This is a genomic window from Amycolatopsis acidicola, assembly GCF_007713735.2.
Lineage (GTDB): Bacteria > Actinomycetota > Actinomycetes > Mycobacteriales > Pseudonocardiaceae > Amycolatopsis_E > Amycolatopsis_E acidicola.
This window is the reverse complement of the sequence record NZ_VMNW02000080.1, coordinates 1-42,488: the sequence shown is the minus strand read 5'-3', so window position 1 is coordinate 42,488 and position 42,488 is coordinate 1. Positions and strand designations below refer to the sequence as shown.

Genomic DNA, 42,488 nt, shown 5'->3' with positions numbered 1-42,488 from the left:
CATGCACCCTCCGCCGTCCGCCGCGGCACCACCTCCCAGCACCCCCGCGACCACGCCCCCGCAACCGCACCCCACTCCCACCGCACCGCCGCACCGCCGCACCCAACCGCAGCGCACCGCCGCACCTCACCGCACCGCCGCACCCCAGCGCACCGCCCCGCTCGATTGCCTTCCATCCGTCTGTTCTATAAGTTGTAGAACATGCTCCTGAGTATCGACCTGACCGGGGAAGTGCCGATCTACCAGCAGATCCGGGACCGTGTCGTGGAGGGGATCGCGTCGGGGGAGCTTGCCGAGGGGGAGGCGCTGCCCTCGACGAGACAGCTGGCGGTGGACCTCGGCATCAACTTCCACACCGTCAACAAGGCCTACGACCTGCTGCGCCGCGAAGGGCTCCTCGTGATCAACCGCAAGAGCGGCGCCATCGTGCGAGCACGGACAACCCCGCAGTTCACCGCCGAATGGCAGGCCCGGCTGAAGACCCTTCTGGCCGAAGCCATCGCGCACGGCCTCGACGAGCGAGAAGTGCTTGAGCACTGCGGCACCGCGCTGCGAACGTTCGAGCCGGCGACGAGGTGACTCGGCGATGCTGGTGTTCCGCGACCTGATCGGCCCTCTGCTGATACTGGCCGCGGCCTGGGCCATGCCGTCCGTGGTGAAACCGACCGTGCCGTTCGGCGTCCGGGTGCCCGCCGAGCGAGCGCACGACCCGCTCATCGAGGAACAGCGCCGGATCTACCGGTGGTGGGTCGGCACCGCGGGGATCGTTCTCGTCCTTTCCGGACTCGTGCTTTCCCTTGTCACACAACAGATCCTGGTGTCGCCGATCATCACGGTCGCGCTACTGGGCGTCGTCGCGCCGGGGTACGTGCACGCGCGGGCCACCATCCGCTCGGCGAAACAGCGCGAGGAGTGGTTCCAGGGCAAGCGACAGGTCACCGTCACCGATACCAAGCGGCACACCGAACCCACCCCGTTCCCCTGGCTGTGGGCGCTACCCGCGGTACTCCTCCTCGCGGCAACCGTCGTATATGGCGCGGTCCGCTACCCGGACATGCCCGCAACACTCGTGCTGCACTTCAACGCGTCGGGACAGCCCGACCACGAAGCAGCGAAGTCCCTGTCGAGCGTCTTCGGAGTGGTGTTCCTGCAAACCGGGCTGACCGCGTTGTTCCTCGGCCTGGCCTACGCCTTGCCCAGGCTCAAGCCGGACCTCGACCCCACCCGGCCGCGAAGCAGCGCCGACCAGCACCGTCGCTTCACCTCCGGAATGGCGCGCGCCCTCTTGGTACTCGCGGCGTGTCTCAACGTCTCGTTGGGCCTCGCGTCGTGGCAGATCTGGCGTGGGGCCGCCGACTTCCCGACGCTCCCGGTGGTCCTCCCGACGCTGCTCGGCGCCGCAGGCCTCCTCGTGTTCGGCCTGCGCTACGGCCAGTCCGGCAACAAACTCCCCACCGGCGAGGAACCCGCGAACGACGCGACCGAGCGCGACGACGACCGCTACTGGAAGCTCGGCCTGTTCTACGTCAACCGCGACGACCGAGCCGTCTGGGTCCCGAAGCGCTTCGGCATCGGCTGGACGGTCAACCTCGGCAACCCGGTCGCCGTCGCCGCATCGGTCCTGCTCATCGCGGCCTGCATCGCGCTCCCAGCGCTGGTCCGCTGAACCCGGTCGCCCGTAACACACACCACAAGCGACAATGGAGGACGTGACCGCCACCCTGAGCAAACCCGCCCTGAAGATCGGCCCCTACCAGGTCGATCCGCCGGTGGTGCTCGCGCCGATGGCCGGGATCACCAACGTTGCCTTCCGGCAGCTGTGCCAGGAGTACGGCGCAGGCATCTACGTGTGCGAGATGATCACCGCCCGCGCCGTCGTCGAGCGGCATCCCGGGACCATGCACATGATGACCTTCGGGGCCGCCGAAAAGCCCCGGTCCATGCAGCTCTACGGCGTCGACCCGAAGACCATGGCGGAGGCCGTCCGCATCATCGTCGGCGAGGGGCTCGCCGACCACATCGACTCCAACTTCGGCTGCCCCGTCGCGAAGGTCACGCGCAAGGGCGGCGGCGCCGCGTTGCCCTACAAGCGCCGCCTGTTCGGCAACATCGTCGCCGAATCGGTGAAGGCCGCGGAGTCGGCCGGGGTGCCGTTCACGGTCAAGTTCCGCATCGGCATCGACGACGACCACCACACCTTCCTTGACGCGGGCCGCATCGCCGAGGCCGAGGGCGCCGCCGCCGTTTCCCTCCACGCGAGGACGGCGTCGCAGCGTTACTCGGGCCAGGCCGACTGGTCCGCGATCGCGCGGCTCAAGGAAGCCGTGCAGACCATCCCGGTGCTGGGCAACGGCGACATCTTCACCGCCGACGACGCCCTGCGGATGATGGCGCGGACGGGCTGCGACGGGGTGGTCGTCGGCCGCGGCTGCCTCGGCAGGCCGTGGCTCTTCGGCGAACTCGAAGCCGCCTTCGCCGGCCGCGAGGTCCCGCAGGGCCCCTCGCTCGGCGAGGTCGCGCGCGTGCTGCGCCGTCACGCCGAGCTGCTCGTGCAGCACGACGGAGCCAAGAAGGCCATGCGTGACCTGCGCAAACACATGGCCTGGTACTTCATGGGCTTCCCGGTCGGCTCCGACCTGCGCCGCGCCTTCGCGATGGTCTCCTCGCTCGAGGAGCTGGACGAGCTGATCACCAAGCTCGACCACGACGCGCCTTTCCCCGCCGACGCGCTCGGCCCCCGCGGCCGTCAGGGTTCGCCGGGGAAGGTCACGCTGCCGCACGGCTGGCTCGAGGACCCGGACGACGACTGCGTCCCCGAGGCCGAGGACATGCATTCCGGGGGCTGATTTCCGGGTTCGCAGTAAGGGTGAATCCGGATGTCCGGGGCGCGCCGCGCTGCCAGGTTGAAACGCATGACTTCCACCCGCAATGCGTTTCTCGCCGCGTCCTCCTGCATGTTCCTTTACGGCGTCATCCGGCTGATCGGCCGCATGGACGGCCAGTACGGCCCTGGCCTCGATTGGCAGCTGGCGCATTTCGCCAACCTCGCCGGTCTGCTGCTGTTCCTCCCCGCCGTACTCGGCGTCGGCCGGGAGCTGCGCGGCGTGCCGGGCCGGACCGTCGCCGTCGTGGGCACGCTGATCGGGATCTTCGCCTCGATCGTCCAGTTCGTGGTCGACATCGTGGCCGGGCTGCTGGCCTCGGACAAGGCGGATCTGAGCAGGCTGACCGGGAACTTCCAGGACCTGCCCGGATTCGACGTCTTCTTCTACCAGTTCGGGCCGCAGCTGATGTACTTCGGACTCCTCGTGCTGATCGCGATGCTCGCGTGGACGCGGAAGCTTCCGTGGTGGAGCCTGGTGCTCGTGTTCGTCGGGGTCTGCTTGCCCGCCGTGACGCTCAACCTGCTGCCAGTGGCCGCGGCCTGCCTCTTCATCGCCTACCTTCCGCGCGCCAGGAGCCTCGTTTCGGCGTGATCTTGCCCGAATTCGGGCAGGAAACTTGCCTGAACCCGGGTTCGCCTGGAACTGTCGGGGCATGGATCAGCAGCTGGTCCGTCATGTCGCCGGGTCCACGGGCCTGCCGGCGCCGGTCGCCGAACGAGTCATCGCGGACGTGATCGCGTACTTCCGGGAGACGACCGAGGAGTTCGTGCGTCGCCGGCACTCGGAGTTGCGGAAGCGGGGGCGCCGCAACGCCGAGATCTGGCGGATCGTCGCCGCGGAGCTGGCCGAACGCCCGGTGGGCGCGGGCGAGCTGAGCGAGCGCCAGCTGCGGCGGATCGTGTACGGCTGAAGGGAACACACATGTGCGGAATCGTCGGGTACGTCGGCGGGCGGCGCGCCACCCCGGTGCTGCTCGAGGGGCTGCACAGGCTCGAGTACCGCGGTTACGACTCGGCCGGGCTCGCCGTCGCGAACCGCAACCGGCTGAAGGTCACCAAGGCCGCGGTCCGTGTCGACGAACTGCGTGACCTGGTCGAGGAGAACCAGCCGGCGACGACGGGCATCGCGCACACCCGCTGGGCCACGCACGGTGAGCCGACCGACGCGAACGCGCATCCGCATCTCGACACCGCCAAGCGGATTGCCGTGGTGCACAACGGAATCATCGAGAACGCGGGCAGGCTCCGCGCCCGGCTGACCGCCGACGGCGTGGAGCTGGTGTCCGAGACCGACACCGAGGCGCTCGCCCACCTCATCGCGGCCGCGCTCGCCGACGGCGCGCCCTCGCTGGAGGAAGCGGTCCGGCAGACGTTGCGCGAGGTCAACGGCGCGTACGGGATCGTGGTGCTGGACGCGCAGAACCCGGGTCAGCTCGTGGTGGCGCGCAACGGAAGCCCGATCGTGCTCGGCATCGGTGACGGCGAGATGTTCGTCGCGTCCGACGTCGCCGCGCTGGTGCGCTACACGCAGCGCGTGGTGTACCTCGACGACGGCGAGCTGGCCACGATCACCGCCGACGACTTCGTGACCAGCACCCTGCAGGCGCACCGGACCGCGAAGACCCCGATGACGGTGGACCTCGACGACTCCGACTACGACCTCGGCAGTTACGCGAACTTCATGCACAAGGAGATCGCGGAGCAGCCCGAGTCGGTGCGGCGTGCGCTACTGGGCAGGCTGGACGACAGGTTCGGCACGGCAAGGCTCGGCGGATTGAACTTCGACCCGCGGGACCTGCGCCGGATCAGGCGCGTGAAGTTCTTCGGCTGCGGCTCGGCCTACTACGCGGGACAGCTGGGCGCGAACCTCGTCGAGGAGTGGGCGAGGCTGCCCGCCGACGCCGAGCCGGCGTCGGAGCTGCGCTACCGGAATCCGGTGGTGGAGGAGGACACGCTGTACGTGGCGATCAGCCAGTCCGGCGAAACCGCGGACACCCTGGCTGCCGTGCAGGAGCTGCAACGCAAGGGCGGCAAGGTCATCGGCGCTGTCAACACGGTGGGCAGCGCCATCGCCCGCGAATGCGGCAGCGGCGTTTTCCTCCATGCCGGACCGGAGGTTTCGGTCGCGTCGACCAAGGCGTACACGAACATGACCGTGGTGTTCGCGATGCTCGCGTTGTCACTGGGCCGGGTGCGTGACCTGTCGGTTTCGGACGGCAGCCGGATCGTCGCGGCGCTGGATTCCTTGCCGCAGCTGATTTCCGAGGTGCTGGACGGGGAGGACGCGATCTCCGAGGTCGCGAAGGAACACAGCGGCGCGGAGCGGATGTTCTTCATCGGGCGGGTGCGCGGCTGGCCCGTGGCGCGTGAGGGAGCGCAGAAGCTCAAGGAGATTTCGTACGTGCACGCCGAGGCGTACCAGGCGGGCGAGCTGAAGCACGGGCCGCTGGCGCTGATCGACCCCGCGATGCCTTCGGTCGTGATCGTGCCCGACGACGAGCTGCTGTCGAAGAACATCAGCACGATCGAGCAGATCAAGTCCCGCGGTGGCCCGGTGATCGCGCTGACGAACGCGGAACTGCCCGATGGGCTGGCGGATTCGGTGATCCGGGTTCCACGCAGCGAGCCGGAGGTGGACCCGATCCTGTTCACGATTCCTTTGCAGGTCTTCGCTTATCACCTCGCGCACCACCTGGGGCGTGACATCGACAAGCCGCGGAACCTGGCCAAGAGCGTGACGGTGGAGTAAGCCCTAGCCGAGCGAAAACCCGCGCTCGACCAAGGCCGCCTGGAGGCGGGCGAGCGCCTTGGGGCCCATGCCGTGCAGTTTCTTGAGCTCGGTCGCCGGGACCTTGTTCAAGTGGGCCAGCTCGGTGTACCCGGCCGCGTGCAACGCTCGCGTCGCCGGTGCACCGATGCCTTTGGGGAAATCCTCGCTCATCGCGCTCTCCTCCGCCTCGGCCTTCGACCGTACCCGGCGAGCGTCCCGGCACCGGGAGGCTGCTCCGGCGAGTTCCTTTCCCGCGGCCCGCGCATACCGCACACAGCACGCATGGCACATCTGCCGAACAGGCGAAGTCTGCCCTCGGTGTTGTCGCGCACAGTCACCACGTCCCGGGATGGCCCGCCTCGAGGTGGGAGCAGCGAACACGCCCTGTCGCCACCGCGGCCGCCGTCTGTCCTTTTCGGACACCGCGCGTCGTCCCGGCATGTCATGTCGGCGGTGGGCAATGTGAAACCACACCCACGGTTTCGCGGTGATCATCAGACGCAATTCGCTATTCACGGAATGCTTTTAGGCCGATCGTGTAGTGCTGAAAACAATGGCGCCGGGCCCGTATGCGCGAGGTATCCCTGCCGGTATGGTCCTCGCCTGGACAACGACTCGAATCGCCGATGGATACATCCTCGGCTCATTTTTCCTTCCACACCAGATGAACGTGGACCGCGTTCATGAAACCGTCGCGCCCGCGGCGGAGAGAGACTGATAAGTGGACTTCGACGCACTGGCCGGCGAATTGCGCGGTCTTCGCGAAAACGTCGCCGGGGTGACCCACACGCTGGTGGCCGCGGTCGACGGGATCCCCATCCTCGTCGATGCCGCCGCGGCCATCGATCCCGCCAAGATCTCCGCGCTCGCCGCCGCCGACCTCGGGATCGCGCGCCAGGCGTCCGAGATCGCCGGCCAGGGCTCGCTGCATCAGACGGTCGTGTTCAGCAGCGATGGCTATATGGCCGTCTACGCCATCGGCAGGCACGCGCTGATGGTGGTGCTGGGGGACAAGGGCCTGAACGTGGGACGCCTGTTGTTCGAGACCCGGCCCGTCATCGAGCGGATCACCTCGATCCTCGGCGCCTAGCCGGCAGACAAATCCTTTTCGCAGGAGGAAAACACACCATGATGAACATCGATACCGCGCTCAAGGAAGCCATGTCCATCACCGGCGCCATCGGCGTCGCGCTGGTCGACTACGAAAGCGGAATGTCGCTCGGCACCAGTGGCGGCGGCGATTGGCTCGACCTGGAGATCGCCGCGGCAGGCAACACCGAGGTCGTGCGGTCGAAACTGCGGGTGATGTCGTCGCTGCAGCTCAATGACAACATCGAGGACATCCTGATCACGTTGCACCGCCAGTACCACCTGATCCGGCTGCTGAACACGGTCGGTTCGCGGAACTCGATGTTCCTGTATCTGGTGCTGGACCGGGAGCGGGCGAACCTGGCGCTGGCGCGGCACTACCTCAAACGGATCGAATCCGACCTCCAGGTGTAGCCGCGCCCGCACAGGAGGAGGCGGCGATGGCCGCAGGCGGCTCGGAAGCCGCGCTCGTCGTCGGCTCGGCGTTCATGCGTGATCTCGGTTCCCTGTTCCCGGTCGCGATGACCCTGTCCGGCGACGAGCTGGTGTTCACATTCGTGTCGTCCTGCGCGTCGTCCGACGAGGTCGAACAGTGGGTCCGGGAGCGGTCGGGGGCGCTCCTCGCCGGGCGGGTGCCCCGCTTCTTCGCCGACCCGGAGCAGCGGCGGATCGGCGTCGAACTCGCCGGAACGCGGATCGGGGCGCTGATCCTGCTCGCCGACGAGGTGGCCGCGGGGCAGACGGACGCCCCGCACCGCGGCCGATGGCAGGACCAAATGCCTTATGCGGTAAGGATTGCGCTGGACGAGCTGGCCCGGATGCTTTCGCGGTGCCACCACCGCACCGGCGGCGCCGTTCCGCTGATCGACCTGAACCTCGAATACCGGCGGGATCAGGACTACCAGGCGCGGCTGGGTCACGTGGACGCGAACATGCGCCCGTACATCGCCCCGGTCCGCCCGACCTTGACCCTGCACTGGCGCTCAGCGACTTCGGGACAGCGCAAGGCATTCCTCGATGAGCTGCTCGAAGGCGCCCCCGGCCGCAACTGGCTACGCCGCCGCCGCACGGTGCGCCTCATGGGGCTGGAGCTGGAGGTTGCTCCGTGATCGGGGGTGTCTGAAGTGGACGGTCTGCGAGCTACGATGCTGCAGCCGTGAGCAGCGAGGAAAGCCAAGCCCCTGCGAAAATGCGTGAGGCTGCGCATCAGCTCCTGAAAGCGCTTCCCGATGAACGCGTTTGAGCGTGCTCCGACAGTTCTCCGAAGCCCCTGAACCCAAGCGGCGTTTTCGGACGGTCGGCGTGTTCGACGCCGAACCCGACCGGGGAAGGCGTCACTCGTAAGTCTCCCCAACCGAGGTGATCTCCTCGCGGCGCGGGTTCACCCCTGCCGGGCCGGGTGGTGCCGGTCAAGGGCGCTTCGCGGCCTTCGGCAGACCCTTGACCGGAACCGCACTTCCCCTGATCTCTGAAGCGGTGTCGGGGTTCGGGGCGGAGCCCCGGCCGCCGGCGGCATAGCGACCGCACAACGAAGCCCGGGCCGGGTCGAGAGCCCTCAGCACGCGTGCCCACCGCCCCGAACGACGAAGGCCCAGGTCCACAGTAGACACTTCATGACCTGGGCCTTCGCGCAGCAAGAGCGGATGACGGGAATCGAACCCGCGTATTCAGCTTGGGAAGCTGATGTTCTACCATTGAACTACATCCGCAGCACCGAAGAGCATACACGGTGCCTCCATCTCCTTTCACACCAGGTGCTTGACGTGTCGGCGCGAACTGACAACACTTGTTGTCATGGAAGACCCCGAGTTGTTCCGCCACGGTGGTTTCCGGCTCGCGGCGCGGCTGGCCGGGGCCGGCGACATCCGTGGCACCGACGAGCAGGTCGCGAAGTTCCGCGAGTTCGCGCAGGCGGAGGACCCGCTGGCGGACGCGGTCGTGGCGATGATCGAGCGGATGCCGGGCGGGCACGGGCGGCACCTCTTCGAGCAGGCACTCGAGCACGGCATCGACCACCTCCAGGACCCGCCGGCCGAGCTCGTGAGCTTCTTCCGCGCGGCCGAGGCCACTCCCTACTGGGTCGACGGCGCCCGGATCGAGCGCGGGGCGCGGGCGATCACGCGCACCGGGCTGCTCGGCCTCTTCCCGCTCGGCGACATGTCGCTCATGGGCGGCTACCTCGCCTCGCGCGCGACGAAGCCGCTTGTCGGGACCGGCGAGATCGAGCACATGGCCGGCCGCCGCCTCGTGGAAACCGCCGCATGGTGGATCACCGTGACCACACCGGGGCAACTCCAGCTCAAGAAGTCCGGCTACGCCTCCGCGCTCCGCGTGCGGCTCGTGCACGCGCACGTCCGCGCCGCCATGAACCGCCGCGGCGACTGGGACTACGCGGCCTGGGACAAGCCGGTCAACCAGATCCAGACGGTCGGCACACTCCTCCTCTTCTCGCTCGTCTTCGTCCTCGGCACCCAGCTCCTCGGCGTCCGCTACACCGAGCGCGAGCGCGCCGACATCCTGCATCTTTGGCGTTATGTCGGCTGGCTGATGGGCATCGACGACGAGCTCCTCCCGGCCACCGAGCAGGACGCGTGGCGGCTGCTCTGGCTCCTCGCCGCCACCGAGTTCATCCCCGACGAGGACTCGAAACGCCTCGCCAAAGCCCTCCTCGTCACGCACGAGGCGATCGGTTACGGGCGCGGGCCGCTCGGCAAGGTGCTCTCGCACATCTCCGTCCGCGTGCACAGTTCCATCAGCCGCCTCGTGCTCGGCAAGAGCAACGCCGACTTCCTCGAACTGCCCAACGACCCGCTCGCACAAGGCGCCGTCCTCACCGCGGCCGCGGTCAACTTCGCCGCGGAGACGGCATTGGGCCACCTGCCCGGGGTCAACGGCCTGCGCGAGCGGCTCGGCGCCGCGGAACGCCGGCACTACGTCGCACGCCTCGGCAAGGTCTTCCAGCTCGACCCGACTTATGCCCGCCACATGCGCGCGGCTTAGGCTGCTCGGGTGCTGCTCAGTGACCGTGACCTCCGCAAAGAAGTCGAAGCCGGCAGGCTGGGGATCGAACCCTTCGACTCCGGCATGGTGCAACCGTCGAGCATCGACGTCCGGCTGGACCGCTTCTTCCGGGTGTTCGACAACAGCAAGTACACCCACATCGACCCGTCGCGCCAGCAGGACGAGCTGACGTCGCTGGTCGAGAAGGAGGGCGACGACCCGTTCGTCCTGCACCCCGGCGAGTTCGTGCTCGCCTCCACCTTCGAGCTCCTCACCCTCCCCGACGACCTCGCCGGCAGGCTCGAGGGCAAATCCTCGCTCGGCAGGCTCGGGCTGCTCACGCATTCCACGGCAGGCTTCATCGACCCGGGCTTCTCCGGCCACATCACCCTCGAGCTCTCGAACGTCGCGAACCTCCCGATCACGCTGTGGCCGGGCATGAAGATCGGCCAGCTCTGCCTGTTCCGACTGTCCAGCGCCGCCGAGTTCCCGTACGGCTCCGCTGAAGTCGGCTCCCGCTACCAGGGACAACGCGGCCCGACACCCAGCCGCGCCTACAAGAACTTCCACCGCGTCGACACCTGGCGCTGATCCCAAACCCACCCGACCCGGTGAAACATCTCACCCCATTGGTCCGGCATGGACTGGACCATTCCAGGGTTTACTCCGTTCGGAGGCTTTGAACGGAGCAAGGGAGCAAGGGGTCGTGAGTTCAACCACGGCCGGGGAGCGAGCCGGCCAGCAACATCTCGCCCACGTCGTGTTCATCGCCGGAGCCGCGGCGGTCGGCGGGTTCCTGTTCGGGTATGACAGCTCGAACATCAACGGTGCCGTGCTCGGTATCCAGCACCATTTCCAGGTCGGGGACGGCGTCACCGGGCTGACCGTGTCCAGCGCGCTGATCGGTTCCGCCGTCGGCGCCTGGTTCGGCGGCCTGCTGTCCGACCGGATCGGCCGCATCCGCACGATGCAGCTGGCCGCGATCCTCTTCCTGATCAGCGCGCTCGGGGCGATGTTCCCGTTCAGCGTGTGGGACCTCGCGATCTGGCGCGTGATCGGCGGGATCGCCATCGGTATCGCGTCGGTGATCGGCCCGGCCTACATCGCCGAAGTCGCGCCACCCGCTTACCGGGGCAGGCTTGCTTCACTGCAACAGCTGGCGATCGTGCTCGGCATCGGGGTGTCCGCCCTGGTCAACTGGGTGATCAAGGCGCTGTCCCCGGTCGGCGCGGACGGTTCGCACGACCTGAACGCCTCGACCGGCGGCCTGGAGGCCTGGCAGTGGATGCTCGGCGCCGCCGCCATCCCCGCGATCGTCTACTTCGTGCTCGCCTCGATCATCCCCGAGTCGCCGCACTACCTGCTGTCCATCGGCAAGACGGAGCGCGCGAGGAAGGTGCTCGCCGACGTCGAGGGCGGCGACGTGGACGCCAAGCTCGAGGACATCAGGCGCGGCCTGCGCACCGAGAAGAAGTCCAGGGTGCGCGACCTCATCGGCGGCAAGCTCGGCCTGCTGCCGATCGTCTGGGTCGGCATCGCGCTGGCGGTGTTCCAGCAGTTCGTCGGCATCAACGTGATCTTCTACTACAGCGACACGCTGTGGCACTCGGTCGGCCAGAACACCGACTCGCTGCTCATCTCGATGGTCAGCCCGGTCATCAACATCATCGGCACCTTCATCGCGATCGCCTTCATCGACAAGGTCGGCCGGAAACCGTTGCTGCTCATCGGTTCCGTCGGCATGACGATCGGGCTGGCGGTGGCCGCCATCGCCTTCGGCAACGCGCAGAAGGTGAACGGCGACCTGTCCCTGCCGGGCGCGTGGGGCCCGGTCGCGCTGGTGTTCGCGAACATCTTCGTGATCTCGTTCGCGATGTCGTGGGGCGTGATCCTCTGGGTGATGCTGGGCGAGATGTTCCCGCTGCGCATCCGCAGCGCCGCGCTCGCCGTCGGCACCGCCGCGAACTGGGTCGCCAACTGGGCCGTCACGGTCAGCTTCCCGAGCATGGCCGACTGGAACCTGTCGGTGACCTACTGGATCTACGCCGCCTTCGCGGTGCTCTCGATCCCGTTCGCGCTCAAGTTCGTCCGCGAGACCAAGGGCACCGCGATCGAAGACGTCAGCTGACGCGGGCCCGCCCGACGATCGCCTTCGTGTCCACAGTGGACGGTAACGTGCCGAAGGCCACGCCCCAGTCGCCACCGAGACGCGACGCGCAGAACGCGTCCGCCACGGCGGCTGGGGCGTACCGCACGAGCAGGGAACCCTGCAGCACCAACGCCATCGACTCGACCAGCCGCCGCGCGCGGTACTGGATGTCCTCGAGGTCGGTCAGCTCCTTGCGCACCCGCCCGATCGCGTCGTCCAGCCGCGAATCGGCCCCGGCGGCCAGGTCGACCTCGCCGAAGAACGCCTCCACCGACTCGGGCTGCTTGCCCATCGCGCGCAACGCGTCCAGTGCCGCGACGTTTCCGGAGCCCTCCCAGATCGAGAGCAGCGGGGCCTCGCGGTAGAGCCGCGGCATCCCGGACTCCTCGACGTAACCGTTGCCGCCCAGGCATTCCAGCGCTTCCGCCGTATGCGCCGCACCCCGTTTGCACACCCAGTACTTCGTCACCGCCAGCGCCAGCCGCCGGAACGGGAGCTCGTCCGGGTCACCGGTCGCGGCCGCGAGCCGCATCGCCACCGTGGTGGCGGCCTCCGACTCGACCACAAGATCAGCGAGCACGTTGGCCATCGCGGGCTGGTCGATCAGGTTCTCGCCGAACGCCCGCCGGTGCGCGGCGTGGTGGGTGGCGAGCACAACCCCTTGGCGCATCAGGGAAGTACTGCCGAGCACGCAGTCGAGCCTGGTGTTGTTGACCATCTCGATGATGGTCGGCACCCCGCGCCCCTCCTCGCCGACCAGCCAGCCGACGGCGCCGTCGTACTCGATCTCGGACGAGGCGTTGGACTTGTTGCCGAGCTTGTCCTTCAAGCGCTGCAAGAAGATCCGGTTGCGGGAACCGTCGGGCAGCACCCGTGGCAGCAGGAAGCAGGACAGCCCGCCGGGCGCCTGCGCGAGCGTCAGGAACAGGTCCGACATCGGCGCCGACGTGAACCACTTGTGCCCGGTGAGCACGTAACTGCCATCGCCAGCGGGCTTCGCCGTGGTGGTGTTCGTGCGGACGTCGGAGCCGCCCTGCTTCTCGGTCATCGACATGCCGGCGATGAGCCCGCGCTTCGTCGTCGGCACGCGCAGGCCGAAGTCGTACTCCGGCGAGGCGAGCAGCGGCTCGTACGTGGCGGCCAGCTCGGGGCTGAAGCGCAACGCCGGAATCGCCGCGTACGTCATGGAAATCGGGCACACGTGGCCGCCCTCGGCCTGGTTCCACACCAGCACCTTCGCGGCTCGCGCGGCGTGCGCGGCCGGGCGTTCGTCGCGCCACGGCGCCGCGTGCAGGCCGTGCCCGACCGCGACGGTCATCAGCTCGTGCCAGTACGGGTGGAACTCGACCTCGTCGATGCGGTTGCCGTAGCGGTCGTGCGTATGCAGCACCGGCGGGTTCTCGTTGGCGACGCGGCCCCATTCCTGGCCTTTCGCGCTGCCCGCGAGCCGGCCCAGCTCGTGCACCTCGTCCTCGGCCCAGCCGGCGCCGGCGCGGCGCAGCCCGTCGAGCAGCGCCGCGTCGTCGGCGACGTCGTAGTCGACGAGCGGCGGGGCCTGGTTGGTGACCTCGTGGGTGTCGGTCATTCGGAACCTCCCAAAGCACGCAGGATGAAGGTGCGCAGCCCACTGACCGCGCCGGTGTTGTCCGTTGTCAGCGGACCGATCAGGACTTCGGCCGCCGCGCCGACGAGAGCGGCGGCGGTGAGCGTGGCGTCCTGCGCGGGCAGCTGGCCCGCGCGGACCCCTTCGCCGATGTGGCGGGCGACGACGTCGCGGAACATCCGCCGGAACACGATGCGCTCGGCCTCCACTGGCGCGTCGACCGGCTCGGCGAGCAACGCGTACGCGCGCCGGGGCGCCTTCAGCGCGCGATTGGCGAAGGTCTCGAACACCGCCGCGACGCGCTCGACGGGATCACCGGGCAGCTCGGCGGCCTTCGTGACCGCCTCGACCTCGCGGTTCACCACGCCGCGGAACAGCTCGACGACGAGCTCGACCTTGCCGGGAAAATGCCGGTACACGCTGCCCGTGGCGATGCCCGCCTTCTCCGCCACGGCCGCGACCGAGCAGCCCGCGTAGCCGCGCTCGGCGAGCAACTCACCGGCGGCGTCGAGGATCGCGGCGCGCTGGGCGTCGAGCCGCGCCTGGACCTGAGGGGTGCGTCGGTAGGGCACTCAAGAAGTGAAGCACTGATTCACTTCTTCACGCAAGGCGGCTACTGGAAAGCACGCCCGTACCTGGCCAGCACCGCGGCGCGCAACTCCGGATCCGTCCGCGGCACCGGCTCGATGAACACCTCTTCGACGTCGCTGTAGGCCTGGTGCAGCTCGGAAGCCAGCCGGACACAGGCGCGTTCGACGTCGGCGGCGCCGAGCGAGTCGTCGAAGTCCACGCGCGCGCAGACGAGGATCTGGTCGGTGCCGAGCAGCATCGTCTGCAGATCGACCACCGCCTCGATCTCCGGCGCCCGTGCCAGCGCCTCGCGGATCCCGCGCACCACGACCGGATCGGCCTGCCTGCCGATCAGCAACCCCAGGTTGGTGCGGCCGAGGTTGTAGGCGACGAACACGAGCAGCACGCCGATCGTGATCGACGCGAGCCCGTCCCACAGGCTCGAACCCGTGAGGTGGTGCAGGAACAGCCCGAGGAAGGCGAGCACGAGACCGACGAGCGCGGCCGAGTCCTCGAAGAACACGGCCTTCGGCGCCGGGTCGTCGACGAGGCGCAGGTACTGCGGGATCGACCTGTTCTGCTCACGCGCTTCGCCGCGGACCTGGCGCATCGCCTGCGTCCACGACACGCCCTCCATCAGGAAGGCCAGCACCAGCACGATGTAGCCGACGAGCGGGTTGGTCTGCTCCTCCGGCTCCCCGAACACGGTGGAAAAGCCTTCGTAGAAGGAAAACATCGCACCGGAGGCGAAGATCGAGACCGCGGCGAGCAGCGACCAGAAGTAGCGCTCCTTGCCGTAACCGAACGGATGCACGCGGTCCGCGGGCCGCGCCGAGCGGCGCAATGCCGTCAACAGCAGGATTTCGGTGATCGTGTCGGCGACCGAATGCGCCGCCTCGGAAAGCATCGCCCCGGAACCGGTGATGATGCCGGCGACCGCCTTCATCACGGCTATCGCCAGGTTGACCGCCCCGGCCAGCACCACGGTGACGGTACTTTCGCCCGTCGGCTCTTCCTCGCTCACCCGCCGATCCTAGAGCGAGGTCAAAGCCGTTGCAGCCCAGCCAATACGCGGCGCATCAGCGCCATCGGGGGCCTGCCTTCTGCGGTGCGGGCGGTGCCGTGGATGTGCAGCAGGCCCAGCTCCGCCATGTCCGAGAGCAGCACCCGCGCCACCCCCAGCGGCATGGACAGCCCGGCCGCGACTTCGGCGACCGACTGCGGCGCCGCGCACAACGCGCGCACCGGCTGGTATTCGGAGTTCAGCGCCGCGCCGCTCCAGCGGGCGTCGGCGCGCAACGAAACCATCGTCTCCAGCGCCAGTTCATAGGCGGACTGGGTGCGCCCCTTGGTGAGCACGTACGGCCGGACACGGGGGCCGTCGTCCATCGGCTCCTCGTCCACCCGCGGGCGGGGTCGCGGACGCGGGCTGGGCACCGGCTTCGGCGGAACCGGCTTCGGAGACCTGTCGACCTGCGCCGGGGGATCGGGCGGCGGCTGCTCGTCGGCGAAGCGCTCGAGCTGGCGTTCGGTGGGGAATCGCGCGCCGGAAGGGCGTTCGGGATTACGCTTCTCCAGCTGCGGGCCGGGGGCAGGCTGCTCGTCGGCGTAACGCTCCAGCTGCCGGGCCGAGGGAAAACGAGCTCCGGCCCGGGCGGCGGCCGGCTCTGCTGCCGACTCGCCCTCGGCGGGAAAGCCCATTTTTCGCCCCCGTTCACGCAGGTCAGGTAATCCTCGCCGACGACCTTGGCTTGCGAGATGACCAGGATAACCTGCTTGTCGAGCCCTGCCGGAGCCCCGAAAGCGGGACTCCGGCAGGAAATCGCTTACTTGTCCTCCTCCGGCAACGGCGTTCCGGTGGCCACCTTGTCCGTGGCGACATCCGCCTCGAGCGGGTCGGACCCGGCCTCGGGCAGGTCGGTCGACGCCGACTCGGGCACCGGCTGCGGACGCCGCTTCACCGACTGCAAAAGCAGCTGCGAGACATCCACCACTTCGACCTTCTCGCTCGCGGCACCGTCGTTCTGGCGGGCCGTGACGCCGTCGGTCAGCATCACGCGGCAGAACGGGCAGCCGGTCGCGATCTTCGAAGGCGCGGTGCCGAGCGCCTCGTCGACGCGCTCGATGTTGATCCGCTTGCCGATCTTCTCTTCCATCCACATCCGCGCGCCGCCGGCACCACAGCACATCGACCTGTCGCCGTGCCGCGGCATTTCGCGGAACTGCGCGCCCGAAGCACCGACCAGCTCACGCGGCGCTTCGTAGATCTTGTTGTGGCGGCCCAGGTAGCACGGGTCGTGGTAGGTCACGTCGTCGGCGATCGGGGCCACCGGCACCAGCCGCTTCTCCCGCACCAGGCGGTTCAGCAGCTGCGTGTGGTGCACGACCTCGTACTGGCCGCCGAGCTCCGGGTACTCGTTGGCGAGCGTGTTGAAGCAGTGCGCGCAGGTGACGACGATCTTGCGGTTGCCCTTCGGCCGGTCCTCGAACACCGAGTTGAGCACCTCGACGTTCTGCTGGGCCAGCATCTGGAAGAGGAACTCGTTGCCGGCCCGGCGGGCCGGGTCACCGGTGCAGGACTCCTCCGGCCCGAGCACGGTGTACTTCACGTCGGCGAGGTGCAGCAGCTCCGCGACCGCACGGGTCGTCTTCTTCGCGCGGTCCTCGAACGCACCGGCGCAGCCGACCCAGAACAGGTACTCGGCGTCGCCAAGCTCGCCGTCGAACACCGGCACCTCGAAGTCGAGGTCGTCGGCCCAGGCGAGGCGGTCCTTCGCGTTCTGGCCCCACGGATTGCCCTTGTTCTCCAGGTTCTTGAACATCCCGTTGAGCTCGGTCGGGAAGTTCGACTCGATCATGACCTGGTAGCGGCGCATGTCGACGATGTGGTCGACGTGCTCGATGTCCACCGGGCACTGCTCGACGCAGGCGCCGCAGGAGGTGCACGACCACAGCACCTCGGGGTCGATGACGCCGTTCTCCTCCGGCCCGCCGATCAGCGGCCGCTCGGCCTCGGCCAGCGCCAGCACGTCGATCCCGGCGTGCGGGTTGTCGCCGGTGAGGCCGATCTCCTCACCGGTCATGTCCCGCTTGCCACCGGCCAGCAGGTACGGCGCCTTCGCGTAGGCGTGGTCGCGCAGCTGCGTGATGACCAGCTTGGGAGAAAGCGGTTTCCCGGTGTTCCAGGCGGGGCACTGGGACTGGCAGCGGCCGCATTCGGTGCAGGTGGTGAAGTCCAGCCAGCCCTTCCAGCTGAAGTCCTCGATCTGGCCGGCGCCGAAGACGTCCTTCTCCGGGTCGGCCTCCTCGAAGTCCAGCGGCTTGCCGTCGCTCATCATCGGCTTGAGCGCGCCGAGCGCGACGCCGCCGTCCTTCTCGCGCTTGAAGTAGATGTTGAAGAAGGCGCTGAACCGGTGCCAGGCGACACCCATCGTGAGCTTGCGGCCCACCACGATCAGCCAGATCATCCCGGACAGCAGCTTGACCAGCGCGGTGATCGTGACCGCCGCGGTGCTGGCAGGCAGCAGTTCGGCGATGCCCTTGGTGGCGAAGCTGCTCCACCAGGACGGGTCCTCGATACCGCTGGAGATCTTGAACGCCTTCACGCCGAGGATGCCGAGACCCTCGATCACGACCACGGCCTCGACGAAGTAGGCCTGCCCGAAGTTCGACCCGGCGAAGCGCGACTGCCGGTCGGCGCGGCGCGGGTGGTTGCGCTGCCGGATGATCGCCAGCGCGATCCCGCCGATCACGGTGCCGAGCCCGAGCAGTTCGGTGAGGAACAGCCAGGGTTCCCACGCGCCGATGATCGGCCAGTGGAACTCGGGGTCGAACGTCTCGCCGTAGGCCTCGAACCAGGCCAGCGACCCGATCAGGAAGCCCCACATGACCATCCAGTGCCACGGGCCGACGTGCCGGAACTTGTTCATCCGCGTGTGCGCGGCGAACTCCTTGATCAGCGTGGTCAGGCGTGGCCCGAAGGGACCGTTGCGGGTGGCATCGGGCTGTCCGAGGCGAATGATGCGCACCATCCGCCAGACGCCGGCGACGAACATGATCCAAGCGACGATGCTGATGGCGACGCCGACCACGCCGAGCGTGATCTGCAGAGCACCCATGACCGGGGCCTTTCGTCCAAAGTGTGGTGGTTGATCGGGAGCGTAACGGCTCTTACCGGTGGGTAACCAATCGACGTGACGTACGACTCCCTGGAAAGCGGGACGATCGTTCAGGTACTTTGGCGGTTGTGTCCGCATACCTGCTGCTCGCCTTGGCCATCGCCGCCGAGGTCACCGGAACCGTGTCGCTGAAGCTCTCCGAGGGTTTCTCGAAGCTCGGCCCGTCGATCGTCGTGGTCGCCGGGTACGCGGTGGCGTTCGTGGCGTTGTCCCTGGTCCTCAAGCGGGGGCTGCCCGTCGGCGTGGCCTACGCGATCTGGGCGGCGGCCGGGGTCGCGGCCGTCGCGCTCGTCGGTGTGGTCTTCCTCGGCGAGCGCATCAATCTCACCATGGTCGGCGGACTCGCGCTGGTCATCGGGGGCGTCGTGCTGATCGAACTGGGGGCGGCGCAGTGAAGGCCCAGCGCGACGGCCGGAAAGCGCGCGGCGACCGGCGGCGGCAGGAGATCATCGACGCCACGCTGCGAGTGATCGAGCGGGACGGCGTCGCGGGGGTCACCCACCGGACGGTCGCGGCGGAGGCCGACGTGCCCACCACCTCGACCACGTACCACTTCGCGGGCCTGAACGACCTGCTGATCGCCACGCTCATCTCATGCGCGAAGGACATGGCCACCGAGGTCTACTGGATGATCGACCGCGCCCGCTCGCGCGGCAGCCTCGGCGCGGACGAGGTGGCCGGTCTGCTCGCCGAGGCGCTCGGCCCGCGGCGCGGCCGGACGATGGCGGAGTACGAGCTGTACCTCCTGGCCGCGCGACGCCCGGAGCTGCGGCCCGCCGCGCGGCGCTGGCTGGACGTGCTCACGTCGATGGTCCGGCCGGACGACCTGGTGGCGTTGCGGGCCTTCCTCGCCGGTATCGACGGCCTGCTCATCCAGGGCCTGATCGACGACGAACCGCCCACCGCCGAGGAACTGAAACCGGTGGTCGAGTACCTGTTGCGGCCTCGCTGAAAACTGCCGGAAACACTTGCCGGGCAAGATGATCGGGCATGACGACGAAGAAGGAAGCCGCCGACGCGGCCGTCGCGGCGAAGGTGCGGCTCGGGCTCAGCTGGGCCGACATCGCCGAGGCCATCGACGCTCCGCTCGCCTGGACCACCGCCGCACTGCTCGGCCAGCACCCGATGAGCAAGGAGCGCGCGGGCAAAGCCGCCGAAGTCCTCGAGCTGCCCACGGACGTCGAGGCGGCGCTCCAGCTCCAGCCCACCCGCGGCGCGCTGGATTCGCCGGTGCCGACGGACCCGACGATCTACCGGTTCTACGAGGTGCTTCAGGTGTACGGGCCCACCATCAAGGAGCTGATCCACGAGCAGTTCGGCGACGGGATCATGAGCGCGATCAACTTCCGGATGGACGTCCGGCGCGTGCCGGACCCGGCGGGCGACCGCGTGGTGGTGACGCTCGACGGGAAGTTCCTGCCCTACCAGTGGTGAGCAGTCAGGCGCCTTCCCCGGCCGGGGAAGGCGCCTGCCGCGCTCAGCCCTTGATCTCGAAGACCGGGGTGATCGTCGCGCGGGCGAGCGTGTGCGAGAAGAGGTTGAAGCCGAGGAAGGCCGGCGTGGCGTCCCCGGGGATGTCCAGCTTCTCGACGTCGACCGCGTGCACCACGAAGTAGTAGTTGTGCAGCCCGTGCCCGGCGGGCGGGGCCGCGCCGATGTAGCCCTTGACTCCGCCGTCGTTCTTGAGGGTCACCGCGCCCGAAGGCAGCCCGGAACCGTCCGCGTCACCCGCGCCGGCGGGCAGCTCCGTCACCGAGGCCGGGATGTTGAAGACCGCCCAGTGCCAGAACCCGCTCCCCGTGGGCGCTTCCGGGTCGTAGCAGGTGACGGCGAAGCTCTTCGTCTCGGCGGGGAAGCCCTCCCAGGCCAGGTGCGGCGACCGGTCCTCGCCGCCGGGCACGCCGAAGGCACCGCTCAGGTGCGGGGCGGCCAGCGTCTCGCCGTGGGCGACGTCGTTGCTTCGCACGGTGAACGCGGGCACCGGAGGCAGGAAGTCGTATGGGTTGGGCAGCGGAGCCATCAATCCTCCTCAGAGCGCGAAATCGGTCGACTCGAAGACTAGGTAGGGGGAACCTCAGGGGCGAACCGGGGGCGTTCCCTGATGTCCCCCGTTCCCGGCGCGATTTAACTACTGGGCACCAACAAAATTGCCTGGGGAGGACGCAATGGGAAGGCCAGTGCTGGCGATCGGCGGGGTCGCCATGATCGGCGCCGGGGTGGCCATCGCCCTTGGCTGGTGGTGGCCCAGTTCCGCGCACGAGGACCGCCAGGTGACGGTGCAGGTCAGCAGCGTCCAGCTGGACATCGTCTCCGCCGAGGCGCACGTGCGCGCCGCGGACGTCTCGACCACCACTGTGCGCCAGGAGTTCCGCTACCACGGCGGCAAGCCTTCCGACGCCTTCCGCGTCGAGGGCGGGAAGCTCGTGCTCACCGGATGCGGCCACAACTGCAGCGTCGACTACGAGGTGGTCGTCCCGCGCGGCACCACGCTGAGCGGCACCAGCACTTCCGGCGACATCAACGCCGAAGGCCTCGCGAGCACCGACGTGAGCTCGACCTCCGGGGAGATCCACATCACGGACGCGGCGGGGCCGGTGCGGGCGCATGCGAGCTCGGGCGACATCACCGTCGCCGAGCGCACCGCCGCCGACGTCCAGGCAGAGACCTCCAGCGGGAACGTGCACGTCACCGTGCCGAGCGCCAGCTTCCGGGTGGTCTGTGACACCACCAGCGGCGACCAGCGGATCGACATCCCGACCGACCCCGCTGGCGCCCATCTGCTCGATCTGCGGGCCACGAGCGGCGACGTTTCGGTCAGTCCGGCCTGAGCCGGGAACAAGCAGCCGGATCCGGTCGTTGTGCCGGACAGAAAGGTTGAGCGCCCTGGGCTCAAGTCTGGTTTGACTCAGGCGACGGGTGCAAGATAGAACTTGAGCGGAGCCCACTCAACACGGGCGCGACACCGCAGCTCAAGCAGCGTATACCAGGAGGAAAGAACATGGCGCGAGCGGTCGGCATCGACCTCGGCACGACCAACTCGGTCGTCGCTGTCCTTGAGGGCGGCGAGCCGACGGTCATCGCCAACTCCGAAGGATCCCGCACCACCCCGTCCATCGTCGCCTTCGCCAAGAACGGCGAGGTGCTGACCGGCCAGCCGGCGAAGAACCAGGCCGTGACGAACGTCGACCGGACCATCCGGTCCGTGAAGCGGCACATCGGCACCGACTGGAAGACCGAGATCGACGGCAAGGGCTACACCGCGCAGGAGATCAGCGCCCGCGTGCTGATGAAGCTCAAGCGCGACGCGGAGTCCTACCTCGGTGAGGAGATCACCGACGCGGTGATCACCGTCCCGGCGTACTTCGAGGACGCGCAGCGGCAGGCCACCAAGGAGGCAGGCCAGATCGCGGGGCTGAACGTGCTCCGCATCGTCAACGAGCCCACCGCGGCGGCGCTGGCGTACGGCCTGGACAAGGGCGAGAAGGAACAGACCATCCTGGTCTTCGACCTCGGTGGCGGCACCTTCGACGTCTCGCTGCTGGAGATCGGCGAGGGCGTGGTCGAGGTCCGCGCCACCAGCGGTGACAACCACCTCGGTGGTGACGACTGGGACCAGCGCATCGTCGACTGGCTGGTGGAGAAGTTCAAGACCTCCAGCGGCATCGACCTGACCAAGGACCGGATGGCGCTGCAGCGCATCCGCGAGGCGGCGGAGAAGGCCAAGATCGAGCTCTCCAGCTCCTCCAGCGCCAGCATCAACCTGCCCTACATCACGGTCGACGCGGACAAGAACCCGCTCTTCCTCGACGAGACGCTGTCCCGCGCGGAGTTCCAGCGGATCACCTCCGACCTGCTCGACCGCACCAAGGCGCCGTTCAACAACGTCATCCGTGACGCGGGCATCTCGGTCAGCCAGATCGACCACGTGGTGCTCGTCGGCGGTTCCACCCGGATGCCCGCCGTGTCGGACCTGGTGAAGGAGCTGACCGGCGGCAAGGAGCCGAACAAGGGCGTCAACCCGGACGAGGTCGTCGCCGTCGGCGCCGCGCTGCAGGCCGGTGTGCTCAAGGGCGAGGTCAAGGACGTCCTGCTGCTCGACGTGACCCCGCTGTCGCTGGGCATCGAGACCAAGGGCGGGGTGTTCACCAAGCTCATCGAGCGCAACACCACGATCCCGACCAAGCGGTCCGAGATCTTCTCCACCGCGGACGACAACCAGCCCTCGGTGCAGATTCAGGTATTCCAGGGCGAGCGCGAGATCGCGGCGCAGAACAAGAAGCTCGGCATGTTCGAGCTGACCGGGCTGCCCCCGGCCCCGCGCGGCGTGCCGCAGATCGAGGTCGCCTTCGACATCGACGCCAACGGCATCGTGCACGTGACCGCGAAGGACCTCGGCACCAACAAGGAACAGTCGATGACCATCACCGGTGGCTCCGCGCTGCCGAAGGAGGACATCGAGCGCATGGTGAAGGACGCCGAGGAGCACGCGGAGGAGGACAAGAAGCGCCGCGAGGAGGCGGAGACCCGCAACCAGGCGGAGACGCTGGTCTACCAGACCGAGAAGTTCGTCAAGGACAACGACGACAAGCTGCCCGAGGACATCAAGGGCAAGGTCAAGACCGCGATCGACGAGGCCAACGAGGCGCTCAAGGGCACCGACACGGCCAAGATCTCCGAGGCGATCGAGAAGCTGAACACCGCTTCGCAGGAGCTGGGCACCGCGCTGTACGCGAACGCGCAGCAGGCCGGTGGCGCCGAGGGTGCCGCGGGCGCGAACCCCGGTGGCGAGCAGTCCGGTGACTCGGCCAAGGCCGACGACGTGGTGGACGCCGAGATCGTGGACGAGGACGAGAAGAAGTGACCGGCAAGCACTCGCGCGAGCTCGACGAACAGGAACGGGAGGTAGCCGAGCCTGTGGTGGTGAGGGATCGCCGCAAGATCGACCCGGAGACCGGCCAGGTACGCCGTCCGGAACCCGAGGCGGCACCGGAGTCCGAGGAGGCGGCCCCCGAGGCCGCCGCGGGCCCGGGCCTCGGCGAGTCCATTGTGGACGAGTCGGTCGGCGTCCAGTCCGATGTGGAGAAGCAGCTCGCCGAGCGCACCGCGGATCTCCAGCGGTTGCAGGCGGAGTACGCCAACTACCGCAAGCGCGTTGACCGCGATCGCGAGGCCGTGATCGCGGGTGCGAAGGCTTCGGTGGTCAACGACCTGCTGCCACTGCTGGACGACCTGGAGCGGGCCGAACAGCACGGTGACCTCACCGGCGCGTTCAAGGCGGTCGGCGAAAAGCTGGTCGCGGGCCTGCAGCGGGCCGGGCTCGAGCCGTTCGGCGAGGAGGGCGAGCCCTTCGACCCGAGCGTGCACGAGGCGGTGCAGCACAGCACCTCCCCGGACGTGGCGGGCCCGACGGTGACCACGGTGCTGCGCCGCGGTTACCGCTTCGGCGAGCGGACGCTGCGCGCCGCTCTGGTCGGCGTCACCGACCACGAGCCCGGCGGCGACGCGGCCGAGGCGCCGGTCGAGGGTGAACTGCCGGTGGAGCAACTGTCGGATGAGAACAACGGTTAAGCAGCCTGGAGGGAGGAGACGTCCGTGAGCGCACGGGAGTGGATCGGTAAGGACTTCTACCGCGAATTGGGCGTCTCCTCCGACGCTTCCCAGGACGAGATCAAGAAGGCCTACCGCAAGCTGGCCCGGGAGAACCACCCCGACGCCAACCCTGGCAACGCGGAGGCCGAGCAGAAGTTCAAGGCGGTGTCCGAGGCGTACGGCGTGCTCTCGGACGCGGCCAAGCGCAAGGAGTACGACGAGGCCCGGCAGCTGTTCGGTTCCGGCGGCGCGGGCGGCTTCGGCTTCCCCGGCGCCGGTGGTGGCGGTTCGTTCGACATGGGCGATCTGTTCGGCCAGACGGCGGGAGCCGGTCAGGCCGGCGGGTTCGGCGGTCTCGGCGACATCCTCGGTGGCCTGTTCGGCCGCCGTGGCGGTGCGCCCGGGGCGGCCGGCGCGCGCGGTCAGCGTGGCGCGGATGTCGAGACGGACGTCCGGATCGACTTCACCGAAGCGGTCAAGGGAGCCACCTTGCCGCTGCGGCTGTCGAGCCCGGCCACCTGCGGTACCTGTGGCGGGAACGGTGCCAAACCCGGCACTTCGCCGCGCACCTGCCCGACCTGCAACGGGTCCGGTCTGGTCAGCCGCAGCCAGGGCGCGTTCGCGTTCTCCGAGCCGTGCCGGGACTGCCGCGGTCGCGGCAAGATCATCGACAACCCGTGCCCGGAATGCGGTGGTGAGGGCATCAGCACCCGCACCAGGACACTGACCGTGCGGGTGCCGGCCGGGGTGGACGACAACCAGCGGATCCGGCTCGCGGGCCAGGGTGAACCCGGCCGGGGCGGCGCGGCCGCGGGTGATCTGTACGTGCGGGTGCACGTCACCCCGCACCGGGTGTTCGGCCGGTCCGGCAACGACCTGACGATCACCGTGCCGGTGAGCTTCGCGGAGGTCACCCTCGGCGGCACGATCACGGTGCCGACCCTGGACGGGAAGGTGTCGCTGAAGGTGCCGTCGGGCACCAACAGCGGCCGGGTGCTTCGCGTGCGCGGCAAGGGAATCCACAAACGCGACGGCACGCAGGGCGATCTGCTGGTCACCTTGCAGGTGGCCGTGCCGTCGAGGTTGGATGCCGCCGAGAAGGAGGCGCTGGAGTCCTTCGCGGAGGCGTCGAAGAAGCACGATCCACGTCCGGAGATCACTGAGATGCTCAAGGAGCGGTGATGGCGTTCGGCGGGTTGCCCCACGGGGCGGACGAAGACACCCCGGTTTTCGTGATCTCGGTGGCCGCACAGCTTTCCGGCCTGCACGCGCAGACGCTGCGTACGTACGACAGGCAGGGGCTGGTGTCGCCGGGTCGCACGTCGGGTGGCGGTCGCCGCTACTCGATGCGGGACATCGCGCTGCTGAAGGAAGTGCAGCGGCTGTCGCAGGAAGCGGGGGTCAACCTCGCCGGAATCAAGCGGATCATCGAACTGGAGAACCACGTCGATGCGCTGCAGGCCAGGGTGTCCGAGCTGACCGAGGAACTCGCCGCGGCCTACGCGGCCGCCGAACATGCGGCTGCCGCCGTGCACGCCTCCTACCGGCGGGACCTGGTCCCGTCCCGGCAGGAGACCGCGCTGGTGGTGTGGAAACCCAAGCGCACCAGGTAAATCCTGACGAACGGGGCGGTCCGGCACGAGCCGGGCCGCCCTTTTTCGTGCCCGTCAGCCAACACACGCACGGGAACGGCCAACACACCAACGCGGGCCGCCAACACACGCGCGGGTGCGGCCAACACGCCCGCGGGAGGGGCAAACACGCGGCCCGGTCAGCGCAGGTGTTCGGCGAAGAACGCGAACACCCGGCGCCACGCGTCCTCGCTGGATTCGCGGTGGAAGCCCATTCCGGTGATCTTGGTCAGCGGCGTGAAGGGGCCGAGGTTGAACTGGTTCGCGAAGCTGTGCCCGGCGTCGGGGTATTCCTTGACGTCGTGGGGGATTCCGCGTGTTTCCAGTTCCTTCTCGAGTTTCGCCGCGGTGCCCTTCAGGCTCGGGTCCTTCTTCCCGAAGCTGGCCACGACCGGGCAAGCGTCGTCCAAAATGGACAGATCCTTCGGCAGCGCACCGTAGTACGGCGCCGACGCGTCGAAACCCTGCGTGGCGGCGACGATCGCGAACCCGCCGCCCATGCAGAAACCGACCACACCGACCTTGCCGGTGCAGTCGGGCCGCGCGGCGAGCAGCTCCCGCGCCGCGGCGATGTCCTGGAACGCCTGCCCCTTGGCAGCGCCCAGTTCCTTGAAGACCGTCTTGACGCAGCGAAGCAACCCGCCGCGCGAGTACAGGTTCGGGCTGAGGGCCAGATACCCGCCCGTCGCGAACCGCTCGGTGATGTCGCGCGCGTCCTCGGTGAGGCCGATCGCGTCGTGCACGATCACGACCCCGGGCCACGGCGGTTCCCCCGAGACCGCGCGCGACGGTTCGGCGAGGTACCCGTCGATGGCTTCGTCCGCCACAGGAATCTTCATGGGGCTCAACCTAGGTGATCCGCGGCACCTCAGTCGATCGTGAACGGGTCGTAGCGGATCTGGTCCAGTGCCGTGCCCGCCACGAGCATCCGCGAGACCGTCGCGCGGATCATCGCCGGGGAACCGGACACCAGCACGTCGCGGCCGGGCCAGGCGCCGTGCTTCGTCACGACGTCGGGCAGGGTGCCCATCTCGCAGCCCGCGACGCCGGGGCCGCTCTCGATCACCGGTGTCACCGTCAGCCACGGGTTGCACGAAGCCAGCAGCCGCAAGCCTTCCAGCGCATACAGGTCCTCGCGGGTGCGCCCGCCGTAGAACAGCCGGACCTTCGGGTTCTCGCCCCACTGCGCCAGTTCGTCGAGCAGCGACTGCATCGGCGCGACCCCGGTGCCGCCGGCGACGAGCAGCACGTCGCGATCCGACTCACGGTCGACCGACAGCCGGCCCAGCGGCGGGCCGAAGCGCCAGATGTCGCCCTTCTGCGTGTGGCTCACGATGGCGCGGGACACCCAGCCGCCGTCGACCGCGCGGACGTGGAACTCCAGCGAACCGTCCGGGCGCGGGGCGTTGGCCGGCGAGAGGTAGCGCCACAGCCGCGGCCGCTGCGGCACCTCGACGCTCAGGTACTGGCCGGCGTGGAACGGGATCGGCTCGTCCGGCTCGATCCGCACCATCGCCAGGTCCCAGCTCAGCCGCCGGTGCTCGGCGACCATCGCGGACCAGTTGGGCGGGTTGGTGTCGGCGGCCGCGGCCTCCTGCATCTGCCTGGCGATGATCGTGAACGCCTCGGCCCACGCGCGCTCGACGTCCGGGGTCCAGTCCGGGCCGAGCTGGCTGCGCATCGCGGCGAGCAGCGCGGTGCCGATCGCCTCGTAGTGCTTGGGGATCACGCCGAACTTGCGGTGGTCCCGGCCGAGCTGGCGCAGGAACGGCACGAGGTCGTCCGGCTGGTCGACCATCTGCACCACGTGCACGAGCGCGCGCACCATCCGGTTGCGCTGGACCTCCATGTTGATCGGGAAGAAGTCGCGCGTCGCCGGGGCGAGGGTGAAGAGCATGCCGTAGAAGAACTGCGTCACTTCCGGTAAGTACGGCTCGGCCTTCGCCCAGGAATCCCGGATGAGCCGCACCATGGCGGTGACGGCTGGGGGCGCCTCCCGGTGGACGGACCGGGGGACGGGACTTACTGGTTCGGCGGTCATGGGTTCCGAGGTGCTCCGGGGTGCGCGTTCATGCTCGGACTCGATTATTCACGAACGCGCAATAGCAAAGCCCCGGCCAGCTGCCGCAGGCCAGAGGGGTCGTCACTGCGTGAAATGATCACGAATATTCCACCCCATTCAGTCAAGCATCAGCCAGAAAGCGCGAAAGCATTGGATCGCAGAGTAACCGTCAAACGGCCGTTTGCGGGGATAGTTGCTCCGTCCGGGTGGTTAGCGGCTCCCTAACCGAGTGGTCGGACTCACCCGACAAAACTGCTGCACCGGACAACTACTTTTCGTATAGTTGTATGTGTCAACCAAGTTACCCGTGGCGCGGAGACTGCTATGAGCCTGGATGAAGATGCCAGTATCGAGCTGATGCGCCAGCTGCGCACCGCGGGCCAGCTCCAGCATTCGTGGGTCGCTTCGACCTGGCAGAACGAAGAGGGCGGCCTGCACCCGGCCGCCGCGATGCTGCTGTCCGACCTCGCCCGCCACGGTGAATGCCGCCCGTCCGAGCTCGCCCGCCGCCGCATGGTCGACGTGTCCGTGGTCAGCAGGCAGATCGCTCAGCTCACCACGGCCGGGCTCGTCGACCGCAGGCCCGCGCCCGAAGACGGCCGCGCCGCGCTCGTCAGCGTCTCCGAACAGGGCATGATCGAGCTCAAGCGCTGGCGCGGGAAGTACCTGAAGTTCTTCCGGACCGCGCTGGCCGACTGGACCGACGCCGAGATAGCGGCGCTGACCAGCAGGTTGACCCAGATGAACGAGGCGCTGCGCGAGCAGCTGCAGCCGGAGGACCGGCCTTCCTAGAAAACCAGACTTGAGCGGAACACACTCAACTTTTCTGACGTTATGCATAGCGATGGCCTTTGGTGAAGGCTGTCGCCAGGACATACGTTCGACATGGAGTGTGGGATGGACGCTTTCAACCCGACGACGAAGACCCAGCAGGCGATCTCGTCGGCGGCGCAGGCGGCGACCGTGGCGGGCAATCCGAGCATCGCCGCGGCGCATTTGCTGGGGGCACTGCTGGCGCAGAGCGACGGCGTGGCCGGTCCGCTGCTGACCGCGGTCGGCGCCGATCCGGCGCAGGTGCACAAGGAGCTGGAGCCGATCACCAACGCCCTGCCCTCGGCCACCGGCGCCACCGTCTCCACTCCCCAGTTCGACACCCAGGCGCTCAAGTCGCTGACGCACGCGCAGAAGCTCGCCACCGAGATGGGCGACGAGTACGTGTCCACCGAGCACCTCATGGTCGGCCTCGCCGCCGAGGGCGGCCAGGTGGCCGATCTCCTCAAGCGCCACGGCGCGAGCGCGGACGCGCTGCGCGAGGCGTTCACCAACGTGCGCGGGTCGGCACGGATCACCAGCCCCGACCCCGAGGGCACCTTCAAGGCGCTGGAGAAGTACGGCGTCGACCTCACCGACCGGGCGCGCAAGGGCGAGCTCGACCCGGTGATCGGGCGCGACACCGAGATCCGGCGCGTGGTGCAGGTGCTTTCCAGGCGTACCAAGAACAATCCCGTGCTGATCGGTGAGCCCGGCGTCGGCAAGACGGCGATCGTGGAGGGCCTCGCCCAGCGCGTGGTCGCCGGTGACGTGCCGGAATCCTTGCGCGGCAAGCGGGTCGTGGCGCTCGACCTCGGTTCGATGGTGGCCGGCGCGAAGTACCGCGGTGAGTTCGAAGAGCGGCTCAAGGCCGTGCTGAAGGAGATCACCGACTCCGCGGGCCAGGTCATCACGTTCATCGACGAGCTGCACACCATCGTCGGCGCGGGAGCGGGGGGCGACGCTGAATCCTCTCTGGACGCGGGCAACATGATCAAGCCGATGCTCGCCCGCGGTGAGCTGCGGATGGTCGGCGCGACGACGCTGGACGAGTACCGCAAGCACATCGAGAAGGACGCCGCGCTGGAGCGCCGCTTCCAGCAGGTGCTGGTCGGCGAGCCCTCGGTCGAAGACACCGTCGGGATCCTGCGTGGGCTCAAGGAGCGCTACGAGGTGCACCACGGTGTCCGCATCACCGACGGGGCGCTGGTGTCCGCCGCGACGCTGTCGGACCGCTACATCACCGCGCGGTTCCTGCCGGACAAGGCGATCGACCTCGTCGACGAGGCCGCGTCCCGGCTGCGCATGGAGATCGACTCGCGCCCCGTCGAGATCGACGAGGTGGAGCGGGCCGTGCGCCGCCTGGAGATCGAGGAAATGGCGCTGGCGAAGGAAGACGACCCCGCGTCGAAGGTCCGGCTGGACGCGCTGCGCGCCGAGCTGGCCGAGAAACGCGAGGAACTCTCCGCGTTGACAGCCCGCTGGCAGAACGAAAAGGGCTCGATCGAGAAGGTCCGCGACTTGAAGGAGCAGCTGGAGCAGCTGCGCGGCGAGGCGGACCGCGCGGAGCGTGACGCGGATCTGGGCCGGGCCGCCGAGCTGCGCTACGGCAAGATCCCCGCGCTGGAGAAGGAGTTGGAGGCGGCGCAGGAAAGCACCGCCGACCGGGCCGACGTCATGCTCAAGGAAGAGGTCGGCGCGGACGACGTCGCCGACGTGGTGAGCGCGTGGACCGGGATCCCCGCCGGGCGGCTGCTCGAAGGCGAGACGGGCAAGCTGCTGCGGATGGAGGAGGAGCTCGGCAAGCGCGTCGTCGGGCAGAAGGAAGCCGTCGCCGCGGTTTCCGACGCGGTGCGCCGCGCGCGTGCCGGGGTCGCCGACCCCGACCGGCCGACGGGTTCGTTCCTGTTCCTCGGCCCGACCGGTGTCGGCAAGACCGAGCTGGCGAAAGGGCTGGCGGAGTTCCTGTTCGACGACGAGCGGGCGATCACCCGGATCGACATGAGCGAGTACTCGGAGAAGCACAGCGTGGCCCGGCTGGTCGGCGCCCCGCCCGGGTACGTCGGCTACGACCAGGGCGGTCAGCTGACCGAATCCGTGCGGCGCAGGCCGTACTCGGTGGTGCTGCTGGACGAGGTCGAGAAGGCCCACCCGGACGTGTTCGACGTGCTGCTGCAGGTCTTCGACGACGGCAGGCTCACCGACGGCCAGGGCCGCACGGTGGACTTCCGCAACACGATCCTGATCCTGACGTCGAACCTCGGCTCGCAGGCCATCGCCGACCCGAACCTCGACGAGCAGCAACGGCGGGACGCGGTGCTGGAGACCGTGCAGCGGCACTTCAAGCCGGAGTTCCTGAACCGGCTGGACGACATCGTGGTCTTCCACGCGCTCGACACCGAGCAGCTGACGTCGATCGTGGACATCCAGATCGGCAAGCTGGCGCAGCGGCTCGCGCAGCGGCGGCTGACGCTCGACGTCACCCCGGGCGCGAAGGAATGGCTGGCGCTGAACGGGTTCGACCCCATCTACGGCGCACGCCCGCTGCGGCGGCTGGTGCAGTCGGCGATCGGTGACCAGCTGGCGAAGAAACTGCTGGCCGGCGAGGTCATCGACGGGGACACCGTGAAGGTGGACAGCCCGAGCTTCGAGGCGTCGGACAGCCTGACGGTGACGAAGGAATAACGGCAGATCGGAAGGCCGCCGGGCACCCGGCGGCCTTCCCCGGTCCAAAGACCCAATCGGGTCACGCCGACACGGCCCACTGATCTTGGTTCTACGCACCGTGGCGATACCCTGGGCGCGTGGGTATTCCAGCGTGGGTCTGGTTCGTGATCGCCGCCGTCGCCCTGATCGCGGGGCTCGTGCTGCTGGCCGCCGACCGGACCAGAGAAGGCTCCCGCAACCGGGAGCGGATGCGCTGGGCCGACCTGCGCGGATGGCAGTTCGTCGAGGAGGACGAGCGGCTCGCCAAGCAGTGGTCGGGCGGCGCGATCGGGTACTTCGGCGCGGACGCGGCGGTGAACGTCGTGGCCGGGTCCACCTTCACCTCCGACGGCAGGCGCCCGGTGTTCGTCTTCGACATCGAGGCCGACGGGCAGATCCCGGCCGTGGTGGTCGCGGTGCGCTGCAACCGGGTGCACCCGGTGCTCGTGGAGCTGTGGCTCGCGAGCGTGCCGTTCCAGCGGGCCGACATGCCCGAACTGCTCGGCCCGGTCGGCCAGCGTTACGCCTTCGCCGACGACCCCGAGGCCGCGCGCCGAGTGATCACCCAGGAGCTGGTGGACGCGGCCGACGCGCTCGGCGGTGACGTCGGGGTGTGCTGGCTGGAGAACGAGTGGGTGCTCGCCAGTTCCGCACCGCAGGCCGGGCCGTCGCGGCTCGAGCGGCTGTTGCGCGACCTCGGCGAGATCGCCGACATCGTGGACCCGTTCGACGAGGAAGCCGGCGGCAGGCATTGGCAGGGCCAGCAGCCCACCACCGGTACCCAGCAGGGGCAGGCTTGAGGACCGAGGCACCGCACGCAGCCGGTGCGACGCAGGAGCGACTGCGTGGAGGACCGACCGGGTGCGGGTGTCCCGCATGAGCGCCGCACTCGTCACGGGCGCGACAGCGGGCCTCGGGGCCGCCTTCGCGCGTCGGCTCGCACGCGAGGGGTACGACCTCGTGCTCGTCGCGCGCGACGAAAGCCGGCTGAAGCAGACGGCCACCGAGCTGTCCGAGCGACACGGCGTCAAGACCAGCGTCCTGCCAGCGGATCTCGCCACCGAAGCAGGCCGCCGGGTCGTCGAGGAAGCGCTTACTCGCGAGCCCGTGGACATGCTCGTCAACAACGCGGGCCTCGGCCTGGCCGGTGAATTCTGGACGGCGCCGCCGGAAGAGCTGCAGCGCCAACTCGACGTCAACGTCACCGCCGTGCTGCGGCTGACGAGGGCCGCGGTGCCGGGCATGATCGAGCGCGGGCACGGCGACGTGATCAACGTGTCGAGCGTGGCCGGGTTCTTCGCCGGGCGCGGCTCGACGTACACCGCGAGCAAGAACTGGGTCACCACGTTCACCGAGGGCATCGGGGCCGCGCTGCCGCGCGGGGTGCGGATGATGGCGCTGTGCCCCGGCTTCACGCACACCGAGTTCCATGATCGGGCCGGGTTGGAGAAAGTGGGCCCGAAGTCGTTCTGGCTTGACGCCGACAGGGTGGTCGCCGACGGACTGGCCGACCTGCGGCGCGGCAAGATCATCTCCGTGCCGAGCCTGCAGTACAAGGTCGTCGTCGCGGTCGGCGGACTGCTGCCGCGCGGCGTGATCAGGCGCCTCAGCGGCCTGTTCGCGGGGCGGGACCGCACCTAAAGCCAGGTCCTCCCTCGTCGGAATGCACTGCTGGCGCGCCTCGGAGCCGCTCCGTTCCGAAGGACTTGACCCGGCCACCCCCTCGATCCGGCCAACGCCAACGCCGGTCGTCGCCACACTCCCTGCCCCCGGCCACCGCCCTCGACCCAGCCACGCCGGTCCTCGCCACACTCTCTGCCCCGGCCACCCCTCGCCCGACAAACGCCGGTCCTCGCCACGCTCCTGGCCTGGCCACCCCTTAACCCGGCCAACCCCGACCCTCGCCACACTCCCTCAACCGGCCACCTTGCGCCGGGCCCCACACTCCTCACCCCTCCCGACATCACCTCCCGCCACCTCCGCTAGCGTCGCTAGACATTCAAACACCGGCGGGTCTAGCATTGCAACACAACCTAGTGGCGCTAGATCCCGGGAGTGGGCATGCACAACGCACTGAGCGTCGGCACGGTCGTGATCGTCGGCGTGATGGTGGGCGTGGAGTTCGCGGTCGCGTTCTTCGTCAACCCAATCCTGGACCGGCTGCCGGACGACGGTGGCCTCGCGGCCCGCGGCGACGGCGCCCGCGTCCTCGGCAAGGTGATGCCGTTCTGGTACATCGGCTCGGTCGTGCTCTGCGCGGTGTGGGCGGTTCTCGCCTGGGGCGAGGCGGGCGCGGCATGGGTCGTCACGGCAACCGGGCTGCTCGTCGCGAGCGTGCTGATGTCGATCGCCCTGCTGGTGCCGATCAACTCACGCGTCGCGCGATGGACCCGCGACAGCGTCCCCGCGGATTGGCGGCAGCAGCTCAACCGCTGGGACCGATTCCACTTCGTGCGCGTCGGCGTGATCGTCGCGGCGTTCGCGCTGCTGGTCGTCGGCCTGGGCTGAGGCGTTTCGCCGATGCCGTGTGCAAGACTGCGAGCCGTGCAGAAACCGGTGTTGGACATAGCGGCGAAACTCGAACTGGCCAGGCTCGTCACCGAACTGTCGGTGGTACACGGCAAAGTGACCCTCTCGTCCGGCAAGGAAGCCGACTACTACATCGATCTCCGCCGGGCCACCCTGCACCACGCGGCCGCCCCGCTCATCGGCAAACTGCTGCGCCAGCTCACCGCGGACTGGAACTACGTCGCGGTCGGCGGGCTCACCCTCGGCGCGGACCCGGTGGCCACCGCGATGCTGCATTCCGCCGCGAGCGACGGCATGGTGCTCGACGCGTTCGTGGTGCGGAAAACCGCCAAGCAGCACGGCATGCAGCGCCGGATCGAAGGACTGGAAGTCGCCGGGCAGCGCGTGCTCGCGGTCGAGGACACCTCCACCACCGGAGGCAGCGTGCTCACCGCCGTCGAGGCGCTGCAGGAGGCCGGAGCCACCGTCGCCGGGGTCGCCACGGTGGTCGACAGGGACACCGGTGCCCGCGAGGCCATCGAGAAAGAAGGCCTCGAATATCGCTATCTGCTCAATCTGGATGATCTCGGGCTCGACTGACCTGCCGGGGTGATCAAAACCACCCCCTTGTGCGTCCCTACCAGCTCTTTGTCGGTGTTTCTCAGCAAACCCGGAGTAGCGTGGAATGTAAGGGGACTGTGAAAGGGGGCGGTCTGGGGTGTCGACCGCGAGAGTTCTTGCCGATGCGACCGTCGCGCTCCACATCGTGGCGTTGCTCTACATCGGCCTTGGCGGCTTTCTGGCGTGGCGCTGGCCGAAGAGCATCTTCGTGCACATCTTCTTCGCGGCCTGGGGCGTGGCGGTCAACGTCTTCCCCATCCCCTGCCCGCTGACGGCGCTGGAGGACTACTTCCGGAGTCTGCAGGGCCTCGGCCCGCTGCCCGGCGGGTTCAACGCCTACTACATCTACGGCACGATCTTCCCGCGCTCGCTGCTGCCGGTGGTCGCCGTGACCGCGCTGGCGATCGTCGTCTACTCCTACGTCGGCGCCTACCACCGCTGGCACAACCGCGGCACCGGCGCACCGACGCACCAGGCCCGGCAGGCCTGAGCGAAAATCCTCCGGTGAGCTTGGACGAGGCCGGACCCACCGAATGGACCGCACGCGAAGAGGTCGGCGTCGGCCCGTGGCAGGGGCCTTGGCCCGAAGGCGAGCAGTACGACCCGGAGCTGCTGACCGAGGGCGACCGCCGCAACGTGGTCGACGCCTACCGCTACTGGCGCCGTGAGGCGATAGTCGCCGACGTCGACGCGCGCCGGCACCCCTTCCACGTCGCGATCGAGAACTTCCAGCACGACCACAACATCGGCACCGTGGTGCGCACCGCGAACGCCTTCGCCGCGGCCGCCGTGCACATCGTCGGGCGCCGCCGGTGGAACCGCCGCGGCGCGATGGTCACCGACCGGTACCAGCACCTCGAGCACCACGCCGACGTCGCCTCGCTGGCGGAGTACGCGGCCGCACGGGGGCTGACGGTGGTGGCCGTGGACAACACCCCGGGCGCCCAGCCGGTGGAAACGGTTTCCCTGCCCCGCGAATGCGTGCTGTTGTTCGGCCAGGAAGGGCCTGGGCTTTCGCCGGAGGCACAGGCGACGGCCTCCCAAGTAGTGTCGATAGCGCAGTTCGGGACCACGCGCTCGATCAACGCCGGGGTGGCAGCCGGGATCGTCATGCACGCCTGGATCCGGGAGCACGCCGACCTTTCCCAAAGCTGGTGAGCACATGTACGGCGACTGGGCCGCCGCGGCGGAAACCGCCATCACCACCCGGCATCTGCGCCGCGTGTGGGGGCTGCCCGGCACGGTCCTCGGCCGCAGCGGCTGGCCGCCTTCGCCGGATCAACGCGTGCACTGGCACTGGAACTACTGGTGGCAGGCGCATCTGCTGGACTGCCTGATCGACGCGCAGCTGCGCGCGCCGTCGGCGGATCGCGGCGCGACGATCGACCGGTTCATCTCCTCGGTGCGGTTGCGCAACTTCGGGAAGTGGACCAACAACTACTACGACGACATGGCGTGGCTCGGCCTCGCGATGCAGCGCGCGGGCCGCGACGTCGAGATGCTGCTGGCGGAGCTTCGTTCGGCGTGGACGCCCGAGGGAGGCGGCGGAATCTGGTGGCGCCACAACGATCGCTTCAAGAACACCCCGTCCAACGGCCCCGCCGCGATCCTGCACGCGCGCGCCGGCGAGACCGAGCGGGCGCGGGAACTGTTCGCGTGGCTGGATTCCACGCTCGTCGATCCCGGGACGGGACTGGTCTGGGATGGCCTGCGGGTCGACTCAGGCGAACTGGTGAAGCACATTTACACGTACTGCCAAGGGGTTTTCCTCGGCGCCGCACTCGAACTGTCCGAAGTGGACGCCGCAGCGAGGACGGTACGCGCGGTCGCCCAACACTGCGCGCCCGACGGTGTGCTTCGTGGTCAGGGCGACGGCGACGGCGGGCTGTTCGCCGGAATCCTCGCGCGCTACCTGGCGTTGGCGGCCGAGCGATTGCCGACGCCGGAAGCCGACACCGCGCGGGGACTCGTGCTCACTTCGGCGCGGGCCTGCTGGGAGGGCGCACACGAAGCGCCCGGCGGCCCGCTGTTCAGCGCGGAATGGTCCGGCTGGGTGCCGTCCACGGATTTGTCCGTGCAGGTCGGCGCGTGGCTGCTGCTGGAGTCCGCCGCCACGCTCACGCGCAGCCGCACGACTGGCGGTGCATGAGTTTCGGCGGCAGGCGCAGCGTTTCCGGCTGGCGGTTCGGGTCCGTGATCCTGGCCAGCAGCAACCGGACGGCGCGGCGCCCGATCTCCTCGATGGGTTGCGCCATCGTGGTCAGCGGCGGCTCGACGAGATCGGCCCACTCCGCGTCGTCGTAGCCGACCACGGCCAGATCCGTGCCGACGCGCAGACCCGCTCGCCGTGCCTCGTGCAGTACACCGACCATCATGCTGTCGTTCGCCACCACCAGCGCGGTCGGCCGCTCGGGCAGCTCCAGCAGTTTCCGCAACGCCTGCGCGCCACCGTCCTTCGAGGAATACCCGCACGCCACCAGTTCCGGGTTCCAGGACAGGCCACCGCGACCGAGCCCGAGCCGGTAGCCGAGCGTTCGTTCCTCGCTCGTGCTCATCCCCTCGGTGCCGCTCACCAGGCCGATCCGGCGATGCCCCAATGACGCCAGATGCTCGGTCAAGGCCGAAGTGGACTGGATGTTCTCCGAGCCGACCTGGTCGACATCCGTGCGCGTGGTGAGCCTGTCGAGCAACACGACGGGCGCGCCGAGGGACACGAACTCACTGATCACGGCGCCGTCGCCGGGCGACGGGGTGAGCAGGACGCCGTCGACGCGACGGGAACGCAAGGCGCGCACGGTGTCCTGCTCCGTCTGCACCGTGTCGTGCGTGTCGGCGAGCAGTACCGTGTACCCCGCCGAAGCCGCTTCGCGCTCGATGGCCTGCATCAACGCGGCGAAGTACGGGTTCGCGAGCAACGAGATGGCGACCCCGATCGACCGGGTGCCGCCGGTGACGAGCGAACGCGCGATAGCGTCACCCGTGTAGCCGGTCTGCTCGATCGCGTCGAGCACCGCGGCCTTCGTTTCCGGGGCCACGGCACGCGTCCCGTTCACGACGTGCGAGACCGTGGTGATGGAAACCCCGGCCAGCTCAGCGATGTCTCGCTGGGTGGGCCGGGTCGATCTTGGCTGCGGCATCTGCGCTCCCGTCGGGACTCAACCGGCAAGCGTTTGCGCAAACGCTTGCCGATTCATGTTAGGTCCTTCTACGGTCCGGAAATCACCAAGGGTCCAGCCTCGACGAGGAGGAAGCACGTGGGACAGCGAAGTCTCCTGTGCCTGGCCGTCGTCGCCGCGGTGGCGCTGACCGGATGCACGGTCGAGCGGCACTGGGGCGGCAGCACCAGTGCCGGGGGCGGTGGCAGGGCGAAGATCGGCCTGGTCACCAAGACCAACACCAACCCCTACTTCGTGGAGCTGCGCAACGCGGCCGATGCCGCGGCGAAGGCGCAGGGAGCCGATTTCGTCGCGCTGGCAGGACAGTTCGACGGCGACAACGACGGCCAGGTCCGCGCGATCGAGAACCTCATGCAGCAGGGCGCGACCACGATCATGATCACGCCCAACTCCTCCACCGGGGTGCTGGACGCGATCGCCAGGGCACGGCAGGCGGGCATCATGGTCCTCGCGCTGGACACGGCCACCGACCCGGCGAGCGCCGTCGACGCCACCTTCGCCACCGACAACGTCGCCGCCGGACGCGAGCAGGGCCAGTACGTCAAGGCCGCGCTCGCCGGCAGCACCCCCAAGCTGATCATGGTCGACGGCACCGCGGGGAGCACTGTGGACACCTACCGGCACAACGGTTTCCTCGAGGGCATCGGGCTCAAGGACGGCGATCCCGCGATCGTCGGCAGGGAACCGGCCAACGGCGACCAGAGCACGGCGCAGCAGAAGATGGAGAACCTGTTGCAGCGCAGCAGTGACATCAACGCCGTGTACACGATGAACGAACCGACCGCGCGCGGCGCTTTCGCGGCGTTGCAGGCGCGGAACCTGCAGGTCGTGATGGGCTCGATCGACGGCGGCTGCCAGGGAGTGCAGAACGTGCGCGACGGCGAGTACGCCGCCACCGTCATGCAGTTCCCGCGCAAGATGGCGCAGCAGGGCGTGGACGCGGCCGTCGCGTATGCGAAGACCGGCAAGAAGCCCAGCGGGTTCGTCGACACCGGATCCGTGATCGTCACCGACAAGCCGATGCCGGGCGTGCCCAGCCAGGACACCGGCTGGGGCCTGCAGAACTGCTGGGGGACGAAATGACCGCGATCTCCGCCAGGCAGCGCGAAAGCGTCGGCGAGTTCTTCCTGCGCGCGCCCGCGGCGGGCCCGGCACTCGCCCTCGTCGTCGCGATCGTCATCTTTTCCTTGTCCGCCAGCAGGTTCCTGGAACTGGACAACCTGTCGCTGATGGTCGACCAGGCGCTCGTGGTCGGCACGCTGGCGCTCGGCCAGACGCTGATCATCCTGACCGCCGGGATCGACCTGTCCAACGCGTCGGCGATGGTGCTGGCCACGCTGATCATGGCGAAGCTGTTCGCCGGCGGACTGCCCGGGATTTTCGCGCTCCTGCTCGGAATCGGCGTCGCGGCAGGCATCGGGCTGGTGATCGGCGGGCTCGTCACGAAGATCAAGCTGCCGCCGTTCATCGTGACGCTGGGCTTCTTCACCATGCTGACCGCGGCCGACAAACTCGTCGCGAGCGGGCAGGCGGTGCCGGTGTCCGGGCACGGCGTGCTGACCTGGCTCGGCACCCAGCGCTACCTGTTCGGCGGCATCCCGGTCACCTACGGGATGACCGTGGCGCTGGTGATGTACCTGGTCACCTGGTACGCGCTGACCCGCACGGCCTGGGGCAAGCACGTGTACGCGGTGGGCGATTCCGCCGAAGCCGCAAGGCTTTCCGGGATCAAGGTGAACCGCACGGTGGTGTCGGTGTACGTCGTGGCCGGGGTGATCTTCGGGATCGCGGCGTGGCAGGCGCTGGGCCGGATCCCCAACGCCGACCCGAACGCGTTCCAGCTCGGCAACCTGCAGTCGATCACCGCAGTGGTGCTCGGCGGCACCAGCCTGTTCGGCGGGCGCGGTTCGGTGCTGGGCACGATGGTGGGCGCGCTGATCGTGACCGTGCTGCAGTCCGGGCTGTCCCAGCTCGGCGTCGATTCGCTGTACCAGGATCTGGCAACGGGTGCGCTGGTGATCGCCGCGGTGGCGGTCGACCGGCTCGCGAGGAGGCAACGATGACGACGATCCTGTCCGCCCGCGGCCTGGTGAAGCGCTACGGGCACGTGACCGCGATCGACGGCGCGGATTTCGACCTCGAGCCCGGCGAAGTGCTCGCCGTGGTCGGCGACAACGGCGCCGGGAAGTCCAGCATGATCAAGGCTTTGTCGGGCGCGCTGGTGCCGGACGCCGGGGAGATCAGGGTGGACGGCGAGCTCGTGCACTTCCGCACGCCGCTGGACGCGCGCCGCGTCGGCATCGAGACCGTGTACCAGGATCTGGCGCTCTCGCCGGCGCAGGACATCGCGTCGAACATGTTCCTGGGGCGGGAAATCCGGCGCACCGGGCCGCTGCGGCTGATCCGCAAGCTCGACACGGCGAAGATGCGCGGCGAGGCCCAGCGGGTGCTCGACGAGCTGGACATCAAGATCAAGTCGATCACGCAGCCGGTGGAGACGCTCTCCGGCGGGCAGCGCCAGGGTGTCGCGGTCGCGCGGGCGGCGGCGTTCGGCACCAAGGCGGTGATCATGGACGAACCGACCGCGGCGCTCGGCGTCGCGGAGTCCGCGCGGGTGCTCGCGCTGATCGACCGGATCCGCGATCGCGGTCTGCCGGTGGTGCTGATCAGCCATAACATGCCGCACGTGTACGAGATCGCGGATCGCATCCACGTGCACCGCCTCGGCAGGCGGGTCGCGGTGGTGTCGCCGAAGACCACGACGATGAACCAGGTCGTCGGGCTGATCACGGGGGCGCTCGAGGTCGACGAGCACGGGGAAGTCCGCGAAGTCGAATCGGCGATCCACACGGGGCTGGGCGCGTGACCGTCCTTCTCGCCGGGTTGTGCACGATCGACGTGGTGCAGCGGGTCGAAGAGCTGCCCGCGCCCGGCGAGAAGGTGCAGTCCCTTTCGGTCGACGTGGCCGCGGGCGGTCCGGCGACCAACGCGGCCGTGACGGTGGCCGCGCTCGGCGGCGACGCCAGGCTGGTCACCGTCCTCGGCTCGCATCCGCTGGCGGCACTGGCGCGGGCGGATCTCGCGGCGTGCGGGGTGGATCTGGTCGACCTCGCGCCGGACCACCCCGAGCCGCCGTCGCTGAGCGCCGTCGCGGTGCGGGATCGCGACGGGGAACGAACCGTCGTGTCGCGCAACGCCGGACACCTGAACATCGAGGTGTCCTCATTGGAGCAGGCGGACATCAGCGCGGTGCTCGTCGACGGGCACCACCCGGCGCTGGCGCTGGCCGCCGCCCGGTGGGCCCGCGAACACGACGTGCCGGTGGTGCTGGACGCGGGCAGCTGGAAGCCGGTGCTGGACGAACTGCTGCCGCTGGTGGACATCGCCGCCTGCTCGGCGCATTTCCGCGCGCCAGGGCCGAATCTGCTGGAGCGCGGCGTCGGCACGGTCATCGTCACGGCGGGCCCGGATCCGGTGCGCTGGTGGACGGCCGAGGGGGCCGGAACGGTGCCGGTGGCGCCGGTCGAGGCGCGGGACACCCTCGGCGCGGGCGATGTGTGGCACGGCGCGCTCGCTTACGGTGTCGGAAGGTTCGAGCTGCCGGAGCTGATCCGGTTCGCCAACGAAGTGGCCGCACGACGGGTGCGGCAGGTCGGGCCCAGGTCTTGGGTGCGGGAGATGGGAGTGCGATGACGACGTTCGACGAGCTGCTGGCCAGGGCCGAGGAGATGGTGGCCCGCGGCGGCCGCACGGTGCTCGGCATCGTCGGAGCGCCGGCGTCGGGCAAGACCACGCTGGCCTGGGGACTGGCGAACGCGCTGGGCAACCGGGCGACCGTGGTCGGGATGGACGGGTTCCACCTCGCGCAGATCGAGCTGCGGCGCCTCGGCAGGGCGGAACGCAAGGGCGCCCCGGACACCTTCGACGCGCACGGGTACGTGCACCTGTTGAGGCGGCTGAAGGAAGGTACGGAAACGGTGTACGCGCCGGAGTTCCGGCGGGAGATCGAGGAGCCGATCGCCGGTGCGGTGCCGGTGCCGCCGGACGTGCCGCTGGTGATCACCGAGGGCAACTACCTGCTGCTCGAGAGCGAGCCCTGGAACGATATCCGCGGCCTGCTCGACGAGGCCTGGTTCCTCGCGCCGGACGAGCACGACCGGATCGAGCGGCTGGTCACCCGGCACCGGCGCTTCGGGCGGACGCTGGTGGAGGCGCGGCAGCGGGCGCTGGGCACCGACCAGCGCAACGCCGACCTGATCCAGCCGACCGCCGGGCGCGCGGATTTGGTGCTGGAGAACATGCCACTGGTGAACTTCGCGTTGTGACCCTGATCGTGACCGGCGGGAGCCGGGGTATCGGCACCGCGATCTGCCTGCGGGCCACCGACGACGTGGTGATCAACTACGCGCACGACGCCGGCGCTGCCGAGAAGGTGGCTTCGGAGGTGCGCGCTTCGGGCAGGCAGGCGCTGGCCGTTCGCGGGGATGTGGCGGACGAGCGGGATGTGGTCGCCTTGTTCGACGCGGCGGCCGAACTGGGCCCGGTGACGGGGGTCGTGAACAACGCCGCGATCACCGGGAACACGCCGGGCAGGCTCGACGAGCAGGACGTCGAGACAGTGCGCCGGGTGCTGGACGTCAATGTGGCCGGGGTGTTCCTGTGCTGCCGCGAGGCGGTCCGGCGGTTGTCCACACGCTACGGCGGGGGCGGCGGCGCGATCGTGAACGTGTCCTCGACGGCGGCCCGCACCGGCTCGGCCGGGGAGTGGGTGCACTATGCGGCGTCGAAGGCGGCGGTGGAGACGCTGACCTTCGGCCTGGCGCAGGAAGTCGCGCGCGAGGGTGTCAGGGTCAACGCCGTCGCGCCGGGGCTGGTGGAAACGGGTCTGCACGAAGCGGCCGGGATGCCGGACAGGGTGGCGCGCCTCGCCCCGGCGATTCCGCTCGGCAGGGCGGGTTTTCCGGTGGAGATCGCGGAAGCGGTGCTGTGGCTGCTCTCGCCGGCGGCCTCGTACGCGACGGGCTCGGTCCTCACCGTGGGCGGTGGGCGTTAAGCCACTCGGCGGTTGTCACCGGTCTGGCGGCGGTCGGGCTGACCGCGGTCGGCTTGGCGGCGTGGCCGCGGCGGCGGGCTGGGCGGCGG

45 protein-coding genes and 1 tRNA gene are annotated in these 42,488 nt (G+C 69.1%); 35 read left to right on the top strand and 11 right to left on the bottom strand.

All coding sequences use genetic code 11. The features are described 5' to 3' along the window. Positions 1–201 precede the first annotated feature (201 nt). The 6 genes from FPZ12_RS35575 to glmS all read left to right on the top strand — a co-directional run bounded on the left by FPZ12_RS35575 (position 202) and on the right by glmS (position 5,633). A complete protein-coding gene (locus tag FPZ12_RS35575) occupies positions 202–579 on the top strand; it encodes a GntR family transcriptional regulator (RefSeq protein ID WP_144753849.1) in 378 nt (125 codons plus the stop codon). A 7-nt stretch (positions 580–586) separates the two neighbouring features. Beyond that, positions 587–1,666, top strand: coding sequence for a DUF1648 domain-containing protein (locus FPZ12_RS35570; RefSeq protein ID WP_144753846.1), 1,080 nt, complete (start codon positions 587–589; stop codon positions 1,664–1,666). A 34-nt stretch (positions 1,667–1,700) separates the two neighbouring features. Continuing rightward, the gene (dusB, locus tag FPZ12_RS35565) at positions 1,701–2,846 is read left to right on the top strand and encodes a tRNA dihydrouridine synthase DusB (RefSeq protein ID WP_144753843.1); all 1,146 of its coding nucleotides are present in this window, start codon (positions 1,701–1,703) and stop codon (positions 2,844–2,846) included. A gap of 66 nt (positions 2,847–2,912) precedes the next feature. After that, positions 2,913–3,476 carry a hypothetical protein gene (locus tag FPZ12_RS35560; protein WP_144753840.1) on the top strand — a complete coding sequence of 188 codons (564 nt, stop codon included), beginning with the start codon at positions 2,913–2,915 and terminating at the stop codon, positions 3,474–3,476. A 61-nt stretch (positions 3,477–3,537) separates the two neighbouring features. Beyond that, entirely contained in the window at positions 3,538–3,795 is a 258-nt protein-coding gene (locus FPZ12_RS35555; protein WP_144753837.1) for a hypothetical protein, read from the top strand. A gap of 11 nt (positions 3,796–3,806) precedes the next feature. Further along, a complete protein-coding gene (gene glmS / locus FPZ12_RS35550; protein ID WP_144753834.1) occupies positions 3,807–5,633 on the top strand; it encodes a glutamine--fructose-6-phosphate transaminase (isomerizing) in 1,827 nt (608 codons plus the stop codon). Between the two features lie 3 nt (positions 5,634–5,636). On the opposite strand, the gene FPZ12_RS35545 is transcribed toward glmS, so the two are convergent. Continuing rightward, positions 5,637–5,825, bottom strand: coding sequence for a helix-hairpin-helix domain-containing protein (locus tag FPZ12_RS35545; protein WP_144753831.1), 189 nt, complete (start codon positions 5,823–5,825; stop codon positions 5,637–5,639). A 550-nt stretch (positions 5,826–6,375) separates the two neighbouring features. On the opposite strand from FPZ12_RS35545, the gene FPZ12_RS35540 reads away from it, so the two are divergent. The 3 genes from FPZ12_RS35540 to FPZ12_RS35530 are packed head-to-tail and all read left to right on the top strand — an operon-like array spanning position 6,376 to position 7,852. Continuing rightward, positions 6,376–6,744, top strand: a complete 369-nt coding sequence (locus tag FPZ12_RS35540; RefSeq protein ID WP_144753828.1) for a roadblock/LC7 domain-containing protein — start codon at positions 6,376–6,378, stop codon at positions 6,742–6,744. Positions 6,745–6,785: 41 nt separating this feature from the next. Next, on the top strand, positions 6,786–7,157 hold the full coding sequence (locus tag FPZ12_RS35535) for a hypothetical protein (RefSeq protein WP_166463010.1): 372 nt from the start codon (positions 6,786–6,788) through the stop codon (positions 7,155–7,157). A 26-nt stretch (positions 7,158–7,183) separates the two neighbouring features. After that, positions 7,184–7,852, top strand: coding sequence for a hypothetical protein (locus tag FPZ12_RS35530; protein ID WP_144753822.1), 669 nt, complete (start codon positions 7,184–7,186; stop codon positions 7,850–7,852). Positions 7,853–8,381: 529 nt separating this feature from the next. On the opposite strand, the gene FPZ12_RS35525 is transcribed toward FPZ12_RS35530, so the two are convergent. Further along, a tRNA-Gly gene (locus FPZ12_RS35525) sits at positions 8,382–8,452 on the bottom strand. An 85-nt stretch (positions 8,453–8,537) separates the two neighbouring features. Here FPZ12_RS35525 and FPZ12_RS35520 point away from each other — a divergent pair. From FPZ12_RS35520 to FPZ12_RS35510, 3 genes are all read left to right on the top strand, one after another. Next, complete coding sequence (locus FPZ12_RS35520) at positions 8,538–9,743, top strand: oxygenase MpaB family protein (RefSeq protein WP_144753819.1); 1,206 nt, start codon at positions 8,538–8,540, stop codon at positions 9,741–9,743. Between the two features lie 9 nt (positions 9,744–9,752). Further along, positions 9,753–10,334, top strand: coding sequence for a dCTP deaminase (dcd, locus tag FPZ12_RS35515; protein ID WP_144753815.1), 582 nt, complete (start codon positions 9,753–9,755; stop codon positions 10,332–10,334). A gap of 115 nt (positions 10,335–10,449) precedes the next feature. Next, a complete protein-coding gene (locus tag FPZ12_RS35510; protein ID WP_208026131.1) occupies positions 10,450–11,871 on the top strand; it encodes a sugar porter family MFS transporter in 1,422 nt (473 codons plus the stop codon). Here the strand turns inward: FPZ12_RS35510 and FPZ12_RS35505 are convergent. From FPZ12_RS35505 to FPZ12_RS35485, 5 genes are all read right to left on the bottom strand, one after another. Beyond that, a complete protein-coding gene (locus FPZ12_RS35505) occupies positions 11,864–13,477 on the bottom strand; it encodes an acyl-CoA dehydrogenase family protein (protein ID WP_144753812.1) in 1,614 nt (537 codons plus the stop codon). The two genes, FPZ12_RS35510 and FPZ12_RS35505, sit on opposite strands and share 8 nt — an antisense overlap. Continuing rightward, on the bottom strand, positions 13,474–14,067 hold the full coding sequence (locus FPZ12_RS35500; RefSeq protein WP_144753810.1) for a TetR/AcrR family transcriptional regulator: 594 nt from the start codon (positions 14,065–14,067) through the stop codon (positions 13,474–13,476). The genes FPZ12_RS35505 and FPZ12_RS35500 overlap by 4 nt, the downstream gene beginning before the upstream one ends. Positions 14,068–14,108: 41 nt before the next feature. Further along, positions 14,109–15,089: a cation diffusion facilitator family transporter gene (locus tag FPZ12_RS35495; protein ID WP_144753807.1), complete on the bottom strand. Its 981-nt coding sequence runs from the start codon at positions 15,087–15,089 to the stop codon at positions 14,109–14,111. Between the two features lie 20 nt (positions 15,090–15,109). Next, a complete protein-coding gene (locus FPZ12_RS35490) occupies positions 15,110–15,766 on the bottom strand; it encodes a DUF742 domain-containing protein (protein WP_144753804.1) in 657 nt (218 codons plus the stop codon). Between the two features lie 125 nt (positions 15,767–15,891). Next, on the bottom strand, positions 15,892–18,183 hold the full coding sequence (locus FPZ12_RS35485) for a (Fe-S)-binding protein (protein WP_144753800.1): 2,292 nt from the start codon (positions 18,181–18,183) through the stop codon (positions 15,892–15,894). Positions 18,184–18,311: 128 nt separating this feature from the next. Here FPZ12_RS35485 and FPZ12_RS35480 point away from each other — a divergent pair, with 128 nt between their 5' ends. Genes FPZ12_RS35480 through cynS form a run of 3 tightly spaced genes read left to right on the top strand, consistent with a single transcriptional unit; the run spans position 18,312 to position 19,677 of the window. Then, positions 18,312–18,638 (top strand): DMT family transporter, encoded by a 327-nt coding sequence (locus tag FPZ12_RS35480; RefSeq protein WP_144753797.1) that lies wholly within the window; start codon positions 18,312–18,314, stop codon positions 18,636–18,638. After that, positions 18,635–19,195: a TetR/AcrR family transcriptional regulator gene (locus FPZ12_RS35475; protein ID WP_144753794.1), complete on the top strand. Its 561-nt coding sequence runs from the start codon at positions 18,635–18,637 to the stop codon at positions 19,193–19,195. The genes FPZ12_RS35480 and FPZ12_RS35475 overlap by 4 nt, the downstream gene beginning before the upstream one ends. Before the next feature lie 38 nt (positions 19,196–19,233). Next, positions 19,234–19,677, top strand: a complete 444-nt coding sequence (gene cynS / locus FPZ12_RS35470) for a cyanase (protein ID WP_144753791.1) — start codon at positions 19,234–19,236, stop codon at positions 19,675–19,677. A 43-nt stretch (positions 19,678–19,720) separates the two neighbouring features. Here cynS and FPZ12_RS35465 read toward each other — a convergent pair whose 3' ends face one another. Further along, positions 19,721–20,263 carry a YbhB/YbcL family Raf kinase inhibitor-like protein gene (locus FPZ12_RS35465; RefSeq protein WP_144753788.1) on the bottom strand — a complete coding sequence of 181 codons (543 nt, stop codon included), beginning with the start codon at positions 20,261–20,263 and terminating at the stop codon, positions 19,721–19,723. Between the two features lie 145 nt (positions 20,264–20,408). Between FPZ12_RS35465 and FPZ12_RS35460 the strand changes: the two genes are divergently transcribed. From FPZ12_RS35460 to FPZ12_RS35440, 5 genes are all read left to right on the top strand, one after another. Beyond that, the gene (locus FPZ12_RS35460; RefSeq protein WP_144753785.1) at positions 20,409–21,071 is read left to right on the top strand and encodes a DUF4097 family beta strand repeat-containing protein; all 663 of its coding nucleotides are present in this window, start codon (positions 20,409–20,411) and stop codon (positions 21,069–21,071) included. Between the two features lie 170 nt (positions 21,072–21,241). Continuing rightward, on the top strand, positions 21,242–23,104 hold the full coding sequence (gene dnaK, locus FPZ12_RS35455) for a molecular chaperone DnaK (protein WP_144753782.1): 1,863 nt from the start codon (positions 21,242–21,244) through the stop codon (positions 23,102–23,104). Next, a complete protein-coding gene (grpE, locus tag FPZ12_RS35450) occupies positions 23,101–23,811 on the top strand; it encodes a nucleotide exchange factor GrpE (RefSeq protein WP_144753779.1) in 711 nt (236 codons plus the stop codon). The genes dnaK and grpE overlap by 4 nt, the downstream gene beginning before the upstream one ends. Positions 23,812–23,835: 24 nt before the next feature. Then, on the top strand, positions 23,836–25,014 hold the full coding sequence (gene dnaJ, locus FPZ12_RS35445; protein ID WP_144753776.1) for a molecular chaperone DnaJ: 1,179 nt from the start codon (positions 23,836–23,838) through the stop codon (positions 25,012–25,014). Continuing rightward, positions 25,014–25,445, top strand: coding sequence for a heat shock protein transcriptional repressor HspR (locus FPZ12_RS35440; RefSeq protein WP_144753773.1), 432 nt, complete (start codon positions 25,014–25,016; stop codon positions 25,443–25,445). The genes dnaJ and FPZ12_RS35440 overlap by 1 nt, the downstream gene beginning before the upstream one ends. Before the next feature lie 158 nt (positions 25,446–25,603). Here the strand turns inward: FPZ12_RS35440 and FPZ12_RS35435 are convergent, their stop codons facing one another. Both FPZ12_RS35435 and FPZ12_RS35430 read right to left on the bottom strand, forming a co-directional pair. Further along, positions 25,604–26,302 (bottom strand): dienelactone hydrolase family protein, encoded by a 699-nt coding sequence (locus tag FPZ12_RS35435; protein WP_144753770.1) that lies wholly within the window; start codon positions 26,300–26,302, stop codon positions 25,604–25,606. Positions 26,303–26,331: 29 nt separating this feature from the next. After that, positions 26,332–27,504, bottom strand: a complete 1,173-nt coding sequence (locus tag FPZ12_RS35430; protein ID WP_208026130.1) for a globin domain-containing protein — start codon at positions 27,502–27,504, stop codon at positions 26,332–26,334. Between the two features lie 345 nt (positions 27,505–27,849). Here FPZ12_RS35430 and FPZ12_RS35425 point away from each other — a divergent pair, with 345 nt between their 5' ends. The 9 genes from FPZ12_RS35425 to FPZ12_RS35380 all read left to right on the top strand — a co-directional run bounded on the left by FPZ12_RS35425 (position 27,850) and on the right by FPZ12_RS35380 (position 36,319). Next, the gene (locus FPZ12_RS35425; protein ID WP_144753764.1) at positions 27,850–28,317 is read left to right on the top strand and encodes a MarR family winged helix-turn-helix transcriptional regulator; all 468 of its coding nucleotides are present in this window, start codon (positions 27,850–27,852) and stop codon (positions 28,315–28,317) included. Positions 28,318–28,422: 105 nt separating this feature from the next. Continuing rightward, positions 28,423–31,020 (top strand): ATP-dependent chaperone ClpB, encoded by a 2,598-nt coding sequence (gene clpB, locus FPZ12_RS35420; RefSeq protein ID WP_144753761.1) that lies wholly within the window; start codon positions 28,423–28,425, stop codon positions 31,018–31,020. 119 nt (positions 31,021–31,139) lie between these two features. Next, complete coding sequence (locus FPZ12_RS35415; RefSeq protein WP_144753758.1) at positions 31,140–31,841, top strand: type III secretion system chaperone family protein; 702 nt, start codon at positions 31,140–31,142, stop codon at positions 31,839–31,841. A 76-nt stretch (positions 31,842–31,917) separates the two neighbouring features. Beyond that, the gene (locus tag FPZ12_RS35410; RefSeq protein WP_144753754.1) at positions 31,918–32,682 is read left to right on the top strand and encodes an SDR family NAD(P)-dependent oxidoreductase; all 765 of its coding nucleotides are present in this window, start codon (positions 31,918–31,920) and stop codon (positions 32,680–32,682) included. Between the two features lie 420 nt (positions 32,683–33,102). Next, positions 33,103–33,549 carry an anthrone oxygenase family protein gene (locus FPZ12_RS35400; protein ID WP_144761193.1) on the top strand — a complete coding sequence of 149 codons (447 nt, stop codon included), beginning with the start codon at positions 33,103–33,105 and terminating at the stop codon, positions 33,547–33,549. Between the two features lie 12 nt (positions 33,550–33,561). Then, positions 33,562–34,149, top strand: coding sequence for an orotate phosphoribosyltransferase (pyrE, locus tag FPZ12_RS35395; protein WP_424923674.1), 588 nt, complete (start codon positions 33,562–33,564; stop codon positions 34,147–34,149). A 118-nt stretch (positions 34,150–34,267) separates the two neighbouring features. Continuing rightward, positions 34,268–34,660: a DUF2784 domain-containing protein gene (locus FPZ12_RS35390; protein ID WP_144761186.1), complete on the top strand. Its 393-nt coding sequence runs from the start codon at positions 34,268–34,270 to the stop codon at positions 34,658–34,660. 14 nt (positions 34,661–34,674) lie between these two features. Further along, entirely contained in the window at positions 34,675–35,328 is a 654-nt protein-coding gene (locus tag FPZ12_RS35385) for a TrmH family RNA methyltransferase (protein WP_144761183.1), read from the top strand. 4 nt (positions 35,329–35,332) lie between these two features. Next, positions 35,333–36,319, top strand: coding sequence for a glycoside hydrolase family 76 protein (locus FPZ12_RS35380; RefSeq protein ID WP_144761178.1), 987 nt, complete (start codon positions 35,333–35,335; stop codon positions 36,317–36,319). Here FPZ12_RS35380 and FPZ12_RS35375 read toward each other — a convergent pair. Beyond that, positions 36,288–37,307 carry a LacI family DNA-binding transcriptional regulator gene (locus FPZ12_RS35375; RefSeq protein ID WP_144761175.1) on the bottom strand — a complete coding sequence of 340 codons (1,020 nt, stop codon included), beginning with the start codon at positions 37,305–37,307 and terminating at the stop codon, positions 36,288–36,290. The genes FPZ12_RS35380 and FPZ12_RS35375 overlap by 32 nt on opposite strands. A gap of 117 nt (positions 37,308–37,424) precedes the next feature. Between FPZ12_RS35375 and FPZ12_RS35370 the strand changes: the two genes are divergently transcribed. Genes FPZ12_RS35370 through FPZ12_RS35345 form a run of 6 tightly spaced genes read left to right on the top strand, consistent with a single transcriptional unit; the run spans position 37,425 to position 42,399 of the window. After that, a complete protein-coding gene (locus FPZ12_RS35370; RefSeq protein ID WP_144761172.1) occupies positions 37,425–38,429 on the top strand; it encodes a substrate-binding domain-containing protein in 1,005 nt (334 codons plus the stop codon). Next, entirely contained in the window at positions 38,426–39,409 is a 984-nt protein-coding gene (locus FPZ12_RS35365; RefSeq protein WP_144761169.1) for an ABC transporter permease, read from the top strand. Before FPZ12_RS35370 ends, FPZ12_RS35365 begins: the two co-directional genes overlap by 4 nt. Continuing rightward, positions 39,406–40,212 carry an ATP-binding cassette domain-containing protein gene (locus FPZ12_RS35360; RefSeq protein ID WP_144761166.1) on the top strand — a complete coding sequence of 269 codons (807 nt, stop codon included), beginning with the start codon at positions 39,406–39,408 and terminating at the stop codon, positions 40,210–40,212. Before FPZ12_RS35365 ends, FPZ12_RS35360 begins: the two co-directional genes overlap by 4 nt. Continuing rightward, entirely contained in the window at positions 40,209–41,039 is an 831-nt protein-coding gene (locus FPZ12_RS35355) for a PfkB family carbohydrate kinase (RefSeq protein ID WP_144761162.1), read from the top strand. Before FPZ12_RS35360 ends, FPZ12_RS35355 begins: the two co-directional genes overlap by 4 nt. Further along, positions 41,036–41,671, top strand: a complete 636-nt coding sequence (locus FPZ12_RS35350) for a nucleoside/nucleotide kinase family protein (RefSeq protein ID WP_144761159.1) — start codon at positions 41,036–41,038, stop codon at positions 41,669–41,671. The genes FPZ12_RS35355 and FPZ12_RS35350 overlap by 4 nt, the downstream gene beginning before the upstream one ends. Next, positions 41,668–42,399 carry an SDR family oxidoreductase gene (locus FPZ12_RS35345; protein ID WP_144761155.1) on the top strand — a complete coding sequence of 244 codons (732 nt, stop codon included), beginning with the start codon at positions 41,668–41,670 and terminating at the stop codon, positions 42,397–42,399. The genes FPZ12_RS35350 and FPZ12_RS35345 overlap by 4 nt, the downstream gene beginning before the upstream one ends. Positions 42,400–42,488 lie beyond the last annotated feature (89 nt).

What these genes read in the sequence shown, in the direction of transcription:
- FPZ12_RS35465 (WP_144753788.1), bottom strand. Translation starts at nt 20,263, where the DNA reads ATGGCTCCGCTGCCCAACCCATACGACTTCCTGCCTCCGGTGCCCGCG.
- FPZ12_RS35555 (WP_144753837.1), top strand. Translation starts at nt 3,538, where the DNA reads ATGGATCAGCAGCTGGTCCGTCATGTCGCCGGGTCCACGGGCCTGCCG.
- FPZ12_RS35435 (WP_144753770.1), bottom strand. Translation starts at nt 26,302, where the DNA reads ATGAAGATTCCTGTGGCGGACGAAGCCATCGACGGGTACCTCGCCGAA.
- FPZ12_RS35570 (WP_144753846.1), top strand. Translation starts at nt 587, where the DNA reads ATGCTGGTGTTCCGCGACCTGATCGGCCCTCTGCTGATACTGGCCGCG.
- FPZ12_RS35575 (WP_144753849.1), top strand. Translation starts at nt 202, where the DNA reads ATGCTCCTGAGTATCGACCTGACCGGGGAAGTGCCGATCTACCAGCAG.
- pyrE (WP_424923674.1), top strand. Translation starts at nt 33,562, where the DNA reads ATGCCGTGTGCAAGACTGCGAGCCGTGCAGAAACCGGTGTTGGACATA.
- FPZ12_RS35505 (WP_144753812.1), bottom strand. Translation starts at nt 13,477, where the DNA reads ATGACCGACACCCACGAGGTCACCAACCAGGCCCCGCCGCTCGTCGAC.
- glmS (WP_144753834.1), top strand. Translation starts at nt 3,807, where the DNA reads ATGTGCGGAATCGTCGGGTACGTCGGCGGGCGGCGCGCCACCCCGGTG.
- FPZ12_RS35440 (WP_144753773.1), top strand. Translation starts at nt 25,014, where the DNA reads ATGGCGTTCGGCGGGTTGCCCCACGGGGCGGACGAAGACACCCCGGTT.
- clpB (WP_144753761.1), top strand. Translation starts at nt 28,423, where the DNA reads ATGGACGCTTTCAACCCGACGACGAAGACCCAGCAGGCGATCTCGTCG.
- FPZ12_RS35520 (WP_144753819.1), top strand. Translation starts at nt 8,538, where the DNA reads ATGGAAGACCCCGAGTTGTTCCGCCACGGTGGTTTCCGGCTCGCGGCG.
- FPZ12_RS35485 (WP_144753800.1), bottom strand. Translation starts at nt 18,183, where the DNA reads ATGGGTGCTCTGCAGATCACGCTCGGCGTGGTCGGCGTCGCCATCAGC.
- FPZ12_RS35380 (WP_144761178.1), top strand. Translation starts at nt 35,333, where the DNA reads ATGTACGGCGACTGGGCCGCCGCGGCGGAAACCGCCATCACCACCCGG.
- FPZ12_RS35375 (WP_144761175.1), bottom strand. Translation starts at nt 37,307, where the DNA reads ATGCCGCAGCCAAGATCGACCCGGCCCACCCAGCGAGACATCGCTGAG.
- FPZ12_RS35410 (WP_144753754.1), top strand. Translation starts at nt 31,918, where the DNA reads ATGAGCGCCGCACTCGTCACGGGCGCGACAGCGGGCCTCGGGGCCGCC.
- dusB (WP_144753843.1), top strand. Translation starts at nt 1,701, where the DNA reads ATGGAGGACGTGACCGCCACCCTGAGCAAACCCGCCCTGAAGATCGGC.
- FPZ12_RS35360 (WP_144761166.1), top strand. Translation starts at nt 39,406, where the DNA reads ATGACGACGATCCTGTCCGCCCGCGGCCTGGTGAAGCGCTACGGGCAC.
- FPZ12_RS35530 (WP_144753822.1), top strand. Translation starts at nt 7,184, where the DNA reads ATGGCCGCAGGCGGCTCGGAAGCCGCGCTCGTCGTCGGCTCGGCGTTC.
- FPZ12_RS35400 (WP_144761193.1), top strand. Translation starts at nt 33,103, where the DNA reads ATGCACAACGCACTGAGCGTCGGCACGGTCGTGATCGTCGGCGTGATG.
- FPZ12_RS35425 (WP_144753764.1), top strand. Translation starts at nt 27,850, where the DNA reads ATGAGCCTGGATGAAGATGCCAGTATCGAGCTGATGCGCCAGCTGCGC.
- FPZ12_RS35490 (WP_144753804.1), bottom strand. Translation starts at nt 15,766, where the DNA reads ATGGGCTTTCCCGCCGAGGGCGAGTCGGCAGCAGAGCCGGCCGCCGCC.
- FPZ12_RS35430 (WP_208026130.1), bottom strand. Translation starts at nt 27,504, where the DNA reads ATGACCGCCGAACCAGTAAGTCCCGTCCCCCGGTCCGTCCACCGGGAG.
- FPZ12_RS35460 (WP_144753785.1), top strand. Translation starts at nt 20,409, where the DNA reads ATGGGAAGGCCAGTGCTGGCGATCGGCGGGGTCGCCATGATCGGCGCC.
- FPZ12_RS35535 (WP_166463010.1), top strand. Translation starts at nt 6,786, where the DNA reads ATGAACATCGATACCGCGCTCAAGGAAGCCATGTCCATCACCGGCGCC.
- cynS (WP_144753791.1), top strand. Translation starts at nt 19,234, where the DNA reads ATGACGACGAAGAAGGAAGCCGCCGACGCGGCCGTCGCGGCGAAGGTG.
- FPZ12_RS35350 (WP_144761159.1), top strand. Translation starts at nt 41,036, where the DNA reads ATGACGACGTTCGACGAGCTGCTGGCCAGGGCCGAGGAGATGGTGGCC.
- dnaK (WP_144753782.1), top strand. Translation starts at nt 21,242, where the DNA reads ATGGCGCGAGCGGTCGGCATCGACCTCGGCACGACCAACTCGGTCGTC.
- FPZ12_RS35365 (WP_144761169.1), top strand. Translation starts at nt 38,426, where the DNA reads ATGACCGCGATCTCCGCCAGGCAGCGCGAAAGCGTCGGCGAGTTCTTC.
- FPZ12_RS35560 (WP_144753840.1), top strand. Translation starts at nt 2,913, where the DNA reads ATGACTTCCACCCGCAATGCGTTTCTCGCCGCGTCCTCCTGCATGTTC.
- FPZ12_RS35545 (WP_144753831.1), bottom strand. Translation starts at nt 5,825, where the DNA reads ATGAGCGAGGATTTCCCCAAAGGCATCGGTGCACCGGCGACGCGAGCG.